The sequence below is a fragment of the Mesorhizobium sp. NPDC059025 genome, assembly GCF_042739655.1.
Lineage (GTDB): Bacteria > Pseudomonadota > Alphaproteobacteria > Rhizobiales > Rhizobiaceae > Mesorhizobium.
Window position 1 is genome coordinate 170,262 of sequence record NZ_JBHYIM010000001.1, and the last position, 56,628, is coordinate 226,889.

Here is a 56,628-nt window from a genome sequence, read left to right on the forward strand (position 1 = left end):
CCTTGCCGGAAGGCGTGATGCCGGAAATGCGGGAAGAGGGTTTCGGCATGTCAGGTTCCTGCAGTTGCAGAGGTCGTCGAACCGGATCTGGTGAGCACCAACCTGCGACCGTCATTGAGCAAGGGTACCAGAGAGCCATATCCGGCAATGGTTGGATGCGGTGTTTCAACCGCGTGCCTGTGCGTGGCGGTGATGACCACGACCTTGGTGCCGGCTGCCTCGGCGGCCTGGATGCCTGCCGGTGCGTCCTCGAAAACCAGGCAATCCTGCGGTTTCAGGCCGAGCCTGTCGGCGGCAAGCAGGAAGCAATCGGGCGCGGGCTTGCCGTTGGTCACGTCTTCTCCGGTAATCATCAGCGATGGTATGGGCAGGCCGGTGGCTTCCAGCCTGCGGATCGCCAGCCGGCGCGGCGACGAGGTGACGATCGCCCAGCGCTGCGGCGGCAGTGCGCTGAGGAACGCGGCAGCACCTGGAATAGCCTCGATGCCTTCGACATCTTCGAACTCCGCCTGGGTCAGCGCTTCGACCTCGGCCATGACGTCGATGCCCGGGAGGTTCAAGCGACGGATCGTTTCCACCGCCCGCACGCCGTGGATGGTGGGCAGAAATGTCTCGACATCAAGTCCGTGCTTTTGCGCCCACGCCGCCCAGACCCGCTCGGCAGCCGCGATCGAACTCAGGATCGTGCCGTCCATGTCGAAGAGGAAGGCGCCGAAGGCGTGATCAGGAAAGGGAAGGGTCATTATGCGCGTAGCCTTTGATTTTCGGGGTCCCACAAGGGTCTGTCTTCCTGGACCGTCGCCTTGAAGCGGTCGCCGAAAATCTCGATGTCGATTTCGGTGCCCGGCACGGCCAGATCGGCGCGCACCATGCCCAGTGCAATGGATTTGTCCACCCTGTAGCCCCAGCCTCCCGAAGTGGTTTCACCAACGATCGCCCCGTCATGCCAAAGCGTGGACATGTAAGGTGCGTCGCATTCCCCGGGTGCCTGGATGACCAGCGTCGCAAAACGTTTCTTCACACCCTGCTGTTTTTCGTTGAGCAGTGCTGCCTTGCCACGGAAATCCGGTTTGTCCCATTTGACGAAGCGTTCGAGCCCACCCTGCAGGATGGTGTAATCAGTCGAGAGGTCGCCCTTCCAGGCGCGGTAGCCCTTTTCGAGACGCAGGCTGTCGAGGGCGAACATGCCAAACGGTTTCAGGCCATGCCTCTGTCCGGCAGCCCAGACGGCGTCGAACACGGTGGCAGTATCCTCGACCTTGGTGTGCAGCTCCCAGCCGAGTTCGCCGGCGAAGGAAACGCGCACCAGTTGCAGCCACCGGCCGCCAATCTGACAGGATTGATGCGAGAGCCAGGGTTGGCTCAGATCAGTGTCCGTCACATCGGCCAGTATTGCGCGTGAATTCGGACCGGACAGGATCTGGCAGGAAAAGCTCTCCGTCATGTCCTGCAGCGTGATGTCAGTGCTCTCGGGCAATTGCTTCGACAGCCACTCGAAATCGTGCAACTGCGCCACCGCGGCGGTGATCAGGAAGAAGAAATCCTCTTCCAGTGCCATGATCGACATCTCGGTGACGATACGGCCCTTGTCATCGGCGAAGTAACCGAGCCCGATGCGGCCGGGCTTTGGCACCACACCCGTGATCAAAGTGGACAGCCAGGCGCGGGCACCGGGACCTTTAAGACGAAAACGGCTGAAGCCGGGCAGATCGAGAATGCCGGCGGCGTCGCGCACGGCCAGGCATTCCTCGCGAATGCGTGGCTCCCAAGGTCCTGAGCGGGCGAAGGTCTGTGTCGACCGTTCCGAGATGTCGTCGCCGGGCTTGGCGTACCAGGTTGCGCGCTCCCAGCCGTTATAGGCGCCGAACTGTGCCCCCATGGCCTTGAGGCGTTCATGCAGCGGCGAAAGTTTGCGGTCGCGCACCGCAGGCCAGGCATGACGCGGGAACTGGATGGCGTATTCGTGACCATAGACTTCCATGCCCTTGGCGACGGCATAGTCCTGCGCCGATCCGAACGCGGTGAAGCGGCGTGGATCGCATGACCACATGTCCCATTCGGTCTGGCCTTGCGTCACCCATTCGGCCAGCACCTTGCCGGCGCCGCCCGCCTGGGCGATGCCGAAGGTGAAGACGCAGGCTTCGAATGCGTTGGGTACGCCCGGCATCGGCCCAAGCAACGGATTGCCGTCCGGCGCGTAGGGGATCGGGCCGTTGATGACCTTTGAGAGGCCGGCAGTGCCGAGGATCGGGACCCGCTCGATGGCATCGTTGAGGTACCATTCCAGCCGCTCGAGATCGTCCGGAAACAGCTGGAACGAGAAGTCGGCGGGCATAGGGTCGCCGGGAGTGGCCCAGTGCGCGTGGCAATTGCGCTCATAGGGGCCAAGATTCATGCCGTTCTTCTCCTGGCGCAGATAATAGGAAGAATCGACATCGCGTAGCAGCGGCAGCTTGTGGCCCGCTTCCTTGGACCAGGCGGCAAGCTCGGGGATTTCGTCGAAGAGAATGTACTGATGGCTCATCACCATCATTGGCACCTCGCGACCGAACATCCTGCCTACTTCGGCGGCACGATAGCCGGCTGCGTTGACGACGTATTCGCAACGGATTTCGCCCTGCTCGGTGACCACAACCCATTCGTCGCGTTCACGGCGTACGCTGGTGACCGGACAGAAGCGGATGATCCTGGCGCCCTTGTCGCGTGCGCCCTTGGCAAGAGCCTGGGTAAGCTGGGCGGGGTCGATGTCGCCGTCGTTCGGATCATAGAGCGCGCCCTGAAGTTCATGCGTTTCTATGAAAGGGTAGCGCGCCTTGATCTCGTCGGTGCCGATAACCTCGATCGCCATGCCCTGATAGCGGCCCATGCCTTTGGCACGCTGGAACTCCTGCATGCGCTCCTTGCTGTGGGCCAGCCGGATCGAGCCGGTGACGTGATAGTTCATCGGATAGTCGACTTCATCCGCCAGCCCCCGATAGAGCTCGGTCGAATAGCGCTGCATGTTCATCAGCGACCAGGATGACGAAAATGTCGGCACGTTGCCGGCCGCATGCCAGGTCGAGCCGGAGGTCAGTTCATTCTTCTCGAGCAGGACGCAGTCGGTCCATCCGGCCTTGGCCAGGTGATAGAGGGCCGAGACGCCCACCGCGCCGCCGCCAATGATGACCACACGCGCCGTCGTCGGAATTCCGGCCATTTTGTCCTCCCCGATTTCCAGGGTCGAACGCGATCAGGAAAGATCGGCATTCCGCCCTATCTCATTGTTTTGGCGCATGATCTCTGAGGAGGCTGCGGTTTCGCAGACCTCCGGTTCGGGATCATGCCGCTAGTAGACCGGCGGCGAGACGACCCAGATCACGACCGCCGGCACCGCTCCCGGGTTCCTCCAGCGGAATGGCTTGCCGGCGAAGCGAAAGCTGTCGCCCTCGCCAAGTGTGTGCCAGACGCCATCGATTTCGATCTCGAACGTGCCGGACGTGACGTAGCCGGCTTCTTCCGTCGGCCTTGTTGCGGCTTTCTTCAATTCCGCGCCCGGCGCGAATTCCGAGCGCAGCATTTCGAAACTGCCGCCAAGATCGGGTGACAGAAGCTCTTCCACCAGTCCCGATTCGCTGGTACCCAGCGCGCGTCTCCGGCCGGCGCGCACAACGACACCTCGCTCGTTTTCTTCCGGCACGTCATGGCTGAAAAACAGGCTGACCGGTACGTCGAACAAGTCCGCCAGGGCTCGCAGGTCGCCGAGCGACGGCACCGACAGGCCGCGCTCGACCTGACTGACCCAGCCGACGGAGCGGCCCAGTTTCAAGGCGATTTCGGCCAGCGTCAGGCCCCGCGTCTTGCGTAGCGCGCGAATGTCGGCGGCGAGAAAACGTTCGCCGGTCTGCGCGTCCGGTTCGGCAGCAGGTGATGTCACTTTTCAACCGCTCGTGAAAAAATCATTCAGAATTTCATGAGACGCCAACTGCGTGAAAAGATCAAGCGCGATCTTGGGCCTGTCTAAAAAATCCGCAGAATGGGTGCCTTGCGCTTCTGGTGAGACCAAGATGCCCCGGTAGGCCAGACAAAATTGCTTGCGGTACTTTGGTGCTTCATGCAAAGGCACCCGCGACTGCGCGTTGGGGGGACGTGCTCCTTGAAATCCTGCGTTGAAGAGATTGCCATGCTGGCACCGGAAAGCAGAGCCCCGAAGTCGGACGAAACGACTGTGGTGGACGAAGCGATCATTTCGCGCCGCTCCGTGCGCGCCTTCCTGCCCGACCTGGTCGATGATGCAACGATCCGCGACATTCTGACGGTCGCCTCTCGCGCGCCGTCTGGCACGAACATGCAGCCGTGGAAGGTGTATGTCGTGAAAGGCGAGGTGAAGCAGACGCTGAGCGATGCCATCCTCAACTCCGGCATTCGCGCTGAGAAGGCTGAATGGGACGAATATCGCTACTATCCGGATCAGTTCTTCGAGCCGTACCTTACGCGTCGTCGTGCCAACGGCTTCGGTCTCTACGGTGCGCTGGGAATTGGCCGGCGCGAAGTCGACAAGATGCGTGCGCAGCACGACCGCAACTTCATCTTCTTCGATGCCCCCATCGGCATGATCTTCACCATTGACCGGCGCCTGAACCAGGGCTCATGGATCGATTACGGCATGTTCCTGGAGAACATCATGATCGCTGCGCGGGCCAGAGGGCTGCATACCTGCCCGCAAGCGGCCTTTGCGCCCTACCACAGGCAGATCCGTCCAGTGCTCGGTATTTCCGAGGAAGAAATCGTCGTGTGCGGCATGGCGCTGGGCCATGAAGACACATCAAAGCCGGAAAGCACATTCCGTACCGACCGCGCGCCGCTGGAGGAGTGGGTGAGGTTTGTGGAGTGAGGAGCGAATAGTGAGTGAGTAGGGCGTGAGACCTGCAAAGCTAAATCCCTCTACTCACTACTCACTACGACATTGCCGCTGACATTCTGACCGTCCTGCGGCGTCAGTTTGCGATAGGCGATCAGGGCACAGAGCGTGATCAAGGCTTCGATCGCGAACAATATCTGAAAATCGATGATCGAGGCATGTCCTCCAGGTCCCGCCAGGAACGACAGAACCGCTGCGGCAACGCCGACGCCGATGGCGACCCCAAGTTGCCACAGGATGTAATAGAGCGCGCTGAAACGGGCGAGTTGCTCAGGCTCGATATCGGCATAGGCAAGATTGCCGGTCGAGGCCCATTGCACCGAGCGGAACACTCCAAACAGGAAGATGTAGGTCAGCACGATCCACACCGGTGTCGTTGCCTGGATCAGGGCAAAACCGGCGACAAGGGCGGCCACGATAGGCGTGTTGGTGACCAGAACTCGGCGAAAACCGTAGCGCCTCAGCATGGCGGGCATCACAAAGCGCGTGAGCAATGAACCGACCGCCGCCATGAAGGTCAGCGATCCCGCGTGAACGGCACTCATGCCGAAGCCGAGCTGGAACATCAGCGGCAGTATGAAGACGACAGAGCTCAAGCCGATCGTGTCGAGGCCGCCGCCGGTCAGGAACGCGACGCGGAAGGTGCGGATGCGCAGCAACCTGAGATCAAGCACAGGATTGCGTGCCCGCAGCAGGTAGAAGATGGCGAAGCCGAGCAGAACGATGGCGAGAGTCACCTGGGCCGCGATCACGCTTCCTGCCATGTCCTTGGCAGCGAGCGAATCCATGCCGAGCACCAGAAGCACCATGCCGACACCGACAAGGGCAAAGCCGGGAAAATCAAATGGAGTACGAACCGATTTCCTGGTTGTCGGGAACAGGGCTGCCGCAAGCAGAAGCGCGGCGAGTGCCAGTGGTACATTGATGAAGAAGATCCATCGCCACGAAATGTAGGTCGTCAGCGCGCCGCCGACGAGCGGGCCGACCAAAGGTCCCGACTGACCGGCCAGCGAGATGTACATGTTGATTTTCAGCGTGCGATTGCGCGGAAAGCTCTGCAGCACCACGATCTGGCCGAGCGTGCCCATCAACGCGCCGCCAAACCCTTGCAGGGCGCGGGCGCCGACGAGTGTCCACATGTCGTTGGCGATGCCGCACAGCGCCGATGCGATGCCGAACACGATCAGCGCGAAACAATAGGCGTTGCGAAGGCCGAAGCGATCGGCAGCCCAGCCGCCCAGCGGCATCATGATGATCAGGCTGGCGACATAGGCGGTGACCAGCAGGCCGAGCTGGCTTGGCGGGCGCGCAAGCGTCTCACTGATGCCGGGAAGGGCGGTGACGACCACGTTCTGGTCGAGGCTGGTCATGAAGACGCCGCAGGCGACAGTGACCGGAATGAGCAGCGAAACGCTGTCCGGTGGCTCGACGCGACCGGCTATGGTCGCGGAATTCTGTGTATCCATGGGTGACGAAGTCGAAGTGCCGGCCTCTTGGTCAATCGGCGGCGGCCGAAACCGTCGATTCTCTCAGTCAACTATCGAGCCGGTGCTTATTTCCCTCTAGCGTCAGGAAGCGCTCTTCGTAAGGCCACGGCGCGGCAACGGAAAGAACTTCCCCGACTAGCGAGACGGCATGTAGGCCAAGCATTCGAGTTCGAGCTCCGCGCCCAATGCAAGGCCGTTCGTGCCGAAGGCAGAGCGTGCCGGCAAGCGGTCCGGGTCGAAGTACTCAAGATAAACCCTGTTGAAATCGCCCCATTTCGATATGTCGGCCAGCATGACCGTACATTTAAAGATGTCGGCGAAGCCAAGTCCGTTTTCTCTCAGGACAGTGCCGATGTTTTCCATCGTCTGGCGCGTCTCGGCCTCGATGCCTCCCGCTACCAGTTCCGGTTTGCCTGGCACGTTGCCGAGGGCACCTGACAGATAGAGGATGTCGCCGACACGCACCGCCTGGCTGAAGGGTAGCTTCGCTGCCCTGGCCGCCGGCGAATTGATGAATTCCATGACGTGGCGTCCTCGCAGGCGTTTTCAGGCGACCTCGTATCCGACTTCTTCCGCCGCATGCCCGAGTGCTTTCCAGAAGGAGCGTGCAAAGGAACGGAAGACGTAGATGTCGAAACGGTCGCCGCCCGTTCTCTGGATCTGTGCGAAGACGTCATGATGGGTGGTGGAGCGTGCCGCACCGACGGGAAAGGCGGGCAGGGTGAAGTCGATGGCGAAGAACTTCGCCAGGATCCATTCTGCCTCCGGACCTTCGATGCGGATGGCGGTGCGACCATGTGACAGATCCGTCACGGTGCCAATTGCCGGTGTGATCGCCTTGGCGAGCAGGGTGGCTATGCCTTCCGCTTCGTCGACTATGGTGAATTTGCCAGGCGCAAAGCCGAACGCGGCCTTTTCTCCGTCAACGGCACCACCCCCGGCGCCGTCCGGCAAGCCAAGGCCGGTCACCTTGCGGATGGCGGCGATGGCGCGCGCCTCCTCACCCGGCCAGGCTGCAACCTGGATGATGGAACCGGGGCGTGTCTCGGACAGGATCACGCCGACGCCGTCCTCGAAGCGGCCGTGCGAGCCCGAGCGATAGACGGGTTCCAGTGGCGAAAGGCGCTCAACCATGCATGCGGCTCCCTTCCGGGTCGAAGAAGTGGTGGCTGACGATTTCGACGGGGCCGAAGCGCTTGCGCAATGGATCGGACACATAGGCGCGCGTGCCGCGACGGCCCTTGCCGCCTTGAACGAGCGCGAGAGCGATGTATTTGCCGAGTGCCGGCGCGTAACAACAGGCCGTGATATGGCCGATCGAACCGTGCGGATTTTCCTCGTCGAGCTCCTCGACGATATGCGCGCCACCGTTGAGCGGCCTGTTGTCGAGAGCGACAATGCCGACGAGTTGCAGCCGGTCGGTGGCAGCCAGACCCTCACGATCCATCATGGCTGAGCCGATGAACGGCTTCTTCTTCGACAACATCCAGTCGAGATGCAGATCGCGCGCGGTGGTGCGGCCGTCTATCTCGGCACCGGTGACGTGGCCCTTCTCGATGCGCAGCGTACCAAGCGCTTCCAGCCCGTAAGGCACAAGGTCGAACGGCTTGCCTGCCTCGACCAGCGCTTCCCAGACATGGGTGCCGTATCCTGCTCCACAGTAGACCTCGTAGGCCATCTCCCCGGAGAAGGAGAGGCGGCAGATCATCACCGGAACGCCGGCAATCTCGCCATGGACGATGCCCATGAAAGGCAGAGCGGCATTGTCCACAGCAGTGCCCTCGACACAGGCGGCGAGGATTTCCCGCGCCTTGGGTCCGCCGATCGCGGCACCGGCCCATTCGTCGGTGACGGACGTGACGGTGACCTTCAATTCCGGCCAGATCACATCGAGGAAATATTCGAGATGTTGCATCACCTTGCCGGCATTGGCCGTCGTGGTGGTCATCAGGAAGTCATCCTGGCCGAGACGCCAGGTGGTGCCGTCGTCAAAGGCCAACCCATCCTCGCGCAGCATCAAGCCATATCGTGCCTTGCCAACCGGAAGGCTCGAGAAGATGTTCGTGTAGACGCGGTCAAGCAGTTCTGCGGCGTCCGGACCTTGAATAGCTATCTTTCCGAGCGTCGAGACGTCGACGATGCCTGCGGTCTCACGCACGGCCCTGGCTTCACGCACGTAAGCCTGCTCGACCGTTTCGCCAGCGTGACCATAGATCATTGGACGGAACCACAGGCCTGCGGAATACATCGTGGCGCCTTGGGAGAGGTGCCAGTCGTGCATCGGCGTCAGCCGCTCAGGCTTGAGATCGCCATATCGTTCCGCGGCCAGCGAACCGATGGAAACGGCGGTATAAGGCGGGCGAAAGCGGGTCGTGCCCACCTCGGGGATAGGCTTGCCAAGCGCCTCGGCCATGATGGCGAGGCCTGGGACGTTCGAGCTCTTGCCTTGGTCCGTCGCCATGCCGAGCGTCGTGTAGCGCTTCAGATGCTCGACCGAAACAAAGCCCTCACGATGGGCCAGTCGTACATCATCCGCAGTGACGTCGTGCTGGAAGTCGACGAAACTCTTGCCGTCGGCCTTGATCTCGAACACCGGCGCCGGTTCGGGGTTGACCGAGCTCGGTTCGATTTCCGGCTGTTCGATGACCCGCGCCTTTTCTCCTGACGCAGTGAGGCCGGCGGTGTAGCCGTCGACGATCGCATCGGCGGTGGCGAGCCGACCGGTGAAGGCGCCGGCTCCGCTCCAATTCTGCGTCGGCTGCGGCGGCAGGAACGCCTGCAGCTTCTCATTCCATTCGGGTTTTGCACCAGCCTGGCTCGCCAGATGCAACACTGGCGACCATCCACCGGACATCAGCAGGCAATCGGTCTGGATGCCGCGCGGCTCGCCGGTCAGTGTCCCGTTCGCGCCATCCAGCCGCTGGATCCTGATGCCGCTCAATGTCTTGCCGCCATCGGTTGCCGATACTGCATGCCCCGCGATCAGTTCCGCGCCGGCTGACGCAGCCAGTGCGCGTGCCTGATCGGAAATGTTGGTGCGGACGTCGACGATCGTGGCGATATTGGCTCCGGCCTTCTTCAGGCTCGCGGCCGCCTGGTAGGCCGTGTCGTTGTTGGTGAAGAGGGTGACCTTTTCGCCTGGAAGCACGCCGAACTGGTTGGTGTAGCGCTGCGCTGCGCTGGCGAGCATGACGCCGGGGCGGTCATTGCCCGGGAAAACCAGGGGGCGCTCCAAAGCACCGGTGGCGAGCACGACCGACTTGGCGCGAATGGTCCAATGGCGATGGCGCGGCTCGCCGCGCGCTGCGGTTTCCTTATGGTCCGAGACGCGCTCCAGGGCAGCCAGCGTGTTGCCGTCGTAGTAGCCCCAAACCGCGGTGCGGGGCAGCAGCCGGACATTGTTGCGGCCCTTGAGGCCGTTGACGATTTCGCTTGCCCAGTCTGCAGCGCGCGTACCGTCGATGGTCTCGCCCGACCAATTGGCGGATCCGCCAAAACGCGGATCGAGCTCAGCCAGGATGACGCGTGCGCCGCCTTCGGCGGCAGCCTTGGCGGCCATCAATCCGGCAGGGCCAGAACCGACCACCAGCACATCGCAGAAGGCATTCATGCGTTCATAGCGGGAATCGTCGGCTACCGTGCCGGCGCGGCCGAGGCCGGCTGCGCGACGGATGAAGTGCTCGCAGAACATCCAGAAGCGGGTGCCCTTGAGCGGCCCGATCACCGGTCCCATGAAGGTCTTGTAGTAGAAACCGGCACCGATGACCTTGCTTCCGAGCTGGTTGATGGCGCCAACATCCCACTTCAGCGACGGAAACCGGTTCTGGCTCTCGGCCCGCAAGCCGTCATAGATCTCGACGGTGGTTGCCGGGATGTTCGGCTCACGCGCAGTGCCGCGCAGGATGGTGACCAGCGCGTTAGGTTCGTCCACACCGGCACTCAAAACGCCGCGCGGCCGATGGTACTTGAAAGAGCGACCCAAAAGCGTGACGCCGCCGGCAAGCAAGGCAGAAGCCAGCGTATCGCCGGCATGGCCGGTGAAAGGCACGCCGTCGAAGGTGAAGCGGATGGTTCTCAGCCGGTCGATCTGACCGCCGGTTTCGTTGCGGCGCGGGCTCATGTCTTGGCTCCGGGCTTGCGCCGCTCGGTTGTGCGATGGTGGGCGTTGCCGCGCACCGGCACGGTGTTTGAAACGACATGGGTTATGGTGTTGCGGAGCACGCGGATGTGGCTGCGGCAGCCGCCGGAGTGCTGCCAGATCTCGTTATGGTCGCCGGCAGGATTTTGCCGGTCGTAGACATATTCGTTCCAGGCCTGAAGGTCCTGCGAACTGGGGGCAGGGCGCTGGCGATTGCCGTCGCCCTGATAGGTGAATTCGGACACGTCTCGCGGACCGCAATAGGGGCAGGTGAGCAGCATGGTCAGTCCTAATGCAGGCGGGGCGTTGCGCCCTGGCCCTTCTCGTCGATCATTGTGCCACGGTGGAAGCGATCGAGCGTGAAGGCGGCGTTCAGTTCGTGAGGTTCGTCCCGTGCGATGGTGTGGGCAAAGCAGAAGCCCGAGGCCGGTGTCGCCTTGAAGCCGCCGTAGCACCAGCCGCAATTGAGATACATGCCGGGCAACGGCCCCGTCGTGATGATGGGAGAGCCGTCCATCGACATGTCGCAGACGCCGGCCCAGGAGCGCAGCATGCGCACGCTGGCAAGGCTCGGGAACAACGCCAGCATCTCAGCCATCACCTCTTCCACGATCGGCAGGTTGCCGCGCTGAGCATAAGAGTTGTAGCCATCGAGATCGCCGCCGTAGATCAGGCCGCCCTTGTCGGACTGGCCCATGTAGAAATGGCCCATGCCGAAGGTGACGACGGTGTCGAGGAACGGCTTCAGCGATTCCGAGACGAAGGCCTGCAGCACGTGACTTTCGATCGGCAGCCTGTCGATGCCAGCGAGCTGCATGACGCGACCCGTACTGCCGGCTGCGGCCAGGGCCACCTTCCTGGCACGGATCTCGCCACGCGTGGTGACAACGCCGGTCACGCGATCACCGTCACGCAGGAAACCGGTGACTTCGCAGTTCTCCAATATGTCGACACCGCGCCGGTCGGCGCCGCGCGCATACCCCCAGGCGACGGCGTCGTGACGGGCTGTACCGGCACGCGGCTGCATCAGGCCGCCCATAATCGGAAAACGCGCGCTGGCCGAAACATCGATCGCCGGCATCAGTCGCTTGATCTCGGCAACCGACATCAACTCGGCATCGACGCCCTGATGACGCATTGAGTTGCCCCGGCGGGCATAGTCGTCGAACTGGGCCGGGGTGTGTGCGAGATTGAGCACGCCGCGTTGCGAGAACATGACATTGTAGTTGAGGTCGTGGGAAAGGTTCTCCCACAGCTTCATCGAATGTTCGTAGAAGCGGGTGTTTGGCGGCAGCAGATAGTTGGAGCGCACGGCTGTGGTGTTGCGGCCGACATTGCCCGAGCCGAGATAGCCCTTCTCGACCACCGCAACATTGGTGATGCCGTGTTCCTTGGCGAGATAGTAGGCGGTCGAAAGGCCGTGACCGCCGCCGCCAATGATGACCACGTCATAGGAAGCCTTGGGGTCGGGCTTTCGCCAGGCGGGTTTCCAATCCTTGTTGCCTGACAGCGCATTGCGCAGCAGCGAGAGAGCCGAATATTCCGCCATGCCAACTCCATCCCGAATCCGCATGCGGCTCGGATAGCCCATTTCGGAAGGAGACTATAGAGCCAGCCTCGGCGCCAAAGCCAGAATTGCGCCACGGCTTTTCGACTGACCGACCAGCGTGTTCTGGTGGGAAGCAGCTTGCTCCGCCCCAATGCCGTCTCTATCAAGGGCAAGATTTCGCAGCCTTGAAGGTTGCTTTACGGGTTGCCGGTCTATGATTTTTCGATTTGTCCGCCTCTTGCTGATCCTGGTTCTCACCGCGGCGATGCCTGCGCTGGTGTTGGCGCAGGTCGACATGCCGCTCCTCGGGGAAACCGCCCAGCCAGCCACTCCCGCTCAGCAACCGGCTCAGCAGACCGCGCCGCAGCCGACTGATCCGAACGGCTCCGCTCAGCCGTCGCAACCTCCCGCACAGGTTACGCCGGCGGCCTCGCAGGCGGCACCCGTGCAGGCGCAGTCTTCCGATGCGCTGGTCGCGGAGCAACAGAAGGCGCTCAAGGCGCTGGTGGTGAAAACAGACAATTTTGCCAAGCAGATCGACGACAATCAGGAAGACGATGGCGCACTGGTCGAGATTCGCACGCAACTGGAGGAGCTCTCCAGGGCGGCACTCGGCACCGCGACCGTTTTTCGGCCGCGGCTGACCGAGATCAATGTCCGGCTGGAGCAATTGGGACCACCGCCAGCGCAAGGCCAACCGGCTGAGCCGGACATCGTCGCCACCGAGCGCAAGGCGCTGACAAACGAGAAGGCCGAGATCAACGCTGTCATCGCGGGAGCGCAGACACTTTCCGTCCGCATCGCGGCGATGGGAGACAAGATCTCCACCCTGCGCAGTGAACTGTTCCGCAAGACGCTGACCAAGCGCTACGCTTTGAATGATCTTCTGAGCAGCAAACTCGCCGTCGATGCGAACGCGGAATTCTCAAACCTTTACAGCGCCGTTTCGTCCTGGTTCTCGTTCGTCCTGAAGTTCAAGTACCAGGCTGCATTTGTGGCGACACTGATGGCGCTGGTGGCAGCGCTGGTATTGCACGTCGTGGTGCGGCGAATATTCGGTCGCATCTTCGAGCCGGATCCGACGGTTGAGGACCCGAGCTATCTCAGCCGTCTGTCGGCCGCTTTCTGGTCAACCTTGTTACCGACGCTCGGCCTGGGGGTTTTCCTGAGCCTGGCCTATTTCTTCTTCGACTATTACGGGGTGCTGAGAGGCGATATCGGCATCTTCCTGCGCTCGATCATCGGCGTGATCCTGATCGTGTTCTGCGTCTACCGCCTGACCAATAGCGCTCTCTCTCCCAGCATGCCGAAATGGCGGCTGATCCCGGTTGAATCCGGTCCTGCACGTTGGCTTGTGGCGCTGTCCACCGCCATGGCCGTCGTGTTGGGGGTCAACGGCTTCCTGTCCGTGGTGAACGAACAGATGGGGTCGCCGCTGTCGCTCACGGTCGGTCGGAGCTTTGTCGCGACCGTTATCGTCGGGCTGATCCTGATCATGATGGGCCTTGTGCGGCCGTTTCGCACGAAAACCAGCGAATGGCGGCCATGGCCGGCCTGGCTACGGTTCCTTGCCTATGCGCTCGGAGCCATAACGATCGTTGCGGCGCTGCTTGGCTACATCGGTTTTGCCATTTTCCTGGCAGGCCAGGTCGTTGTGACCACCACGCTGCTGATCACAGCCTACATCGGTTTCCTGTCGGCCCGCGCCATTGGCGCCGAGGGTGGTTTCGCGGAAACGTCCGTGGGACGCTGGATTGCCGGTCGGACAAGCCTGGAGGAAGGCACGCTCGATCAGCTGGGCCTCGCGACGAGCATTGCTCTCAATCTGCTGATCGTCGTCGTCTTCCTGCCGATGCTGCTGCTGATGTGGGGCTTCCAGTTCGCCGATATCCAGGCCTGGGCCTACAGGATTGCGATGGGCGTTACGGTCGGATCCGTCACCATCTCGCTGTTCGGCATTTTGACGGGCGTCATCGTTTTCATCCTCGGCTACTTCCTGACGCGCTGGTTCCAGTCCTGGCTCGACGATTCCGTCATGGCCCGCGGCAAAGTCGATACCGGCGTGCGCAACTCAATCCGGCTGGTGGTCGGCTATGCCGGCTTTGCCCTGGCCGCGGTCGTCGGCATATCTTCGGCAGGTATCAATCTTTCGAACCTTGCGCTTATCGCCGGTGGTCTTTCGCTGGGTCTTGGTTTCGGCTTGCAGAACGTCGTCTCCAACTTCGTCTCCGGCCTGATCCTGCTTGCCGAGCGGCCGTTCAAGGTGGGTGACTGGATCGTTGCGGGCGACGTCAGCGGTACGGTGAAAAAGATCAGCGTGCGTGCCACCGAGATCGAAACCTTCCAGCGCCAGTCGGTGATCCTGCCGAACTCGAATCTCATCAACAGCGCGGTCGGCAACTGGACGCATCGCAACAAGCTCGGCCGTGTCGAGATCAATGTCGGTGTTGCCTATGGTTCGGATGTCCGGCGCGTGCATGAAGTCCTGACAGAGATCGCACGGGGACACCAACTGGTGCTGAAGAACCCGGAACCCTTCGTGCAATTCGCCAATTTCGGCCTGAATGCGCTGGAATTCCAGGTCCGTATCTTCCTGGCCGATATCACGAATGGCGGTTCGGTGCAGAACGATATCCGTTTCTCCATCATGGATGCTTTCCAGAAGGAGGGCATCGAAATTCCGTCGGCGCCACGCCAGCAGATGCCCCACCCGGACAGGGAACCTTGGCCAATCGACGACGACAAGACCGAAGCGTTGCATGCTGAGGCGGCGGCGGCGAAGGAGGAGGCGGAACGTAACCAGCCGAAGGGTCGCCGCAAGCCGCGCCGGCCTGATCCGGGCTAGCTGCGCGGGGCGGCTACCCAATTGCGGCATGAATGAGGCATTCAGTTGCGGTTCAGCTTGTTTGTCCTATAAGCTTGATTGCGAAGGGCGAAAATGCCTCGCGAACGCAACAGAGGCGGTGGAAACACCGGAATAGCAATGTGGAAGATCCTCATCGCCGCCGTCGCTCTCATAGCCGCGAGCGAGGTTGGCCATTCGGCCAGCGCGGTCAACAAGGACAATGAAACGCGCACGCTGATCGTGACGGAAGGCGGCGGCAAGAGCGAGTTGACGCTTGCGGGCGGCGAGACCGTCGAATTCTGCGCGAGTGGCTGCTTCGTGACGCTGCCGAATGGCGACCTCGAAGCGCTGACAGGTTCCGAGACCGTCGTGATCTCCGGTGGCAATGCGACCGTGAAATAAGCGCAGGATACTGCTGCCAGGCGACAAGGCCGGACACCTGTCCGGCCTTTGACGTATGTGGAGAGCCGGGCCGGGACGCACATCTCCAATGCCTGTCGGGCGACCATCAGTTCGGCGCGATGATGTCCGGGCCAAGAGCCGTATTGAATTTGGGGTGGACAAACGCGTCATAACATTGGTTGAGCTTGAAGCGGCGGTGACTGGTCAGAGCCGGTTCGTAGAGCGTGTAGAGGATCTTGTTGTTCGCTGTTGGTGGACAGGTTGGCAACAGGACAAGGTCCGTGCTGGCAACGGCCTGTTCTTCGGCGGAACCAGGCAATGGCACGGTACGACCGGGATCGGCGCCGATCGTGATGTGCAACGGCGCGGAGCGCTCCATCAGCCAGGGAAACGGATTGACGAAATTCAGCGACATGATCGTGCCGAAGCGGACGCCAGTCCTGCTCTCGATATCCCAGATGGCTTCGATCGCCCTGTCGACCGTTTTCAAATAGGCGATCTGGAACTCGAAATCGGAATAGAACAACGGGTTCGGCAATTCGTTGGCGTCTGCCAGGTCCCGGTAAAGTCTGCCGTGCTCGGAATAGAAACGCAGCATCTTGTCGGTTCGGGTCTGAACCTCCGGACGCATGTTGAGCGCACCGAGCGTCTTGAGGTTGTTTTCCTGCAGCGGCACGTTCCTGATGGCACCGACATAGGTACGCGCCGCACGTTCCACGACGCGCATGGCCAGTGGCAGGGCGGTCGCAGCGACCAGTGCGCCGATGCCAAGCACCAAGGCAGGGCGGTTGGCGATCCTGCTGGTACTGAGCAGAATTGCCAGCAGTATCGGCCACAGGAAGAGGAAAGCCTGGCTGCCCGTATTCTGCGTTTCGAAGAGGACGCCAGCCAGCAGCGCCACTGCCAGCCACAGGCCGTCGCTGCCAAGCAGCGAGCTTCTTTCGTCCGGTTGGGCAGCAAGTTTGCGCCACTCCACCCACAGCAGCACCGCTATCAGCGCCGTCGCTGCGAGTACGACGCCAAAATTCTGGGATAAGGCCCGCAGGAGGCGTGGCTCGAACGTGCTGCTGTTCAGGCCGACCAGCACGATGATATCGTGGACGTAGCTGCTGACCAATCCTGACGATATCTCCATGCCGGCAAGGATCGCCATGAAGGCGACCGCGGCGATCAACGCATCGCGCAAGGCAACGCGTCCGGCAATCAGGGCCCAGGCGCAGATCAGGCCCGCAGCAAGAAAGCCTGTTATCTTCACGAAGAAAAGGGAACCCATGCAAACGGCAATGAGGCCTGCAAGCAGTCGCCTGTCGCGAACGAAAGTGAAGGCGGCGACCAATACGTAGAGTATCTGACAGACGTGGCGGTTATAAACGCCGAAGCCGTCGGAGCCTGGATAGGTATACATATCGCGCGTGTCGAACGGCAGAAGCGCAAAGACCAGAAACGGAATGAGCAGAGAAAACGCCGCGAGGCGCGAGCGCTTGTCGACGTGCCAGACAATGGCTGCCATTGCCGGGGCGGTGATGGCCAGAAGCGACCAGTGGGCGAGCAGAACGGGGTGTCCGTTGGGAAAGAGCGTCAGCCAGCCGACAAAGAGATAGTAGCATAGCGGCCCGACGGGGATGAAAAAGTCGCGCACCGGAAGCTGGCCATCGAAGACGCGGTTGGCCGCATCGTAGTAGATGTAGATATCCCAATACATCGGCCCGACCGGCAGCCGCAGTGGGACCAGCAACAGGACGAAGACGAGAAGCATCGCTGCCGCCAGCCACACCAATGGGCTGGTCAATGCCGACGACACGGGCCGGCTGCCGGCTTTGGAAGCCTGTTCGAAGGCCACGTTCACCTCCGGTCTCCGCGGCGCTCCAGACGAGAACGTCCGATCATCTTTTTCATCTATCAGTAAATCCGAAAGTAACGGTTAAGCCTACCGGATCGAGGAGAGCTGAATCGGTGGCCGCTGCGCACGTCGCGCCGCTTTTTTGCAATGTCGCAAACAGGCTGCAATCGCATCGCGGCGGCCTATAGTGTGCGCGCAAGCATCATCTCGGAGTGGCATGCAATGGCAGGGTTCCCGAAAAAGGCGAAGGTCGTCATCATCGGGTTGGGGGGTATCGTCGGGGCGTCGGTGGCGCACCATCTGATCGAGCGTGGCTGGGACGACATTGTCGGCATCGACAAGTCGGGGATTCCGACCGATGTTGGCTCGACCGCGCACGCCTCCGACTTCTGCTACATGACCAGCCACGACTTCCTGTCCTGCTGGACATCGCTCTATTCTCTCGAATTCTATGAAAAGATGGGGCACTACGCCCGCATCGGCGGTCTCGAAGTTGCGCGGGTCGGCGACGATACCCGCATGGACGAGATCAAACGCAAGGTGGCTTCCGCCAAGGCCTTCGGCACACGTGCGCGGTTGGTCGAGCCGGCCGAGATCAAGGAGAAATTCCCGCTCATCGAAGAAAGCCTGGTTCAGGGCGGCCTGTGGGATCCTGATGCCGGCCTCGTCATTCCGCGTTCGCAGACGGTGGCGGGCAAGCTGGTCGACCAGGGTGTCGCTGCCGGCAAATTGCAGGCTTTTGCCAACACTGCTGCGAAATCGCTGGTCATCGAAAATGGCCGTATCAAGGGCGTGGTGACCGATCGCGGAACGATCGAGGCCGACCATGTCGTCGTCTGTGCCGGTCTCTGGGGCAGGCTGATCGCCGAAATGGCGGGTGAGGACCTTCCGGTGATGCCGGTCGACCATCCGCTCACCTTTTTCGGCCCGTACAATGAGTTTGCCGGTACCGGCAAGGAGATCGGCTGGCCGCTGCTGCGCGATCAGGGCAATTCCGCCTATATGCGCGACACTGGCGACCCGAGGACAACGGAAGGCGGCCAGATCGAGTGGGGTTACTACGAGGAAAAGAACCCGCGCCTGTGCCACCCGCGCGAGTTGCTCGAAAAGCATGAAGCCCGCCTGTCGCCGTCGCAGCGCGATCTGGAAATGGAACAGATCCTCGAGCCGCTGGAGCGCGCGATCGAGCTGACGCCGATCCTCGGAGAAATCGGCTACAACGAAGGCCATTCCTTCAACGGCCTGCTTCAGGTGTCCGCTGCCGGCGGCGCATCCTGCGGCGAGAGCCAGAAGGTGCGCGGCCTGTGGTATGCCGTCGCCATCTGGGTCAAGGACGGCCCGGGCTACGGCAAGCTGATTGCCGACTGGATGACCGACGGGCGTACTCATGTCGATCACGCTTCGATCGACTACAGCCGTTTCTATCCGCATCAGCTCGAAGAAGGTTTCATCGAAGGCCGTTGCGGCGAAGCCGCGCAGAAGATCTACACGCCGGCCGTCCATCCGCGTGAGCCCTACGCAACGGGCCGCAACATCAAGCACTCGCCTTTCTATGAGCGCGAGAAGGAACTCGGCGGCTATTTCATGGAACTCGGCGGCTGGGAGCGTGCGCATGGCTATGCCGCCAACGAGCACCTGCTCGAAAAGTATGGCAACCGCGTGCCGGTGCGCGAGAACGAATGGGACAACCGCCATTTCTGGCGCGTGTCGAATGCCGAGCATCTCGCCATGAGCGGGGATTGCGGCATCGTCAACCTGTCGCATTTCTACATGTTCGACGTGGAGGGGCCTGACCATGTCGAGCTGATGGAATGGCTGTGCGCGGCCAAGATCGGCGGCGACAACAACATCGGCAAAGGTATCTATACCCATTTCCTCGATGACGAAGGCATGGTTCGCGCCGACCTCACCGTCATTCGCATGGCCGATCGCTGTCGGGTCATCGACGGAGCCGATGCCGGCCCGCGCGATTTCCATTATGTGAAGCGGGTTGCCGAAGACAAAGGTTTCAACGTCACCGTCACCGATGTGACCGAGAAGTTCGTGACCATCGGCATCTGGGGACCAAATGCCCGTGCGACCCTGCAGAAGGTGGTCGAGGATCCGGCTGGGCTTGCGCAGGAGAACTTCCCGTTCGCCGCGATCAAGCCGATCAGGATCGCAGGCAAGGACGTGACGGCGTTCCGCATCTCCTATGTCGGCGAGCAGGGCTGGGAGTTGCACATGCGCTACGAGGACGGGCTTGCCGTCTGGGATGCGTTGCGCGCCACCGGGGTCATGGCTTTCGGGGTCGAGACTTACGCCAATTCGCGCCGCATGGAAAAGAGCCTGCGTCTGCAGAACGCCGATCTGCTGACCGAGTACAATCTCCTGGAAAGCGATCTCCAGCGCCCGAAGGTCAAGGAAGCCGATTTCCGTGGCAAGGCGAAACATCAGGAGCACAGGGCGCGTGACCATCAGCCAGCAATGCTGTGCACGCTGGTGATGACCAACAACATCGATTCCAACGGTGTCGCCCGTTATCCGGTCGGCGCCATGCCGGTGATGAACCCGGCAACCGGCGAAACTCTGGTCGACGAGCTTGGCCGGCGCTCGTTCACCACCTCGGTGGCCTATGGTCCGACGATCGGCAAGAACATCGCTTTGGCCTATCTGCCTTGGGCTTACGCCAGGGAGGGGCAGAAACTGCAGGTCGAATATTTTGCCGAAACCTATCCTGTCGAGGTGGTTGGTGTCGGCTACAAGCCGCTCTACGATCCGGAGAACCTTAAGCCGCGCAGTTGATGTTAGGCGTTTCCGTTTTTCACGAAAACGCGGAAACGCTCTAGTTTTTTGTTTTTACGCAATTCCGGACGGAAAACCGTTACGCACTTTTCCGGGAATTGCTCTGGCGGGCTGTCACAAACCTCGCGAAATCGTGAGGGATAAAGCCTGGCAGTTGCCGGGCTTTGTCTTTGTGGGAAGCCGAATCTCGCTTACCCTCGCTTCATGTCGGCATCCGCAGCCAGTTTCCTTCTTGCCGGCGCCGTCTCGGCGCTGACATTTGGATTGATGCCGATAGCTCAGGCCGCCGAACAGGTCGATGTCGAACTGGTGCTGGCTGTCGACGTCTCGCTTTCCATGTCCCCGGATGAATTGGAGATCCAGCGACGTGGCTATGCCGCCGCGCTCACCGACGAGGCGGTGCTGCGGGCCATTGCCGACGGCATCCACGGCAAGATCGCGATCACCTATGTCGAATGGGCCGGCACCAATTCACAGGTCGTGGTCGTTCCGTGGACACTGGTTGCCAATCGGGCAGATGCCGAGCATGTGGTGGCAAGGTTGACCGCGCGACCACCCAACAGCGCGCGCCGGACATCGATCTCGGCGGCGCTTGAATTCGGCGCGGATCTGTTCGCCGAGAGTGGTTTCGAAGGGGCCAAACGCGTCATCGACATTTCGGGCGACGGACCGAACAACCAGGGCGCTCCCGTGCCGCTCGTTCGTGATGCCGTGATCAAGCAGGGTATTGTCATCAACGGCCTGCCGCTGATGACCAACGGCGGCATGGAGACATCCTACGACATCCGCGATCTCGATCGATACTACCGGGATTGCGTGATCGGCGGGCCGGGCGCATTCATGATCCCGGTCAACGGCTGGGAACAGTTTCCCGAAGCGGTCCGCCGCAAACTGGTGCTGGAGCTGGCAGGTGCTGCTTCACCGCAATGGGCCGTCGAGGAGGCGGCACATCCACCGATAGTGCTCGCCGAGGTCGGGTCGACAATCGATTGCCTTGCGGGCGAGAAGAAATGGCGTGATCGCAGTCTGATGTTCGACAGCCGGTGAGATGGCTCTCCCCGCCATGCGGGGAGAAGATCAGGCTCAGGCGGCCAGCAATTGCTTGCGATCGACCCGCTCCTGCTGTGGGGAGCGCGCATAGAGTTCGCGGTAGCATTTCGAGAAGTGCGAAGCCGACACGAAGCCACAAGCCACCGCGACTTCGACGACCGGCAGCGAAGACTGGATCAGCAGATGGCGGGCGCGATCCAGTCTGATCTCGAGATAGTAGCGGGCAGGGGAGCGACCCATCTCGGTCCGGAACAGACGCTCGATCTGGCGCCGCGACAGGTCGACATGATCGGCAATCTCGATCAGCGACAGCGGTTCAGCGAGATTGGCCTCCATCAATTCGATGATGGTCAGCACCTTCGAATTCTGCACGCCGAGGCGTGCCCGCAAAGGCAAGCGCTGACGGTCGGTCGGGCTTCTGACGCGATCGGTCAATACCTGCTCGCAGACGCGGTTGACGAGGTTCTCGTCGAAATCGTCGCCGATCAGCTTCAGCATCATGTCGAGCGCGGCTGTGCCGCCGGCACATGTGTAGACGTTCTGATCGACTTCGAAGAGATCGGCAAAGACGTTCGCCTTGGGGAAGGCTTCCTGGAAGCCGGGCAGGTTTTCCCAATGGATGGCACAGCGCTTGTTGGACAGAAGACCCGCGGCAGCCAGCACATAGGCGCCGGTGCACAGGCCGCCGACGGCAACACCGCGGTTATACTCCTCCCGCAGCCAGGCAAAGACCGACTTGTTGTGATACTTCTCGACGTCCATGCCGGTGCAGATGATGGCCATCGAAGGGCGCTCCGGTCCGGCCATCTTGCGGCGCTCTTCATCGAGGGAGGTGTTGACGGCACACAGCACGCCGTTGGAGGCAGGCACCGGCTTGCCGTCCGCACTGGCGAGGCGCCAGCGATAGGCCTCGTAACCAAGCATGCGGTTGGCGATGCGCAGCGGTTCGAGCGCTGTCGCAAATGCGACCATGGTGAAATCAGGAACCAGGAAAAAGACCAGCGATCGTTTGATCGGATGCTTAACAGCGTTCACGAAAATTCTTCCTCCCATGACGCGAACAGAATGTCGCGATCAGCATAGCGTCATCAGGAAACTTATTTTCTGTCAATCGTCTAGAATGGTTCTAAAAAATAAAATTTGCGACATGGGTCGCAAATCGGCTACCGAAAGCGCTTTGGATCCGCCAATGCCCGCTCGGCGCTCGCGACGATGCCGCAAAAATGCCAGCCTTTCGACGTTATGTCCGATCGCGCTGCTGTCGGGGAGCGTTCCAGTTGCGCTCTCGACTTGACATTCTTGTGAATGGAACGAAGCGTTAACCGTGTTAACCGACATACTGCGTCTTTGATCCGCAGCTACCGCTCATAAGCCCGTGTTCGCAAAACTCGCCAAACTCAGTTCCGCAATTCTGCTGGCCGCACTCGCTGCCGGATGCGTTTCGTCCGCGCTCGACGTTGGCGCGAAGGGCGTTCAGCCTATTGCAGCCAAGCTGGTCGCGGAGATGAAGCGCAAGGGGATGACGCCGTCGTCGCCCATCCTGGTGCGCATCTTCAAGGAAGAGAGCGAGCTCGAAATCTGGAAACGCGACGGCAATGGCAAGTATGCCTTGCTCAAGACCTATCCGATGTGTCGCTGGTCCGGTCAACTCGGGCCCAAGAAAAGGATCGGTGATCGCCAGGCGCCGGAGGGATTCTATCATGTCAGCGCGGACAGGCTGAACCCGAATTCGCAATACTACCTCTCCTTCAATCTGGGTTATCCCAACAAGCTGGAGTCCGCGCTCGGTTATTCCGGCGAGGCTTTGATGGTGCATGGCGCCTGTTCGTCCTCAGGCTGTTACGCGCTGACGGACGAGGGCGTGTCGGAGATCTATGCAGTGGCGCGTGAAGCCTTGAAAGGCGGTCAGACGTCCTTTCAGGTCCAGGCGTTTCCGTTTCGCATGACCGCCCAGAAGATGGCGCGCAATCGCGGCAATCCGAACTACGGTTTCTGGACCGATCTGAAGAAAGGCTACGACAGCTTCGAGGTAACGCGCCGCCAGCCCAGGGTGGCCTATTGCGACAAACGTTATGTCTTCGATACCGAATTTGCTGGCGGCGATCCGGTCGACCCGCTTGCGGCATGCCCGCCCGCCATATCCGGCGCTGATCCATTGGTGGCGGCGCGGACCGAGCGCGATCTTTCAACTGCCGAGACGATGGCGTCGACAATGACCGGCACGACAGTCCATGCCTATGCGGATGGCGGCATGCATCCCACTTTCCGCAAGCTGCTCGCAGCCAGCGGCGACAAGGTCCTGTCGAAAAGGACGTCGCTGACGAAAGTCCCGATCAGCCGGCCGGAGGCTGCGCTGGCGGATCCTTACAGCGCTTCGGAATAACGACCGCTGCACTTGGGTGCGTGTCAACCAGTACCCGCAACGAAAACGCCGCTGCGGCAAAGCCGAAGCGGCGTTAAGCAAAAGCGGCGGTCGTGCCGCGGCGAATTCTAAACCTTAGGCAACGAAACCGAGACGGGCAGCCGCGACCGCGCCGGTCTGGCCGGGCATGGTCTTGGCGAGGCGCTGACGCTCGAGGGCGGTGGTCAGGTTGATTTCGCGGCGGGCGAACAGGCGGGCGAAGAGCTTCATCGTTTTCTCCAATCGGTTGCTCAGACGGGTCGCCTTCGCGTGATGGAGTGGGGCAGCTCGTTTGCTGCAGTGCATATAGGCTCGTCCAAGCGAAAACAAAATCGCAAAAGCGAAGCGTTTCGCACGAAAAAACGACATGGTCATTGTCGCGATTTCGCTGAAAAGCCGATATTTGCAAGATTTTACAATTGCTTGGCTGGATTTTGTTCTGCTATGCGGCTTGTTCATATGCGTCATGCAGCCATTGCATGGCAGGTTAACGACGCTGGCCGACACGAAAAAGCCCGCCGGAGGGATCGCGGCGGGCTTCAGATGGGATATTGCGCTTTCATTTTGCGCCGGCCCAGCTTCCGACGCCGGGAGCAATCACTTTCGAACTGACATCCGGCCAGCCGATATCCTTCTGGACCTCGGCGGGAAGGGAATTGATGGCGCGCTCGGTGAGGTAGCGGCTACGGGCCGCGCCGAGTTCGGCGGCGATCCGACCGATGGTCGACAGAATAGTCATGCACTTCTCCTTCCATTGGTTGGCTGGACTCCGCTGATGGGCCCGTCGATGCGGCCGCTGTTCCAGCGATTGTCAGCAGTGACTGATCAGGCCTTCTCGACGCTGTTGACTATGAACTTTCCGTGATATTCAATCAAACGAAATGGGATGATGCTTTGCATCAGAAAATTTGAAGGTGATGCCATGAATGCGCCACTCAACCATCCGCTTCCTCTGCTTGATCTGGATGTGCTCCGCACTTTCGTGGCGATTGCCGAGACGGGCAGCTTCACCACGGCGGCCACAGCTGTCTTCCGCACCCCGTCGGCGGTTTCCATGCAGATCAAGAAACTCGAGGATGTGCTCGGTCGCTCGGTCTTCGCCCGCGATGCGCGTTCGGTGGCGCTGACCACCGATGGCGAAATGCTGCTCGGCTACGCGCGCCGCCTGCTCGCCATCAATCGCGAGGCCGTATCCAAGTTCATCGTGCCGGACATTGTCGGCATCGTGCGGCTGGGCTCTCCGGACGACTATGGCGAACGCATCCTGCCGCACGTGCTGAAGCGTTTTGCAAAGTCGCATCCGTCGATCGCCGTCGATGTCACCATCGATCAGTCGATCAACCTGCGCCGTCGTATGGACGACCGTGCGCTCGACCTCACGCTGCTCACCAATTCCTACAAGACCAGCGCGATCGGCGCCGAGGTGCTGCTGACCGAGCCCATCGTCTGGGCCGGTGCAAAGGGTGGCTGCGCGCATCTGCGCGAGCCGCTGCCGGTGTCGATCTGGGAGGAGGGCTGCGTCTGGCGCGCTGGCGCCCTGGAGGCGCTTGGCCGCGAAGGACGCAACTATCGTGTCGCTTACATGAGTGCGCATACCGCCGGCCAGCGGGCGGCAATCCAGGCTGATCTTGCCGTGGCGCCGCTGCCAAAATCCTTCCTCGGCAACGACATGGTCGAGCTCGGCCCGAAAGACGGCATGCCGCATATCGGCAATTACAATCTGGCTATGATCGTCACGCCTGATGCAAGTGCTCCGGTCAAGGCGGTCGCCGACCACATCCGTGCGACCTTCGACGTGTTCCGGGAAACGGGAAGGTTCTGAGTCTCCTCCGTTATTCGGCGGCGAGGGGCATCTCGATCCGGCGTTCCTGCCTGTTCAGGAACGCCACGATACGGTCACGGGCGCGGCGTGCCTCAGGCATGTTGATCAGCGGCCAGACATGGAACATGCCTTCCTCGTGAACCAGTTCGACCTCGACGCCTGCCGCACGTGCCTTTTCGGCGAAGATCAGGTTGTCCGGCGTCAGGAGATCGTGCGAGCCGGTGAACAGCAGGGTCGGCGGCAGAACGGTGAGGTCGCCGTAAAGCGGGCTGATGTGCCAGTCGCTGCGTTCCATGCCTGCGCCATAGAGGCGGACCGCTTCCAGGCCGCCAGCAATACCCAGCCAGGGATCGCGCTGCTCGGCTTCGAACACTTCGGGATTGGCCAGCGACATGTCCAGGCCCGGAGAGATCAGAACATGACTGCCGGGCGCCGGCAGGCCTTCCTCGGCCATCATCATGGTCAGCACGACGGCCATGTTGCCGCCGGCTGAATCGCCCATGAAGATGATGTCTTCCGCAGCTGTCTCTTCGAGCATTTCGCGATAGACCGAGCCGACCATGCCAAACATGTCGTGGAAGTCGTGTTCCGGCGCGATCGGATAGATCGGCACGGTTATGCCAAAGCCGAGACGTTCGGCCATTTCGGCAATCAGTGCCCAATGATAGGTCGTGATTTCAAAGACATAAGCGCCGCCGTGCAGGTAAAGAATCCGCTTGGTGCCGCCGTTCTTCGGCGCGATGTCGTAAACGGGGAAGCCGGCAACACTGCGCGTGGTGACGTCGAAACGCTGCGTTACCAAGGGCGGTGGCTGGTGGCACTGCTTCCTGCGCGCATGCAGAATCCAGCGGTGCATGTTCTCCGGGCTGGAGAACGCCTTCTTGCGTGTGTGCTTCAAAACAAATGAGACGAGATGGCTACGGATGCTGGCCATGGAACACAACGGACTGATGCTGCGCCGGCTGGCCGGCTCTGACTGCCCCCAAGAAGCAGAATTTTGGTCTGCAGGGACGAAAGTCAAGGATGACGTGGCGTCACCGATTGTGCCAGAGCTTGATCCGATGCCAATCCGGCATCAAGCGGCAGGCACATTATCCTGCTGCAGCACGACGACACGCGTGCCGTTCTGGACACGCCGGTGCAGGTCGATGATGTCCTGGTTGAGCAGCCGGATGCAGCCTGACGAGATCGAACGGCCGATGGACCAGTCCTCATTGGTGCCGTGGATGCGATACAGCGTGTCGACGCCGTTCTTGAACAGATAAAGGGCGCGGGCACCGAGCGGGTTCGTCGGCCCCGGTTCCATGCCGCCGGCAAGCGGGCCATACCGCTCCGGTTCGCGCGCGATCATGTCCTGGGTTGGTGTCCAGCGTGGCCATTCGCGCTTGTACTGGATCACGCCGCTGCCTTCGAAGGCGAGACCGGCCTTGCCGACACCAACGCCGTAGCGCAGCGCCCGCCCTTCGCCGAGTACCAGATAGAGGAAACGCTTCGGCGTATCGATGACGATGGTGCCCGACGGTTCGGGGCCCTGATAGGCGACTTCTTGGCGGTAATATTGCGGATCGATCTTGGTCAGGTCGGGCGCGGGAATGGGGAAGGCGTCGTCGGCGACGGCCGCGTACATGTCGCGATAGTATTGCGGGACTTCCCGTTTGCCAGGCTTGATCGCGCCGACCTTCTGGGTCGTGGTGCAGCCGGCCGCGACGAACGGCAAGGCAAGAACGAACATACGGCGGCTGATGGAAACGGGCATGGTTGAACCTGGATCTGTTGGCGTCTTTTGGACCGGTCGTCGCAGAAAAGTCTGAACGCTTCCAATCACCCAAAATCACGCTTTGGTGAAAGGCGCGGATTGGTTGGGAGTTTTTCAGCGGTTCGAACAGGCGTCGAAACGGCGGTTGCCGACCATGTCTTTGTTGAACGGGGCGAGAAAAAGGCACCCGCGGTGAAGCAGGGGCGCGAGGCTGGGGCTTTGACATCGACCTGTGTCGCGACGGCCACACCGGGTCTTGCAAAGCCGCTAGTCGTGATTGCGCAGATCCAGATGTGCCGAGAGCGCGGGAAAATCCGCCGCGACGATATCCCAGTGGCTGCTTGCCTTGAGATCAGTCACCTGACCGATGCCGTACTCCTGCGGGCGTGCCACGAAGGCGGTCTTCAGTCCGCATGCGCGCGCCGCCGCCAGATCATTGTTATGCGCGGCCACCATCATGACCTGCGCAGGTTCGAGTTTCAGCGCTTCGCAGCTTGCGAGATAGGCGCGCGGGTCGGGCTTGTAGGCGCGCGCAATGCCAGCGCCGAGAATACAGTCCCAGGGCAGGGCGCCATATCTGGCCAACCGTGTCATCAATGCGATCGAGCCATTGGAGCATGGTGCGATGATCCGGCTGGCCTTCAACCGTATCAGGCCCGGAACGACATCCGGCCAGGGCGGCAGCTTTTCCCAGGCGTGGTTGAGTGCTGCGCGCTCTTCCTCGTTGAAATGGCCTGCGATGCCGAAACCATCGAGGGTTGCATCGAGGTTCTCGCGGTGGAGCACGTCCAGGTCGACATAGGATCGGCCTCCGGAGCGTATTTCCTCCATCCTTGGCTGGTAAAGGTCACGCCAGGCATCGGCGAAAGCGACGCTGTCGACCTGAAGTCCCTTCGCGGCCGTCGCCGCCGCCGCCTCACGGGCCACGCCGGTGCGCCAATCGACGCAGGTGCCAAAAACATCGAAGATGAGGGCTTCAACCGTCATTGCCCAGTCTCATTCCGGCACCTCCACTGTGGTTGCCGGCTTGGTGAGCAACCTATTCGCGATTGCGCCGGGCGGCACGCTCCTCACGAGAGCGGCGGCGGGGCGTTGCATCTCCGGCTGCGGCATCGTCGCTTGCCATCTTGCGTGGCGGCAGTTTGACCTGTTCGGAAAGCTTGGGGAAGGGGTCGACCTTGTTCGGCAAAGCCATTGCGTCGATGAACAGCTGCTGGAAATTCGGCTCCAGCGCCGTTTCGATCTTTTCGATCTTCGCTACCTGTTTCTCAATCTCGCGACGGTGATCGCGGTTGAGCAGCGCCATCAAGGCGCCCGTGCCCGCGGCGTTGCCGACGGCCTTGACTTCCGACAGGTCGCAGTCGGGGATGAGCCCCAGCACCATGGCGTATTTCGGATCGATGAAGGAGCCGAAAGCACCGGCAAAACGGATGGTATCGACGGTCTCTACGCCCTGCTTTTCCATCAGCAGCTTCACGCCGGCATAAAGGGCGGCCTTGGCTAGCTGGATCGCGCGTATGTCGTTCTGGGTGACGGTGATGCGCGGTTCGCCCTGGCGCCCTTCGCGCAGCAGATAAGAGAAGGTGCGACCGTTCTGGATGATGCGCGGGCTTTTCGCCGCGAGCGAGCCGTCGACGACGCCGTCTTCGGAAATGATGCCGGAGAGATACATCTCCGCCACCACCTCGATGATGGCCGAGCCGCAGATACCTGTGACGCCGGTGGTCCAGGACGCTTCCTCGAAACCTTCTTCGTCCGACCATTTGTCGGTGCCGATGACGCGGTAGCGTGGCTCCAGCGTTTCGGGGTCTATGCGCACGCGCTCGATGGCGCCGGGCGCTGCGCGCTGGCCGGAGGAGATTTCCGCGCCTTCGAAAGCCGGACCCGTTGGCGAGGAGGCGGCAACAACGCGATTTCGGTTGCCCAGCACGATCTCGGCATTGGTGCCGACGTCGACCAGCAGCATCATGCTGTCCTGCCGGTAGGGACCTTCAGAGAGTGTAGCGCCGGCCGCATCCGCACCGACGTGGCCGGCAATACAAGGCAGCGTGTAGAAGCGCGCGCCACGGTTGACATCGATGCCGATGTCGTTGGTCCAGCCCTGCACCGCTCCGGAAACGGCGAGTGCGAAAGGCGCCTGCCCGAGTTCGGTCGGATCGATGCCCAGGAAAAGATGGTGCATGATCGGATTGGCGACAAAGACGCTGTCGAAGATGTCGTGACGGTCGATGCCGCCTTCCTCGCAGACCTTGCCGATCAGCGTGTTCACTGCCTCGCGCACGGCCTTGGTCATGGCTTCGCGACCATCGGGATTCATCATCACGTAGGAAACGCGGCTCATCAGATCTTCGCCGAAGCGGATCTGCGGGTTCGACGTACCGGAAGAAGCGACCACACGGCCCGAAAGCAACGACACCAGATGCATGGCAATCGTCGTCGAGCCGATGTCGCAGGCAATGCCGTAAGCTTCGTTCTTGAGGCCCGGATAAAGCGCGATCACCGTTGCGCGGGAGAATTCCATGTCCTTGTGGATCGCCGCCGTAACCGCCCAGTTCTCCTTGCGCAGGATTTTCTGGACCTCGGGGATGAGATGCGGCGCTACGCGCAGGTCCTTCCAGCCCCAGTCATTCTGCAGCACCGCCTTGAGGCGCTCCAGGTCGCCGGTGGGTTTGTGCATGTCGGGCTGTTCGACCTCGACGTAGCACATCTGCACCGCTGAATTACGCTCGATGACGCGGTCGGTGGCCGCCTTGCGCACCACCTGGGCGTTGATCACCGTATCCTGCGGCACGTCGATGACGAGGTCGCCCTGGATGGTGGCCGAGCAGGACAGACGCCTGCCGTCGGGCAGACCGCGGACGCGTTCGTAGCGCTCTTCCTTGGGACCTTTCGGAGAGATGTGGTCGAGCGAGGAAACGATCTTGTGCTTGGCGAAATTGCCTTCCTGCACTTCGATCTGGCAGCGCCCGCAGGTGGCGCGCCCGCCACAGACCGATTCCACATAGACGCCGAGCTGGCGTGCCGCATCGAGCACCGGCGTGCCGACCGGAAAGCGTCCGCGCTTGCCGGACGGCATGAACAGGACGAGGGGATCGGTGGAGTTGAGAGGGGCGTTCATCGCTTCGACACCACCAATGTTAACGCTGCCTTGGCGAAAGTTCGATAAAGACAAGGCCTGTGAGAAAGACACGCTTGCCGATGAAGCCCGACTTTTCGCTGGTTGCCCTGCTTCCCTCCGCTCTGTCGGCGATCTCCACCGGCATGCTTGCGGTACGCATAAGCAAAGGAAGCTGGACCCGGCATCCGCATTATCTCGCGGCCGCGATCATCGCTTCGACGGCCACCATTGTTTATCTGTTCCCGTCTCGCCCTGCGGATGCAGCCAGTATTGCCTCGATGCTGCTCTGCGGCATCGTGGGCGGCTGCGTCGGCGTGTTCGTCTTCAGCCTGGTGCTCGGCAGCACCAGAACCGATGACTAGGCGCCTAACGCCGGTGGGCGCGGGGAAGGTCACGGCTTAACCGGCTGCTCTTCTGGCTTCGCGGCCGCCGCGGCGACGTCCGCCTGCAGCAGCATCGCCAGGAGCAGTGACGGCCACCGGTGCGGGTGCGGCATGCTCGCCCGGCTTGTAGTCCTTGTAGGTCTTGATCCAGGTCATGCAATCCTTGTCGGTGCCGTTGAGCACGTTGGCGGCACGGACTGCTTCCATTTCCTGCGGGCGGACCGGGTTCATGATCGCCGAGGTCATGCCGGCACCGATCACCATCGGGATGAAGCCGGCGTTGATGCCATGGCGGTGCGGCAGGCCGAAGGAGATGTTGGAAAGGCCGCAGGTCGTGTTCACCTTCAGCTCTTCGCGCAGGCGGCGCAGCAGGGCGAAAACCTGGCGGCCGGCATCGCCCAGCGCACCGATCGGCATGACCAGCGGATCGACGACGACGTCCTCCGGCTTGATGCCATGATCCATGGCGCGTTCGACGATCTTCTTGGCTACGGCGAAGCGCACATCCGGGTCCATCGAAATGCCGGTCTCGTCGTTGGAGATGGCAACAACCGGCACATTGTACTTCTTCACCAGCGGCAGGATGGCTTCCAGCTTCTCTTCCTCGCCGGTGACCGAATTCACCAGCGGGCGCCCCTTGGCGACCTTGAGGCCGGCCTCGATCGCGGCGGTGACGGAGGAGTCGATCGACAACGGCAGGTCGACCAGGCCCTGCACGATCTCCAGGGTCTGAACGAGAAGGCCAGGCTCCGTGGCGTTGGGGTCGACGGCGGTCACGCCCGCATTGACATCCAGCATGGTGGCGCCGCAGGCGGCCTGTTCCAGCGCGTCCTTGATGACGGTCTCGAAATTGCCGGCCTGCATCTCGGCGGCCAGCTTCTTGCGGCCGGTCGGGTTGATGCGTTCACCGATGACGCAGAAGGGCTGGTCGAAACCGATGACGATTTCGCGAGTCGCCGAGGCGACGATGGTGCGGGTCATTTCAAACTCCCTCCGGATATAAAGACTTCTTTATATCGTTTCTGATGTGGATCAAGCCAATGATGTCAGTCACGGCTGTTCAATGCGCGGTCTTCACCATGTCGACCTGTGTTTCCGTGATGTCGTCCTGCAGGATGTGGCCGAGGCGTTCGGCAACCCGCGCGTCGTCCGGGCGGACTTCCCGCTTCCAGGGCCGACGGCCCTTGAGCACGCCGGATTCATCGACGATCTCCGCGACATACTCCTCCTGGCGATAGGCCATCACGTGGACGCCCGACACGCCTGGAATTTCCTTCACTTCGTTGATGATATCGATGCAGAGATTCTTGCCTTCCTTTTTCTGATCTTCGGCGCCTTCGAGGCGCTTGATGATGGCGTCGGGAATGTGGATGCCCGGCACGTTGGAGCGGATCCATTTTGCGGTCTTGGCGGAGGCCAAGGGGCCGACACCGACCAGCACGAAAACCTTCTCGGTCAGGCCGAGGTCGCTCGCCTTCTGCATGAAGGTCCTGAACATCGGCACGTCGAAGCAGTACTGGCTCTGCACGAACTGTGCGCCGGCGGCGATCTTCTTGCCGAGATGGATGGGGCGGAAATCATAGGGTGGTGCAAAAGGATTGATCGCTGCGCCGAGGAAGACCTGCGGCGGTGTCGTCAGCTTGCGGCCTGACAGGAACTTGCCGTTGTCACGCATGATGCGGACGGTTTCGAGCAGCGACATGGAGTCGAGATCGAACACCGGCTTGGCTCCTGGCTGATCACCCGCCTGCACACCGTCGCCGGTGAGGCAAAGGATATTGGCCACGCCCATTGCGGCACCACCCAGAACGTCGCCCTGAATGGCGATGCGGTTCTTGTCACGACAGGCGATCTGCATGACCGGGGCATAACCCATGCGGGTCAGCAGTGCGCAGATGCCGACGGAGGACATATGGCAGTTGGCGCCGGACGCGTCGACGGCATTGATCGCATCGACCCAGCCGTCGAACACCTTGGCGCGGTTGTAGACGTCTTCCGGATCGGCACTGTCGGGCGGGTTCAGCTCGGTGGTCACCGCGAATTCGCCGCGGCGCAGCACGCGTTCCAGACGGCCGCGCGAGGAATGGCCGGGCAGGGGCTCCAGCGGCAGGTGGATGCCGGCCGGATTTTCGTCGCGCTGGGGCGGACGCGGGCTCATGCGGATGCTCCGGTGTTGGCGGCGTCGCGCGCCGCTGCCGCCTGGGCGGTGACACGCAGCCAGGCGGAGGTTTCCCGCAGCGACTGGTCGACCGGTTTCTGCACATTCAGGATGGCGTCGCCATTGACCATGTTGCGCGACCCTTCCCACGCCTTGACCCAGACGCAAGGCATGTCGGGTTCGACCTCGCAGTTGCCGTTGGCGCGTACACCGCCGCAAGGCCCGTTGCGCAGCTGCTTGGGGCAGTTCATCGGGCAAGACATGCCGGTGGAGGAAAGGATGCACTGGCCGCACATGCGGCAGTCGAACATGAAGCCCTTCACGCGCTTCTCGACAAATTTGACGGGTGCTTCGACGCGCCCGTAGCCTAGGCCCTTCCAGATCGGATGCAGGAGCAGGAACGCGTCGGCGAAGCGCCGGTAGAACCATTCCAGCAGCTTCGAATGGCGGATCGCCCAGAGCCGTACCGAATAGGACCTTTGCACACGCCGCTGCGGTGAAACATCGGCAGGCTTGTAGTCGCTTTTGGCTGCCGCCTTGCGTACCAGAGTCGCCTGGGTCACGCTGGCGCCGGTTCCCACTGCGGTGGGAGCAGAGCCTGTATTCGGTGTCGGCTGGGTTTCAGACATTTTCCTTGCCGCCTGCTTTGGCGAGAGCGACCAGTCGCTCCCGGCTGTAGTCCGCGTCGATGGCCGCCGCCGCCTTTTCCACTTCCGCCTCGAGGTCGTCGCCGACCGGAATGGGGTCCGCCTTGCGCCATTCGGCCAGATAGGCGTCGGTTTCGGCCGCGCCCGACCGCATCGCAGCCATGTCGATGGCTTCGGTGAAGCGCAGTGGCAGCTCGCGCTTGGCGTTCTGCCGGCCCTTTTTCACGATGACCTGGGCAGGAATGTCGCGCCAGTAAACGACGATCAGATCGGCCATTTCTCAGTCTTCCTTCAATGGTTGGAGCATTGCCGGAAGCGGGAATACCCCGCTTCTCATCAGACGACGCGCGCGCCTTCAAAAACGACGCGCTCGAATGTCGCAAAACGATAGAGCGTCGCCGGGTTCAAGGCACCCCTGCGCCCGGTTCTATCCGTCGTGTTTGCCGAGATCGCTCACCAGCTTGCGATGGAAACGGACGTAGCCGCGTTCCGTCGAGCGCAGGTGCTCGGCGATGATCTCATGGAATCGCGGCAGCCGATGGAAGGGCACGGCGGGATAGGAGTGATGCTCTGCGTGATAAGGCATGTTCCAGGCCACGAAACGCACGACGCCCGTAGTGAAGGTGGTGCGTGTGTTTTCAAGCATGTTGGCGACATGCGGGCAACGCGTGTGTTCCGCCAGAAGATAGGCCCTCAGGAAGGGCTGGCCCAGCAGTGCCGGCACGATCCAGATCCACAGCAGCGCCGGCGATTGCAGGAGCGCCGAGCCTGCAACGAGCAGGGCATAAATGACAAGGAACCAGCGCGCCTCGGTGATCACCCTGGCGCGGCCCTTTTCCGGTACGAAGGAATCCCTGTTGCCACCGCGAGCGTTGACAATGACGACCTTGGCCATGCCGCTCCAATAAGGCCAGCCGGACAGATAGCGCAGATATTGCGCAATCGTTTCGGGTTTCGGGCTCATCAACTCCGGATCGTTGTCAGGATCGTGGGTGTAACGATGGTGGGCGAAGTGGAAATAGCGAAACCAGGCGGGCGGCAGCAGGATGAGGAAGCCGGAAACGACCGCAGCAAGACGGTTCAGACGTTCGGTGCGAAATGCTGTCTCATGGATCGTTTCGTGCAGCAGCGTGAAGAGGAAGACGATGAGGATGCCAAGCGGCAGCATCAGCAGTGGCCAGAGAGGTACCTTGAGCAGAATGAGGGCTGCGAGCAACATGATCGATCCGCCGTGGATGGCGAGTCGCCACACTCCGGGCGCATCCTGTTTGTCGGTCAGTTCACGTCGGTCTTGCACCGAGAGGGATGCGATGATCTGCCGGTGGTCGATCTCTGACATGCGAGAACCTTAATGCCGGCATGCCGCACCGTAAATGGGACGTGGCTTCTGGCCTACCAGATGCCACGACGGATTCCGGTCCACACATAGAACCAGACCGTCGGATGGAACCAGATCTGCGATGGCAGGCCAGGATCAAAGGGTTCTATGCCGCCGGCCAGAACCTTTTCGATCACGTCGACGCAGGCGTCGCGCGAAATCGCTGCCTGGCGAAGGGGGTAGGAAGAGATGGTATCGCCGCGACCGGGTGCGCCGCGCGTGTGGCGCAGGACGGCGCCGGTATCGACGCCGCCGTCGACGAGATGAACGGTCGTGCCAAAATTCTCGGCGTCGTTGTTCACCAGCGCCCAGTAGGCCCCGTTCATGCCGCGATACTTCGGATTGACGCCGGCATGGTAGTTGATGACGGGGCAGGGTATTGCGGCGAGTGTGTCACGCGTCAGCACGCGGCATCCCGCGAGCAGCACGACACCCGGTTTGATGTCTGCGATCGCTTTGATCGTCTCCGGCGCGTTGGCCGATGGCACATGCACGATATCCTGGCCCGGCTTCGGCTCGGTCTTGAGATTGTACTCGGCGACAATCTCCTCGGCATGTACAGCACCGAACCGTTTGCCAAGGCGCACCAGCACCATTGTGCCTATCTGGCCAAAAACGGAAATCCAGCCCTGGCGCTTCGCGCGGCGCTTCAGCAACGACCATTTGGAGACCGGCGTTTCAAGGATGACGGTGACGCTGGCGAAATGATCGGTTATGGCATTGACGATTGCCCAGATGTGGCCGCCGCCTTCAGTGACGACGACGATGGGTGCCGTGTCTGCAGCCTCGTTCATCCTTGGAAGTCCAGCCTCTTAGAACCTGATCGGGTGCGGTAGCTGCACAGGTCGCAAGTTCAGTCCCCAGTCAATACTCTCGGCCGAGCCGGTTAATCCTTTATCTCAGCGCCCGCTCATCGACCACAGCCGATCAGCGCTTGAATTCGATGATGTCGAGTTTTGATTCATAGTAGGGCGCCGGAAATTCGATGCGCCAGGCATTCGGTCCCGTGCGGAAAGCATAGCCGACCTGGTCGGTTTTCGGGCCGGCACCGTAGCGCTGTACCTTTTCACCGGCGACGAAGCCCGAGCCCAGATAGATCGAGCGCTTCTCGCCATCGTCATAGAAGCGGCCTTTGGTACGCTGGGAACCGGTGGTCTTTTCGAGCATCCAGCCGGAGCCATCGTCGGTGACACGGCACTTGAACCAGCCATACATGACGAGCGGGCCAAGTCCGCCAGCCTTGATGGTGCGGCATTGCCAGTTGCCGGTAAGATCCTTGTCCGAAAAAGCGACGAGGGGACGGGCAAGCACCGTGTCGAGGTCTTTTACCTCGTTCGGCTGGCCTGCCTTGGCTTCGGCCAAGGCCGCCTTGCGGGTTTCGTCATATTTGGCAAGTCGCACCTTGTCTGCCGGAGTGATCAACTTCTGCACCACGCCGTCCGCATAGGCACCTCCAGCGAACAGGACGGCGGCAGCCGTGAATAGCAAGGCGCGCAGATGCATGTCGTGTCCCCTGTGTCTCGACGACGGCGTTATAGCCCGTGAGAGCAACAGAAAACCAGTCCAACCATCGGGAAATGTTATCTAACGAGCGGCCATGGGCCGGTTCAGTGTTCGGCTGCCGCAAGGAGCGCGGGCGCAAGATCGCCATAGCCGGTGAAGCGGTATTCATAGTCGAGGCCCAGATACTCTGCGGCCCATTTCGCCTTGTCCTGCAGGGCCTTGTCCTCGGTCTGCGCCAGATAGACGATCTTGGTGTAGTTGCCGAATACCATTTCTTTCAGTTCGGGGTGTTTGTCGAGCTTCAGGGGCTCGATGACGAAAGCTTCGAACTGCCGCGTGATCAGATCGGTCAGGTAGAAGGCGGTGAACTCGTCCTCAGTGATTTTCGCGAATGCCTCGTTGCCGCTGAAGAAGGCGTAACAATGTGGTCCGCCAATGCGCTCGACATGTTCTTCTTCGCAGATCCTGTCGAGCTCGCCGCGCGTGCCGCATTCGGCATAACCAATGAAAATACGGCTGTAGCCTTCCGCCCGCGCCCTGGCGATCGCCTCGCGCATCGCAGGCGCAATCTTGTCGGGATAGACATGCCAGATCGCCGGCAGGCAGATCAGATCAACATGGTCAAGATGGTTGGCCTTGCACACTGCCAGTACCTCTCGGGCAATGGCGCCGCAGGCAATGACCCGTACGCGCTCGAGGAGGGGGACAGTGGATGGAACTTCGCCATTCGTCATCACCACCGCATCGGCGAGTGCTGTCGGGTCTAGCTTCGGTCTTGTCGCCATGTGGATCACTCCAACATCGCCCTGTTGTATCGCGTGGAACCGGTTCATCTCTTTGGCGTTGATGATTGTTACATCATCATAAGGGAGACACCGTCCATGAAACTGTCACGCGTCGCACCGCTCGCCGTCATTGCCGTGGCGCTCGTACTTTCCGGCTGTGCCAACACGGTTCGTGGCGTCGGCAAGGACGTCAAAGGCACTGCTCGCGCCGTCGAACAGACGGTCAAGAACTGACCGGCTCCCCCAACAATTGGCAACGACAAGGCCGCGTCGCAAGACGCGGCCTTTCTGCAATCAGGCAGAAGCGCGCACGTTGTGCTTGCGCTTCATGAAGTCCTTGGCGGTTTCGACGGCTACTGCGGCGTCGCGGCAATAGGCATCGGCGCCGACAGCCTTGCCGAACTCCTCGTTGAGTGGCGCGCCGCCGACAAGGACCACATAGTCGTCGCGAATGCCCTTTTCCTTCATCGTGTCGATGACGACCTTCATGTAGGGCATGGTGGTGGTGAGCAGCGCCGACATGCCGATGATGTCGGGCTGATGCTGTTCGATCGCCTCGAGATACTTCTCGACCGGGTTGTTGATGCCGAGGTCGACGACGTCGAAGCCCGCACCTTCCATCATCATGCCGACGAGGTTCTTGCCGATGTCGTGGATGTCGCCCTTGACGGTTCCGATCACCATCTTGCCCTGCTTGGGAGCTCCGGTGGCGGCAAGCAGCGGACGCAGGATGAACATGCCTGCCTTCATCGCATTGGCGGAAAGCAGCACTTCGGGCACGAACAGGATGCCGTCGCGGAAGTCCTCGCCGACAATGCGCATGCCTTCGACCAGCGCCTCGGTGAGGACCGTGTAAGGTGCCCAACCACGCTCCAGAAGGATGTTGGTGCCTTCCTCGATCTCTTCCTTCAGGCCGTCATAAAGATCGTCGTGCATCTGCTGCACGAGTTCCTCGTCGGAGAGTTCGGAAAGGATGATCTCGTCGTCGGACATTTTTGATCCATCTCCCTGCGGTCGTGCGATCTGTCGCAACGCACCCAATCGTCGCTTCAATACCTACCGTGCAGCGACGCGCATCCATAGCTGATTTGCGACTTTCCGCAAAAGGAAAGCGACCGGGAATCTGTTGTTCTTCTTGTCGATTTTGCGACAGTGCTTGGCGCTCGCTGGCCGTTTCGGATAGGGTGCATGACTACGATCCGGGGAAGCAGCCGCCGCGAGGCGGTCGAACGGATTTCAAGGAAGAACGATCATGAGCGAGAACGCGGCAGTCGATCAAGAAGCGGCGGCGGGCGGCAGGCGAGGACGCGGTGACCGCGGCGGTGCTGCTGCGAGACGGGCTGCGCGCACCGGCGGCGGACCCGGTCAGCAGCTCACCTATATCCGGCGCCAGATCAAGGTCTATGAGGTGCTGGACGAGGAAGGCCTGGCGCTGATCGAGAAGAACGCCGACACCGTTCTGGAAGAGACCGGTATCGAATTCCGCGATGACGCCGAGGCGCTTCAGTTGTGGAAGCAGGCCGGCGCCGATGTGAAGGGGGAGCGCGTTCGCTTCCCGCGCGGGCTCTGCCGCTCACTGCTCAAGACCGCGCCAAAGCAGTATATCCAGCATGCGCGCAATTCGGAGCGCTCGGTGCAGATCGGCGGAAATGCCACCGTTTTCGCACCGGTCTACGGACCGCCCTTTGTGCGCGACCTTGATGGCAACCGTCGCTATGCGACGATCGAGGATTTCCGCAACTTCGTGAAGCTCGCCTATATGGCGCCCTCGATCCACCATTCCGGCGGGACGGTGTGCGAACCGGTCGACGTGCCGGTGAACAAGCGCCACCTCGACATGATCTATTCGCATATCAAATATTCGGACAAGCCGTTCATGGGCTCGGTGACCGCACCGGAGCGCGCGGAAGATACGGTTGCGATGGCCAAGCTGGTGTTCGGCGACGACTTCGTCGAAAACAACACGGTGCTGACCTCGTTGATCAACGCCAATTCACCGATGGTCTTCGACGAGACGATGCTCGGCGCGCTGAAGGTCTATGCACGCCACAACCAGGCTTGCATCGTCACCCCCTTCATCCTGGCCGGTGCAATGAGCCCGGTGACCGTCGCCGGCACGCTGACGCAGGTCCTGGCCGAGGTCCTCGCGGGAGCTTCTTTCACCCAGCTGATCCGGCCCGGCGCTCCGGTGCTTTTCGGCACCTTCGCGTCGTCGATCTCGATGCAATCCGGTGCTCCGACCTTCGGTACACCCGAGCCGTCGCTGGTTTCATACGGTGCCGCGCAACTCGCGCGCCGGCTTGGCCTGCCGTTCCGTACCGGCGGTTCGCTGTGCGCTTCCAAGGTCCCGGATGCGCAGGCTGCCTACGAGAGCGCCAACACGCTGAACTCGACCATCCTTGCCGGCACCAATTTCGTGCTGCATTCGGCCGGCTGGCTCGAGGGCGGATTGGCCTCCTGCTATGAGAAGTTCATGATGGACATCGATCAGCTCGGCATGCAGCAGAAATTTGCCGAGGGCGTCGATCTGTCGGAGAATGGCCAGGCAATGGATGCCATCCGCCAGGTTGGCCCGGGCAGCCACTATCTTGGTTGCGACCACACCCAGGCCAACTTCCAGACGGCGTTCTACCGTTCGTCGATCGCCGACAACAATTCCTACGAGCAGTGGCTGGCAGAAGGCGAGAAGACCGCGCCGCAGCGCGCGAACGAACTCGCCCGTCGCTGGCTGGAGAGCTACGAGGCTCCGGATCTCGACCAGGGCATCGACGAGGCCCTGCAAGGCTTCATCGCTAAAAAGAAGGAGTCGATGCCCGACGCCTTCACTTGAAAGGAGCCCGATTCAGGCCGGGCTAAAGTGGCCAACATCATCCACAAGGAAGTCTGGCGGAGCGCATTTTCCGATCCGGACAAGAAGTGATGTCTGTCGCGTGCCAATGAAGGTCGGGTCGCCGTGAGCAACCGTCATCAGGCCAAAAATCGACAACTGCAGACGATTTCGAACCAACTCGCCGCGCATGGTCTCATCCTGCGCGGCGGTTTTGTGTTTGGCGACGAAGAGGCGGTGCCGGTAGGTCCGGAAAGCAGGCCGGCGAAGTCCGCTCTTCTGATTGGGCAGGCCGGCGCGGCGCCTTGGCCGCACTTCATGAAATGGCGGCAACGGCAGCCACTGGATCTGCCAAACCCGCTCGACACGTGGTCGCGGGAGATCATCGACGGGGTCGCTGCACATCTGGGAGCGTCGGCCGTCTATCCGTCCGACAAGCCTTACCAGCCGTTCCAGCAATGGGCGATGCGGGCGGAAGGATTGAAGTCGTCACCGCTCGGCATTCTCATGCATCCTGAATATGGCCTGTGGCACGCCTATCGCGGGGCGTTGCTGTTTGCCGGTGAGGTTCCGATTCAAGGCCCTCGCAATCCGATTCATCTTTGTGACCTATGCGTCGGAAAACCTTGCCTGAAATCCTGTCCGGTCGAGGCCTATTCAGGCGAAGGTTTTGCTTATCAGTCCTGTCTCGGGCATGTCCGTGGCGCGGCTGGCGTGGCGTGCCGGAGCGGCGGTTGCCTGGATCGAAACGCGTGCCCCTATGGGGCAGACTATCGTTATCCCGCCGAGGTGCAGGCTTTTCATATGGCAAGCTTTGCTGGCCTGTAGCAGGCTCGTTTCAAGGGCGCGGTCTGGCCCAACCGTTTCGGCCGCTCCCCGGCGATTCCCTGATTGACCCTGAGCAGAGACACGACTACTCATCATGTCATCCGATGACTTGATGAGTAGCCGCATGCAACCAGCCAGCCGCACAAATCTGACCGACAGCGCCACTGAGAGCTTGCGGGCTGAAATCCTCGGCGGTCATTGGTCGGTCGGTGCCCGCATTCCCAACGAGGCTGCCCTGTCCGACCAGCTTTCGGTCAGCCGGGGTACGGTGCGGGAGGCCGTACGCGCACTGGTTTCGCAGGGTCTGCTCGAAACACGGCAGGGATCCGGAACCTATGTGCGCTCGGCTGTCGACCCGACCGCGGCGCTGGTGCGGGTCAGGCGGGCCTGTCTGCGCGATCAGTGGGAAGCGCGCACCGCGCTCGATGTGGAGGCGGCACGGCTGGCGGCGCTGCGGCATGCACCGACTGACATTGAAAGGCTCAACCGCCTGCTCGCTGAGCGCGGTACGGTCGCCGACGGCGGACAACACAATTTCGTCTGCCGCGATCTCGCTTTCCACAAGGCGATCGTGGCGATGTCGGGCAACCGCGCGATGGTGGAGCTCTACGACTTCTTTACCGCGGCGATTGCCGAAACCATCCAAGCGACCCTGGGCGGCGATCTGCCGGAGCCGGACACTCCGATGCACGCGCAGATCGTCGAGGCAATCGCCTCCGGCGATCCGGACCGCGCCGGCGATGCCGTTCGCGCTTTCATGGCGCCCGTCCTTTCGCAACTCGACCGGCATCTCGCGCAATGAACCAGACCTTCCGTCAAGGCGATAGTCAGGCTGCTGTCATGAAGGGTATCGACGATCAGCTTGTCGATGCCGAGGCCGACAGCCTGCCGCCACCGCAAGCTCCGGTGCTTGAAAGCCCAGCCGCGCGCATCCTGCTTGGCGCCTGCCTCGTGCTGATCGCCTTCAACCTGCGCCCGTTGTTTTCCAGCCTTTCGGTGCTTTTGCCGGAGATGATGCAGGCAACGGGGCTGTCCAGCGCTGGCGCTTCGCTGCTGACGACGTTGCCGGTGGTTTGTCTTGGCATCTTTGCCCCGTTCGCGCCCAGGCTGGCACAGCGCTATGGGGCCGAGCGCACGCTGCTCGGCGTCATGGCCTTGGTGACGCTGGGTACGGCGCTGCGCGGCTTCGGGTCCGTGCCGATCCTGTTTGCTGCTACCTTTATCGCGGGCGCTGCCATCGCGGTCGGCAACGTGCTGCTGCCCGGCCTTGTCAAACGCGATTTCCCCGACAGCATGGCCTTGATGACGGGTCTCTACACGATGGCTCTGTGCGCTGGCGCGGCCGCTGCATCAGGGCTGACGCTGCCGGTCGAACACCACATAGCCGCCGGTTCCTGGGCGGCTGCCCTTGCTGCCTGGGCGGTGCCGGCCTTCGCCGTGCTGTTGTTATGGGCGCCGCAGGCATTCGCCAGCCGCCACCGGGCAAGCCATAGCGGTTTCCGTGTCACGGGGCTCTGGCGCGACCGTCTGGCCTGGCAGGTCACGCTGTTCATGGGACTGCAGTCGGCACTGGCTTACAGCATCTTCGGTTGGCTGGCCCCGATCCTGCGCGAGCGTGGCTTCGACGCGACTTCGGCAGGCGCGATCGTCTCGGTGTCGGTGATGGCGCAGGTCGTCGCGTGCCTGGCAGTGCCGCCGATTGCGGTTCGCTGCCGCAACCAGAGCCTCGTCAATGTCGCGCTCGTCACCGTGGCGGTCATTGCGTTGCTCGGCATCCTGTTTGCTCCGACCTCGATGACGCTGCCGTTGGCCATCGTGCAGGGGCTGGGGCAGGGCGGCCTGATCGCCGCCGCCATGACGCTGATCGTCCTGCGCTCACCCGACCCGCACGTGGCGTCGCATCTTTCCGGCATGGCGCAGGGTGTTGGCTATGTGCTGGCGGCGATCGGCCCGCTGCTGGTCGGCTTGATCCATGGCTGGACAGGCAGCTTCGCCGCTTCGGCGATCCTCTTCGCGGCTCTCGGTCTCGGGGTTGCCGTGATGGGGTTCGGAGCAGGTCGTGCGCTGCTGGTCGGGGCGCGCACTGTACGCCTTGAGGGGTGAATAATCCGGGTTGTCTGTCGCGATACCTGCGCTATCTATCCGCTCCTGTTCCGAACATGGAGACGGATGGTGCCATCAGCCAGCAAGCGCGACATCACGATCAAGACCCAGGATGGCGTGGCGCGGGCCTCCCTATTCCGCAACGGGCAGGTGAAGGCGGGCGTCATCTTCTACATGGATGCCTTCGGTCCTCGTCCCGCGCTCTACGACATGGCTTCAAGGCTTGCCGGGCATGGCTATGCCGTTCTGCTGCCGGATCTGTTCTATCGCAACACGCCTTATGGCCCGTTTGACGCCAAGACCGGTTTTGTCGAAGAAAAAAGCAAAGCGGCGCTGACGGCGCTGGTCGGCGGCACGACGCAGGACATGACCGTGCGCGACAGCGTCGCGTTCATCGCGGCGCTTGAAGCCGAAGGCGTGCGTGGTCCCGTAGGCACCGTCGGTTATTGCATGGGCGGTGGACGGGCTCTCAATGCGGCGGCAGCTTATCCGGACAGGATCGCCGCAGCCGCCAGCTTCCACGGCGGCCGGCTTGGGACGGATGCGCCCGACAGTCCCGCTTCGAATGCGGCCGGGATCAAGGCGCGTGTCTATATCGGCTCGGCCGGTGTCGACGGCAGTTTTCCGCCGGAGCAGTCGGCCCGGCTGGCACAGGCCTTGCGGCAAGCGGAGGTCGATCACGTCATCGAGAATTATGTCGGCATGCAGCATGGCTGGTGTGTTCCCGACCACAGCGTCTACGATACCGCCGGTGCCGAACGCCATTGGAAGCGCTTGACCGACTTCTTCGGCGAGACATTGCGCTGATTGATCGGCGAAGCCCGCCACAGCAATCTCGAACATATCTGGAAAAAATCTTCCCATCCGCCCAAGGATTGGCCAATAGGCGTCGTCCAACAGGCAAATGACGGCGATGATGCTGGACGACGAGGCATCCGACAGCGAGCTGATCGGACGTGCCAAGCAGGGAGACAGGAACGCGTTCGGCCAGCTGGTCGGGCGTCACTATGACTTTGTCTACCGCGTCGCCTATCGCTGGAGCGGCCGCAAGGCCGATGCCGAAGATGTCGCCCAGGACGTGTGCGTGCGGCTCGGCCGCGCGATCCGCGACTATCGCGGCGGCGGCGCCTTCACCACCTGGCTTTATGCCATGACCCTCAACGCCGCGCGTGACCTTGCCCGCAAGAGTGCGCGAGAGAGCGCAAAGACGGAAGCTTATGGTGGCCACATGCTCATCGTCGGACAGGCGCAGGCCGCTGAACCGGACGATCCAGTGGATGCACTCTGGGCGGCCGTGCGTCTCCTTCCCGACAAGCAGCGCGAAGCCGTCCTGCTGGTCTATGGCGAAGGGCTCAACCACGCGGCAGCGGCCGAAACGATGGCAATCTCGGAGGCGACGGTTTCATGGCACATCCATGAAGCGAAGAAACGGCTGAAAATTCTTATGCGTTCAGCCGGGGAAGTGTGACCATGGTCGATGACAACGAACTGAAAAAGTTGCGCGATGCGGCACTGCCAGGCCCGGATGCCGAGGCGCGCGCCCGCGCGCTTTCTGCCGCCATGATGGCCTTCGATGAAAAAGATGAGGTGACAGCCCAAGGAACGGCGGCAAGGCCGCGTCTCACTTCCCGAGCACTCACGCTCTGGAGAGAGATCATGCAGAAGAAGCTCATCGCCGCACCGGCTATTGCCGGTCTCGTCGCACTGCCGATCGCGGGTTACACGGCGTTTCATCTGATGCGAGATGGCGGTCCAGCGCTCGATGCGGGCGGCACGGTCGCCGAAACGCTCGCCGACAAGCCGACGCCGCCAAAACCGGATGCGCAGGCACAGCCGCCGATGGTTGAGGCACCTCCGACAGAGGATCTCAAGCAAAAGGCTGCTCCCTTGGCTTCTACCGCCAAAACCGAGGCTGCCGCGCCTGCCGGCAACGTGCAGGTTGTCCCGCTCAAGGAATTGACGCGAATGAGAAGCGCCGAGATGAAGCTCGCCGCGCCGCTGGCCGAAAGCGAAGCCGCCGATGCGCTGGCACGCAGTCCGGCAAGCACGACGCTGATGGCCGAGCCGACAATCGCACCGGCCCCGATGCCCGCCGACACCATGCAGCCGCCTGAGGAAAACCGCGACCGCATCCAGGATTTCAAGACCAATCCGGTCCGCTCGGCGAAGGAAGATCCGGTCTCGACCTTTTCCATCGATGTCGATACCGCGTCCTATTCCTTTGTGCGCCGCTCGTTGAAGGACGGAGCGCTGCCGCAGGCCGACACGGTGCGCGTCGAGGAAATGGTCAACTACTTCCCGTATGACTGGAAGGGGCCGAACGCCGCCGAAACGCCGTTCAATACCACCGTCAGTGTCATGCCGGCGCCTTGGAATGCCGAACACAAACTGATGCATGTCGCCATCAAGGGCTACGATATGCAGCCAGCGGTGCAGCCAAAGGCCAATCTGGTCTTCCTGATCGATGTCTCCGGTTCGATGGACGAGCCGGACAAGCTGCCGCTGCTGAAATCCGCTTTCCGCCTGCTCATCAACAAACTCAAGGCCGACGATACCGTTTCCATCGTCACCTATGCGGGCAATGCCGGAACCGTGCTCGAACCAACCAGGGCGGGTGAGAAGGACAAGATCCTGCGCGCTATCGACAATCTGGCGCCGGGTGGCTCGACAGCCGGTGAAGCTGGCATCCGTGAAGCCTACCGTCTGGCGCAGAGATCCTTCGTCAAGGGTGGCATCAACCGGGTCATGCTTGCCACCGACGGTGATTTCAACGTCGGCCAGACCGATGACGACGATCTCAAGCGGCTGATCGAGAAGGAACGGGAGACCGGTGTTTTCCTTTCGGTTTTCGGTTTCGGCCGTGGCAATCTCAATGACCAGATGATGCAGACCATCGCCCAGAACGGCAATGGCACTGCCGCCTATATCGACACGCTGGCCGAGGCGGAGAAGGTGCTGGTGGAAGGGGCATCCTCGACGCTGTTCCCGATTGCCAAGGATGTAAAGATCCAGGTCGAGTTCAATCCGGCAAAGGTTTCGGAATACCGGCTGATCGGCTACGAGACACGAGCCCTCAACCGCGAGGACTTCAACAACGACCGCGTCGATGCGGGTGAGATCGGTGCAGGCCATTCCGTGACGGCGATCTATGAGCTGACGCCGAAAGGCGCCACGCAACAGGTCGACGATCTGCGTTACGGTGAAGCGACGACCAACAATGGCGGGGTTTCCAATGCGGACGAATATGCATTCGTGAAGATCCGCTACAAATTGCCGGACGCAGATACATCCAAGCTGATCACCACTCCGGTGACAGGAGCCAATGAGGTCTCATCCTTCGATGCGGCCGGTATCGATCAGCGTTTCTCGATAGCCGTGGCGGCTTTCGGGCAGAAGTTGCGCAACGAGGATGCGACCGCCAAGTTCGGCTACGACCGGATCCAGGAGATCGCCAACGCGGCACGCGGCGCCGATCCGTTCGGCTACCGGGCGGAGTTCCTGTCGCTGGTGCGGCTGGCTGCTGCGATGAATTGATCGCTTCTCCGCTTGGCGAAGAGTCGGTCGGCGAGGGTTGCGGCTTGCCCGCTACCCTCATTGCACTCTGTCTCGGGCCAGTGTGATCGGCTGCTCATTCGCCGATCGTTAAAATGCCGAATAGTTTCGATACTGCACTGCAATGTAACGTGGGGTAAGAAGCTTGCGGGGACGCTCTTTAAGGGTTTGGACGTGCGCATAGACGGGATTTCGACTTCGGTTCAGGTGGCGACCACACAGGTTGCCGAGCCGAGCAGGGTATCACAAACGACGATCAGCAGGGATGTGGAGACCGCGCGCAAGACGGCGCTGTCCGCCCTCACCAACGAGCGCTTTCGCGCGGCGCTGGAGAAACTCAGCGATCCACGTGCCTCGGAAACGATCGCGCTGATGCGCAATGACGGACCGTCGGCCGACTTTGGCTCGGCGCAGGCACGCTACGCCGATAACAGCAACTAGAGCAATTCACAGAAACAACGGCAATTCCAAGAAAAGTGCGTTGCGCTTTTTCACCCGGAATTGCCTGAAAACAAAGAATTGGAGCGCTTCCGAGAAAGACGGAAACGCTCCGGGAGCGATCTGGTCAGGCCCGCGAACGGCGACGCTCGCGGCGGCCTTCAGCGGTCTCGTTGGCGTTGGCACTGGCCGCCTTGTTGCGCAGTGGCCCGATGCGCTCGACGATGGTTTCAACCGTCGGGCGCACGTCCTTCTTGTGCACGTCCAGAGCTTTGCGCATCGCAGCCAGGTGGGCGAAAGAGGTACCGCAACAGCCACCAACAATCTTGGCGCCGGCGTCGACGGCCAGGCGCACATAGTCGGACATCAGTTCCGGCGTACCGGAGTAATGAATTTCCGTGCCGCGGAATTCCGGGATACCGCAATTGCCCTTGACGATGACGGTGGCCTCAGGCTTCGCCTCGGTCATGTCCAGCAAGGACGCCAGAATGTCGGAGGCGCCGACACCGCAATTGGCGCCGACGCCGAGCGGGGCTTCAGACAGGCCGTCGGCGACCGCATGGATATCCTTCGGTAGCAAGCCCATCATGGTGCGGCCGGCGGTGTCGAACGAGCCGGTATAGGTATAGGGCAGGCCAACGCGGATGGCGGCTTCGGCAGCTGCGCGGATTTCATCGGGCGCTGACATGGTCTCGATCCAGGCTACTTCAGCGCCGCCGGCCTTCAGGCCTTCGATCTGCTCGGCAAAGGCTTCGACGGCATCTTCGTAGCTCAGGGCTCCGAGCGGGATGAGAAGTTCCCCGGTCGGACCGACGGAACCGGCGACGATGACCTTTCGGCCGGCACTGTCGGCAACCGAACGGGCGATTTCGGCTGCCTTCTTGTTCAGCGCGAAGACGCGATCCTGCGCATGGTGCAGCTTCAACCGGTGACGAGTGCCGCCGAAGGAGTTGGTGAGAATGATGTCGGCGCCGGCGTCGACGAAGCCCTGGTGCAGTTTTGCAATGGTTTCGGGCGCGGTCTCATTGAGAATTTCCGGCGCTTCGCCAGCCGGCAGGCCCATGGCGAACAGATTGGTGCCGGTGGCACCATCGGCCAGCAGCACACCCTTTTCTGCGATCAGGGCATCGATCGGATTGATGGTCGTCATGGCGCGTGCTTTCAAACTCGAGTTTGAATAAGGATATAAAGAAGTCTTTATGTCCAGTCAACCGAGGCGCGCCTTCTCCGGGGCAGAAGAAGGCGTGCTGGTCGACTAAGCTGCGGGAAACAACTCGACCTCGATTTCGGTGCAGGTATCTCCGTTGGTGGGGTGATGGTCGACCGAGCAGGCGGTGACGACGATCAGGAGATCGCGTTCGGCGCGCAAGGTCACCGACCCGCCCGGCGGGTTGATTGAAGCATCGACCAGCAGCGTGCCGTCCGCTGTCGGCAGCGAATTCTGGAAGAAGTCGACCGGGTCCGGCGTGAAGGGAAGTGTGATCCCCTCGGCCGCGAGCACTTTGTGCAGATTGTCCTGGCAGCTTGGATGCTCGTCGAAGCCGGCGCGGCGGTAGAGTGCCGCGTTGCAGGCGGGAAACAGCATATCGTGCGGTCCGGGGGAATCGTTTGCTACCAGGGTCAGCAGCGGCTCTCCGGTTGTGCCGTAGAAATGCTCGCCGACCGCCGGAAACAGCCTCTCGATAATATCGCGGGTGTTCGAGGTACTCAGCCAGTCCGGCGTATCTCCTGTCACGAAAGCCCAGAGATCGGCGACTTGCTGGCCCTTCGGGTCGACGATGCGGATGAGTTCGCCCTCCCTGATGTGGAAGGCGCGGCCGGATTGTGGAGGCACGACAATATGACGACCCAAGGATGGCTCCTGTTCTGATGGCAGCGGGAAAGTGGCGTCAGGAGCGCGAAACCGCAAGGGGCAGGTCGGCCAGACGCTGGGCGAAGGCTGCGGCTTCATGCGCGTTGATCTCGGCCGCGCGGATCAGATTGTCGAAATGGCCGGTCAACGTGCGGATCGGCTGGGTGGCGTTGAGCACGATGTACATGTCGCCGACGTAGATCGCGGCGCGGTAGGGTCCGAAGATGGTATAGGGGATCGAATAGCGCATCCGCCCGTCATAGAGATAGAGGCGGAACGTCGGATAGAGGTCGTCGAGCAACGCAGCCATATGAAGCAGTTGCTCGCGCCGCTCTTCGGCCGGAAAGGCATCCCAGACACCCAGGCCACGCGCGAATATCTCCAGCGTATGGCGCGGCATGCAGACTTCCATGTCCGTCTCCGGGCGCCGGCTGTAGTCGATGCGATACTGCGTTTCACCGGCCTGCGCCTGCCTGCTCTTGTTGGAGATGCCCGCCTCGTAGTCCACCAGCGCCTCGGTGCGCAGAAGATCGGGGATGCCGGCCGGCACGTAGCGAATCTTGGTGCCGACCGCTTCGGCGTGCCATTTGGCAATCAACGTGCGCTCGAAGCCGCCCGAGGCCTCCTCGATTTCCAGGCTTTCCCGGATTTCGCCGGTCACGCCTTCATCCTGAGAAAGGCCAAGCAGCCAATCGAGCGAAACCTTGAATTCGGCGGCGATGTTGAGAAGCGTTTCGGCGCGCGGCAGGCGCACGGATGCACCGGAAAGCAGCTGAGACAGCGCTGAACGATCGATGCCGACGGCGGAGGCGAAGGCCGACTGGTTGAGGTCGGATCGTGTCAAGAGCAATTTCAGCCGCTCCCGGAACACAGTGGAGAGGTCGCGCTTGTCCATTGCGTTGTTCCTCCGAAACCTAGCAAAAAGTTCTACACATCAGCTTCATTCGCGCAAACAGGCGGAAATGAATCTCCAGGTTTGTTTACTGAACACATCATATGCTTGCAAAGGTGCGCAATCGCAACATTTTGTGCGCTTTGTCGCGTTGAGACAGCGTATGACTGCTGACACAATGCTGTCAGGAATCACAGACCGGTTCCGGCGACTGAAAGGGCAGTGGTCGATCGCATGGCGAACAAGCGTAAGAAAGTGAGCAGCAAACCGGCGGTGGAATGGCCAACCGTTTTTCTCGCCATCGGTTGCTACGGGATCTGGCTCACAGCCGGCCTACTGATCTGGCCCTCCTATCCGCTGGTAGCCCTTTTCGTGCTCACACTGACGGTCGCGTTGCAGTCGTCGCTGATCCATGAAGTGCTGCACGGCCATCCGACCCGCAATGCGTTGGCCAACGAAGCCTTCGTTTTCCTGCCGATAGGTCTCATATGGCCATTCCGCCGCTTCAAGACGCTGCATCTGCGCCATCATGCCGACGAGCGCCTGACCGACCCGCTCGACGACCCGGAAAGCTACTACAAGGCGCTATGGCACCATGACGAGCTGCCGCAGGTGATGAAGTTGCTGCTCCGGATCAACAATACCATGGTCGGCCGCTTTTTCCTTGGCCCATGGATGTCGATGATCGGCTTCTTCATCGACGACGCCAAACAGATGCTTGCCGGGGACAAGGCGATCCGCCAGGCTTGGCTGCTGCACGTCATCGGGCTCGCCGCCGTGCTTTTGGTGATTCAGTTCGGTTTCGGCATGCCGCTGTGGCTCTATATTCTGGTGCCGATGTGGTTCGGCCAGTCGCTGATAGCCATCCGAACCTACGCAGAACACCAATGGTCGGAACATCCCGAGGGCCGCACGGTGATCGTGGAACGCTCGCCGCTCTCCTTCCTGTTCCTCAACAATAACCTGCACTTCGTGCATCACAGCAAGCCGACCGTTGCCTGGTACAAGCTGCCCAAGCTGTTCCGGGATGAGCGCGAAAAGTGGTTGAAGGCCAACCATGGCTATTCCTATCCGAACTACTTCGCGCTGCTGAAGGCCTATGCTTTCAAGGCGAAGGAGCCGATTGTGCACCCTGTGCTGCGGCGTGTACCGGAAAAGGGCAGGGCTTTTGCCCCGCGCGTGCGAGCTCGTAATGTCGGCGGTCTCGGCACTGCCCCGGTTCCTGCCGAGCCGTCGAAGGAATGAGGCGTTCCTCCAAAGGTTTTTCCCCCGCTTGAAACCGGCGACCAGCAGCGGCCATATCTTCGACATGAGAAAGTTTGTTGCGGCTCTGCCGATGTATGACTGGCCTGAGGCACGAGCCGAGGTCGATGCCCAGTGGGCAAAGATCCGTGCCGCATTGCGGCACGCCGGCGTCGATGCACCTGAAATGGTGGTGCGGCGCAATGCCGACCTGCCTGCCGTTCCTGGCGATATCCGCGACGCTTCCGGACAGGTCATCGTTGCCGATCCCACCAGACTGCCGCCAGACGAGCTTGATTTCCATGCCATCTGGCTGCATCCGGCACTGCTGTTTACGCAGACCTGCTGGGGGCCGATGGAATTCGGCCTGGAACGCCATGTGCAGGTGGTCGGCCAGCCGAGCTACGATGGCATCGAAGGCGGGCGGGATGGATTCTACTCCAGCGCCATCGTGATGCGGCGGCCGGGAAAACACGTTGCCGCGCCCGAGAACGGTCAGGCGCTCATTCCGCTGGAGCTGATCCGCGGCAAGCGTTTGGCCTTCAACAGTCTCGATTCCATGTCCGGAATGATCGCCATAACCCGCGACCTCGAGGCGATGGGCGAAGGCCTCGATATCTTCGCCGAACGTCTGGAAAGTGGCGGTCACCGCAATTCCATTGTCGAAGTCGCCGAGGGCCGGGCCGACGTCGCGGCGATCGATTGCCAGAGCTGGGCTTTGGCGCAGCGCTTCGAACCGAAGGCGAAGGACGTTGCCGTCGTCGGCTGGACGGCGCGCCGCAAGGGACTGCCCTTTATCACCGCGCGCGCCACCCCGCCGGCACTGCTGGCAAAACTGCGTGATGCTCTGGTCGGCGAAAACGAGTCGATTGCCGGCTGAAGTTTCCCCATCACGCGAGATCGCTGGCCCTATTTAGCCGGTACACCTTTCTGCCAGTCTGCCCATCCGTTGATGACGGTATCGGCGAATTTCGAGCCGACCCGGTAGGCATTGGCGGTTGCTGGGCCGAAACCGCCTGAATCGGCGCTGAGCGATTCAATGGCCGTCTTGCCTTCCGGCTCGCGATCGAAGTTGGATGCGGTGCGCAAAAGCGCGATGCGGTCGAATTGCAGCAGGCCGGCATCGGCGCCGCGCTGAAGCGCTGTCAGGGAGGCATTGTCCTCCATCTGCGTGGTACAGTAGTTGCCGGCGCCGTCGGTCAGCAGCGAGACCCATTTGCCCATGCTCTCCGCGGTCTTCGAGCCGTGCCAGTAAGTGTCCGTCGAGAGTGTGTCGCAGATGCTGACGACGGGTGCCGCGTTGCCTGGCGCGGTCTTGTATGCCGCTCGATAGGCCTTGGCCTCATCGCTGTCTGCCAACTCGACGCCACTGGTCAGGGTGAACGCCTTGTTCACCAGCTTCTCGTTCAGCCTGTAGACTTCCGTTCCGGAGCCCCATTTGGGCTTCTCACCGGGTTTCTGGGCGCCGAGCCCGACCACGCCGTCTGGCCAGTCGGCGGGGATCTGGCGTGGATCGATCTCGTGGCGAAGGCCGGCGTCGACCGCGAAGCGGGCCCAGTGCGCGGAACCCAGCGTGCCGTCGCCTGGATCGACGCCGGCAATACCGGCGATCAGGACGTAGCTCTGCTTAAGGTCGAACAGGCCGCTGTAGATCACGGCCGACACCGAACTGGCAGCATTGGCGTAACCCATTGCCGTCGTCATCACGCATAGGCCCGCTGCATCGCAGGCGACTTCCGGATACTCCTTCGGCAGGCCTGGCACCTTCACCCTGGTGTCGAGCTTGCGTCCTTCCAGCCATGGTTTCGTTTCGCCGCCGAACATGGTGACGACGAGGACCTTCGGTGCGATCGGCTGTGCGAAGGCCGCAGAAGGCGGCGAAAGAAGAACTGCAGCCAGTGCTGTGCTGGCAAGACCGAGGCGACGGGGAGATGGCATGGGCTTGTTCCGCGGTTGATGGGCGACAGATGCCACTATCCTCGCCGGTGCCGCATGCAGCCATGCCGCGCCTCGCGCTTTCCACACCAAAATGGAGGAGCAGAATTCACTCTGCCAGGAGACGCTCGTCGAGAGGATAGCTCGACAGCTTTTCGGGACCGGTCGGGGTAATCAGGATCTGCTCTTCGAGTTTGACACCTTCGCGCCCACCCAGCCGGCCGATATAGCTTTCCACGCACAGCACCATGCCGGGCTCGAGAACGCCGTCCGGCGTATCGGCAGTCCAGTCGGCTGCATGCGGCAGGGTCGGGTATTCGTCAGCGAGGCCGACACCGTGATAGAGCACGCCGTAGCGGGTCGGGAAACAGTCCGGTGGTGGTACGGCGGAGCGCTCGACGAGTTCCCTGAATGAGATTCCCGGCCGCATCAGCTCGATGTTGCGGGTGATCTGGTCGGCGGCAACACGATAAAGATCCCGCTGCTCGTCGCCGGGACGGCCATCGCCGCACAGCCAGGTGCGCGAGAGGTCGGCACAGAACCCATACGGGCCGATGAGGTCGGTGTCGAAGGCGACGAGGTCACCAGTCTCGATGACGCGCGACGAGCATTCCTGGAACCAGGGATTGGTGCGCGGACCTGACGAGAGCAGCCGTGTCTCGATCCACTCGCCACCGCGTGCGATGTTGCCGCGGTGCAGTTCCGCCCACAGTTCGTTCTCGGTGACGCCTGGCTTCAGCGCGGTCTGCATCTCGCCCATGGCTGCCTCGCAGGCGACGATGGCGCGGCGCATGGCCAGGATTTCATCGGCCGATTTGATGAGGCGGGCATTCTCCATGACGGCTTCGCCATTGCCGATCGCGATGCCCAGGCGCGCGAGCGCCTCGACGCCTTCGAAGTCGAGATGATCGACGGCAATGCGATTGTTGCCGCCGCCGTGTTCGCGTACCAACTCGGCAATGCCGGCAGCCCAGCGGCGTACCTTCATTTCCGTCAGCTCGCCGCCATAGAGATACATCCAGGACACGGCCGGTCGTACTTCGTCGACGACACCGGAATGGTCGGACAGGTGCTCGCAGGAGAAGTAGTCGAACAGAACGACCGGTCCTTCGGTCGCCACGAAGCAATGGCGTGTCGGGTTGTGCGCGACCCAGAGCTGCATGTTGGTGCTGTCAGTCGCGTAGCGGATGTTGACGGGATCGTAGAGCAGCGCACCGGCGTAGCCGCGACGCTTCAGTTCGGCGCGGATGCGCTCGAGACGATATTTCCGCATCGCCGGCAGATCGGGAGCCGCGATGCCCGCTGCCGCCCACTCGCGCTCGGCGGTTTCACCATAGCCAAGAACATGCTGGTTGAGTGAGGCCGCCTTGTCGCGGGAAGCGGCGCGCAGTGCCTCGATGTTGCCCACCATATCCGGTTCGAATGGCATGATCTTGCGGTGTCGACCGAAATTGCCCTTAGCCTGTTCCTCCCGCATCGTCGTTCGACCCTGACTGGTTGGTTGCTCCTAGCGCGCCAAAACTTCCGAATTGACGCGTGGTCCCTCGGGCGCCTGACAGAATGCAGCGATCGCACGAGCGATCTTGAGGCCACCCTTCACCGATGGCTCAATGGGGTTGGCCAGGTCTTCGTCGTGATCGCATATCAATCGCAGGTCAATCAGTGTCAGCCCCCGCAGGAACGCTGCGCGCGTGATCACGTCGTTGAACACGGTCAAAGCCGTATTTGCGATACGGCGTTGCATCGGTTCCGCAAAGCGCCCGTCGTATATCGTGCAAACCGCCGTAGGGCGGTTCGTCGCCATCACACCATCGAGCATGGCGTTGTAGCTGTGGGCGAAATTTTCGCGAATGCTGGCCAGGCGATCCAGGACTTCGGCAACCGACGCTGCGGGTTCACCAAGGATGCCGCCATGGTCGAGCGCATCGTTACCCCCGACGCTGAGCGCCAGGTGTGTTACGTCGCTCCCGAGCCAACCCAACTGCCGCTTTACATCTCCGGTGAGACTTCCGTCGACTGCGTGCAGGCTTGTGCGCCATTCCGTCAGCAAAATGCTGCGCAATTGGCTCGCCACGTCGGGTCCGTCGCCGACGTAGCTGCCATTGTCGAAAATCGAGTCACCGAGCAAAACGACGTGGGGCATGAGCTTTTCGGCTACCCGCGCATCTTTTCGCCGCTCGGATCGAAGGGAGGCTCGACATTGATGCGGGCCGGACGGCGGTGGCCGAGAATTTCGATCTCGAACAGGCCGGCGCTCTCGTCCTCGGCCAATGCCGCTGGAACGTATCCCTGCGCCATCGACTTCTGCACATAGTGTGCATAGCCGCCCGACGTGATCCAGCCGACAACGCGCCATTCGCCATCGACGATGCCGCGCACGGCGGAAGCACCTTGCGCGGCGGTTGAACCGCGCACTTCCTTGCCGAATTCGTCGAAGCGTGGCGCACCGTAGCCGTGCGGCTTCTCGACCGTGCCATAATCGGTGGGAACCTTGGCCCAGATCGGCTCGTCGCCCATCACATCGGCGTCGGCAGCGTCCACGAGGAAGGAGACGCGACGCAGCCTGGAGCCCTTGCCGTTGGCCATTTCAGCCTGTTCGCCTACTGCGGCTTCGCGACCGATGAAGTCGTTCTTCTCCATCTTGATGAAGCGGTCCATCGCCCCCTCGAACGGGCCATAGATCGGCCTGAGCTCGCGGAACCATGTCGGGAAGTTCTTCTCCAGGCGCATGGCAAGCAGCGCACGCATGCCGAAGTCGATGATGTCGAATTCCGCGCCCGCGTCCTTGATGGCGGCATAGACAAGCCGCTGATAGGCAGGCTGCATCCAGATTTCGTAGCCGAGATCGCCGGTGTAGGTGATGCGGTTGACCAGGCATGGCGCGCCGCCAACGGCCATCTCGCGGAAATCCATGAACCGGAACGCCTTGGACGACACGTCGATGTCGGTCAGCTTCTGCAGCAGCTCCTGGCTTTTCGGCCCGGCAATGGAGAGGCCGACGAGGGTCTGGTCGAAGCGGTGGATGCGAACCGAGCCGTCCTTCGGCAGATGCTTCTCGAACCAGCGCATATGGTACTTCTGCGCCGCGGACGAACCCCAGATCATGAACTTGTCGTCGCCTGTCTTGGCGATTGTGAAATCTCCGATCAGCTTGCCGAACTCGTTCAGCATCGGGGTCAACACGATGCGGCCCTTCTTCGGCATGCGGTTGGTCATCAAACGATTCAGGAAATCTTCGGAAGCCGTTCCACTGACTTCGTATTTCGCGAAATTGGCGATTTCGGTGATGCCGACGCGCTCGCGCACGGCGCGCACTTCATTGCCGATATGTTGGAAGTCGTTCGAGCGGTGGAAAGAGACGACGTCCTTTGGTTCGGTACCCTTTGGTGCGAACCAAAGGGGGGTCTCCAGGCCCCAGCTGTCGCCCATGACGGCATTGTTGGCCACCATCGTATCGTAGAGCGGTGTCGTCTGCGCCGGGCGAGCCGCGGGCAGTTCCTCGTTCGGAAAGCGGATGGAGAAGCGGCGCGAGTAGTTTTCGCGCACCTTGGCATTGGTATAGCGCAGGCTCGCCCACTCGCCGAAGCGGGCGACATCCATGCCCCAGACGTCGAAACCGGGATCGCCGTTCACCATCCAGTTGGAGAGGGCCAGGCCGACACCGCCGCCCTGGCTGAAGCCGGCCATGACCGCGCAGGCGCACCAGAAGTTGGTCAGGCCCTGGACCGGACCGACCAGCGGGTTGCCGTCGGGCGCGAAGGTGAAGGGGCCGTTGATGACCTGCTTGATGCCGGCATTGGCGATGCCCGGGAAATGCTTGAAGCCGATCTCCAGGGAGGGTGCAATGCGGTCGATGTCAGGCTGCAGCAGCTCGTGGCCGAAGTCCCAGGGCGTGTTCACCGGCGACCATGGCTTGCAGGCCTTTTCATAGGTGCCGAGCAGGATGCCGTTGCGCTCCTGGCGGGTGTAGATCTCGCCCTTGAAGTCGAGAACGCCGACCATCTCGCGACCGGTCG

General features: G+C 61.6%; 53 protein-coding genes (2 of these 53 running past the window's edge). 19 read left to right on the forward strand and 34 right to left on the reverse strand.

The annotated features are described in order from the left end of the window. The 4 genes from ACFWYE_RS00775 to ACFWYE_RS00790 form a co-directional block, all read right to left on the reverse strand. Positions 1–49 carry the beginning of a pyridoxal phosphate-dependent aminotransferase gene (locus tag ACFWYE_RS00775; RefSeq protein WP_379108992.1) on the reverse strand. Its footprint begins 1,133 nt before the window's first position, so the window shows 49 of its 1,182 coding nt (coding positions 1–49); the start codon lies at positions 47–49; its stop codon lies beyond the left edge, outside the window. Between the two features lies 1 nt (position 50). Beyond that, positions 51–743 (reverse strand): HAD family hydrolase, encoded by a 693-nt coding sequence (locus tag ACFWYE_RS00780; protein ID WP_379108994.1) that lies wholly within the window; start codon positions 741–743, stop codon positions 51–53. Then, complete coding sequence (locus ACFWYE_RS00785; RefSeq protein ID WP_379108996.1) at positions 743–3,196, reverse strand: FAD-dependent oxidoreductase; 2,454 nt, start codon at positions 3,194–3,196, stop codon at positions 743–745. The genes ACFWYE_RS00780 and ACFWYE_RS00785 overlap by 1 nt, the downstream gene beginning before the upstream one ends. A 129-nt stretch (positions 3,197–3,325) precedes the next feature. Further along, positions 3,326–3,913 carry a helix-turn-helix domain-containing protein gene (locus ACFWYE_RS00790; protein ID WP_379069756.1) on the reverse strand — a complete coding sequence of 196 codons (588 nt, stop codon included), beginning with the start codon at positions 3,911–3,913 and terminating at the stop codon, positions 3,326–3,328. A 246-nt stretch (positions 3,914–4,159) separates the two neighbouring features. Here ACFWYE_RS00790 and ACFWYE_RS00795 point away from each other — a divergent pair, with 246 nt between their 5' ends. Next, complete coding sequence (locus tag ACFWYE_RS00795) at positions 4,160–4,870, forward strand: nitroreductase (RefSeq protein ID WP_379069759.1); 711 nt, start codon at positions 4,160–4,162, stop codon at positions 4,868–4,870. A 50-nt stretch (positions 4,871–4,920) separates the two neighbouring features. Here ACFWYE_RS00795 and ACFWYE_RS00800 read toward each other — a convergent pair whose 3' ends face one another. From ACFWYE_RS00800 to ACFWYE_RS00825, 6 genes are all read right to left on the reverse strand, one after another. Continuing rightward, the gene (locus tag ACFWYE_RS00800; protein ID WP_379108998.1) at positions 4,921–6,363 is read right to left on the reverse strand and encodes an MFS transporter; all 1,443 of its coding nucleotides are present in this window, start codon (positions 6,361–6,363) and stop codon (positions 4,921–4,923) included. A gap of 156 nt (positions 6,364–6,519) precedes the next feature. After that, entirely contained in the window at positions 6,520–6,906 is a 387-nt protein-coding gene (locus ACFWYE_RS00805) for a RidA family protein (RefSeq protein ID WP_379109000.1), read from the reverse strand. A gap of 24 nt (positions 6,907–6,930) precedes the next feature. Continuing rightward, a complete protein-coding gene (soxG, locus tag ACFWYE_RS00810; protein ID WP_379109002.1) occupies positions 6,931–7,518 on the reverse strand; it encodes a sarcosine oxidase subunit gamma family protein in 588 nt (195 codons plus the stop codon). Then, a complete protein-coding gene (locus tag ACFWYE_RS00815) occupies positions 7,511–10,504 on the reverse strand; it encodes a sarcosine oxidase subunit alpha family protein (RefSeq protein WP_379109004.1) in 2,994 nt (997 codons plus the stop codon). The genes soxG and ACFWYE_RS00815 overlap by 8 nt, the downstream gene beginning before the upstream one ends. After that, on the reverse strand, positions 10,501–10,803 hold the full coding sequence (locus ACFWYE_RS00820) for a sarcosine oxidase subunit delta family protein (protein WP_379109005.1): 303 nt from the start codon (positions 10,801–10,803) through the stop codon (positions 10,501–10,503). The genes ACFWYE_RS00815 and ACFWYE_RS00820 overlap by 4 nt, the downstream gene beginning before the upstream one ends. Before the next feature lie 8 nt (positions 10,804–10,811). Beyond that, the gene (locus tag ACFWYE_RS00825; protein WP_379069775.1) at positions 10,812–12,071 is read right to left on the reverse strand and encodes a sarcosine oxidase subunit beta family protein; all 1,260 of its coding nucleotides are present in this window, start codon (positions 12,069–12,071) and stop codon (positions 10,812–10,814) included. Between the two features lie 214 nt (positions 12,072–12,285). Here ACFWYE_RS00825 and ACFWYE_RS00830 point away from each other — a divergent pair, with 214 nt between their 5' ends. Then, complete coding sequence (locus ACFWYE_RS00830) at positions 12,286–14,916, forward strand: mechanosensitive ion channel domain-containing protein (protein WP_379109007.1); 2,631 nt, start codon at positions 12,286–12,288, stop codon at positions 14,914–14,916. 138 nt (positions 14,917–15,054) lie between these two features. After that, complete coding sequence (locus ACFWYE_RS00835; RefSeq protein WP_379069780.1) at positions 15,055–15,318, forward strand: hypothetical protein; 264 nt, start codon at positions 15,055–15,057, stop codon at positions 15,316–15,318. Positions 15,319–15,424: 106 nt separating this feature from the next. On the opposite strand, the gene ACFWYE_RS00840 is transcribed toward ACFWYE_RS00835, so the two are convergent. Beyond that, a complete protein-coding gene (locus ACFWYE_RS00840) occupies positions 15,425–17,164 on the reverse strand; it encodes a hypothetical protein (RefSeq protein ID WP_379109009.1) in 1,740 nt (579 codons plus the stop codon). A 216-nt stretch (positions 17,165–17,380) separates the two neighbouring features. On the opposite strand from ACFWYE_RS00840, the gene ACFWYE_RS00845 reads away from it, so the two are divergent. Both ACFWYE_RS00845 and ACFWYE_RS00850 read left to right on the forward strand, forming a co-directional pair. After that, positions 17,381–19,942, forward strand: coding sequence for an FAD-dependent oxidoreductase (locus ACFWYE_RS00845; protein WP_379109011.1), 2,562 nt, complete (start codon positions 17,381–17,383; stop codon positions 19,940–19,942). Between the two features lie 267 nt (positions 19,943–20,209). Next, positions 20,210–20,989 carry a DUF1194 domain-containing protein gene (locus tag ACFWYE_RS00850; RefSeq protein WP_379109013.1) on the forward strand — a complete coding sequence of 260 codons (780 nt, stop codon included), beginning with the start codon at positions 20,210–20,212 and terminating at the stop codon, positions 20,987–20,989. Between the two features lie 36 nt (positions 20,990–21,025). On the opposite strand, the gene ACFWYE_RS00855 is transcribed toward ACFWYE_RS00850, so the two are convergent. After that, positions 21,026–21,964: a GlxA family transcriptional regulator gene (locus ACFWYE_RS00855; RefSeq protein ID WP_379073007.1), complete on the reverse strand. Its 939-nt coding sequence runs from the start codon at positions 21,962–21,964 to the stop codon at positions 21,026–21,028. Between the two features lie 403 nt (positions 21,965–22,367). Here ACFWYE_RS00855 and ACFWYE_RS00860 point away from each other — a divergent pair, with 403 nt between their 5' ends. Then, positions 22,368–23,375 carry a hypothetical protein gene (locus tag ACFWYE_RS00860; RefSeq protein ID WP_379069792.1) on the forward strand — a complete coding sequence of 336 codons (1,008 nt, stop codon included), beginning with the start codon at positions 22,368–22,370 and terminating at the stop codon, positions 23,373–23,375. A gap of 114 nt (positions 23,376–23,489) precedes the next feature. Here the strand turns inward: ACFWYE_RS00860 and ACFWYE_RS00865 are convergent, their stop codons facing one another. Both ACFWYE_RS00865 and ACFWYE_RS00870 read right to left on the reverse strand, forming a co-directional pair. After that, positions 23,490–23,624, reverse strand: a complete 135-nt coding sequence (locus ACFWYE_RS00865) for a hypothetical protein (RefSeq protein ID WP_129414556.1) — start codon at positions 23,622–23,624, stop codon at positions 23,490–23,492. A 328-nt stretch (positions 23,625–23,952) separates the two neighbouring features. Next, the gene (locus ACFWYE_RS00870) at positions 23,953–24,132 is read right to left on the reverse strand and encodes a hypothetical protein (RefSeq protein ID WP_379069795.1); all 180 of its coding nucleotides are present in this window, start codon (positions 24,130–24,132) and stop codon (positions 23,953–23,955) included. Between the two features lie 183 nt (positions 24,133–24,315). Between ACFWYE_RS00870 and ACFWYE_RS00875 the strand changes: the two genes are divergently transcribed. Further along, positions 24,316–25,215, forward strand: coding sequence for a LysR substrate-binding domain-containing protein (locus ACFWYE_RS00875; RefSeq protein ID WP_129414558.1), 900 nt, complete (start codon positions 24,316–24,318; stop codon positions 25,213–25,215). Between the two features lie 10 nt (positions 25,216–25,225). Here ACFWYE_RS00875 and ACFWYE_RS00880 read toward each other — a convergent pair whose 3' ends face one another. The 4 genes from ACFWYE_RS00880 to ACFWYE_RS00895 all read right to left on the reverse strand — a co-directional run bounded on the left by ACFWYE_RS00880 (position 25,226) and on the right by ACFWYE_RS00895 (position 30,089). Then, on the reverse strand, positions 25,226–26,149 hold the full coding sequence (locus ACFWYE_RS00880) for an alpha/beta hydrolase (RefSeq protein WP_379109014.1): 924 nt from the start codon (positions 26,147–26,149) through the stop codon (positions 25,226–25,228). A gap of 141 nt (positions 26,150–26,290) precedes the next feature. Next, complete coding sequence (locus tag ACFWYE_RS00885) at positions 26,291–26,971, reverse strand: L,D-transpeptidase (protein WP_379109016.1); 681 nt, start codon at positions 26,969–26,971, stop codon at positions 26,291–26,293. A gap of 267 nt (positions 26,972–27,238) precedes the next feature. Beyond that, entirely contained in the window at positions 27,239–27,958 is a 720-nt protein-coding gene (locus tag ACFWYE_RS00890) for a haloacid dehalogenase type II (protein WP_379109018.1), read from the reverse strand. Positions 27,959–28,010: 52 nt separating this feature from the next. Beyond that, on the reverse strand, positions 28,011–30,089 hold the full coding sequence (locus tag ACFWYE_RS00895) for an ASKHA domain-containing protein (RefSeq protein WP_379109020.1): 2,079 nt from the start codon (positions 30,087–30,089) through the stop codon (positions 28,011–28,013). A gap of 59 nt (positions 30,090–30,148) precedes the next feature. On the opposite strand from ACFWYE_RS00895, the gene ACFWYE_RS00900 reads away from it, so the two are divergent. Further along, positions 30,149–30,451 (forward strand): hypothetical protein, encoded by a 303-nt coding sequence (locus ACFWYE_RS00900; protein WP_379109021.1) that lies wholly within the window; start codon positions 30,149–30,151, stop codon positions 30,449–30,451. Positions 30,452–30,487: 36 nt separating this feature from the next. Here the strand turns inward: ACFWYE_RS00900 and ACFWYE_RS00905 are convergent, their stop codons facing one another. The 8 genes from ACFWYE_RS00905 to ACFWYE_RS00940 all read right to left on the reverse strand — a co-directional run bounded on the left by ACFWYE_RS00905 (position 30,488) and on the right by ACFWYE_RS00940 (position 36,892). Beyond that, positions 30,488–31,453: a methyltetrahydrofolate cobalamin methyltransferase gene (locus tag ACFWYE_RS00905; protein WP_379069813.1), complete on the reverse strand. Its 966-nt coding sequence runs from the start codon at positions 31,451–31,453 to the stop codon at positions 30,488–30,490. Positions 31,454–31,532: 79 nt separating this feature from the next. Further along, positions 31,533–32,630: a methylenetetrahydrofolate reductase gene (locus tag ACFWYE_RS00910; protein WP_379109023.1), complete on the reverse strand. Its 1,098-nt coding sequence runs from the start codon at positions 32,628–32,630 to the stop codon at positions 31,533–31,535. Then, complete coding sequence (locus ACFWYE_RS00915; RefSeq protein ID WP_379109024.1) at positions 32,627–33,259, reverse strand: methylenetetrahydrofolate reductase C-terminal domain-containing protein; 633 nt, start codon at positions 33,257–33,259, stop codon at positions 32,627–32,629. The genes ACFWYE_RS00910 and ACFWYE_RS00915 overlap by 4 nt, the downstream gene beginning before the upstream one ends. After that, the gene (locus ACFWYE_RS00920; RefSeq protein WP_379069821.1) at positions 33,252–33,554 is read right to left on the reverse strand and encodes a virulence factor; all 303 of its coding nucleotides are present in this window, start codon (positions 33,552–33,554) and stop codon (positions 33,252–33,254) included. Before ACFWYE_RS00920 ends, ACFWYE_RS00915 begins: the two co-directional genes overlap by 8 nt. Positions 33,555–33,704: 150 nt before the next feature. Next, positions 33,705–34,616: a fatty acid desaturase gene (locus tag ACFWYE_RS00925; protein ID WP_379069824.1), complete on the reverse strand. Its 912-nt coding sequence runs from the start codon at positions 34,614–34,616 to the stop codon at positions 33,705–33,707. A gap of 53 nt (positions 34,617–34,669) precedes the next feature. Next, entirely contained in the window at positions 34,670–35,449 is a 780-nt protein-coding gene (locus ACFWYE_RS00930) for a formyl transferase (protein ID WP_379069827.1), read from the reverse strand. A 133-nt stretch (positions 35,450–35,582) separates the two neighbouring features. Further along, positions 35,583–36,158: a DUF4893 domain-containing protein gene (locus tag ACFWYE_RS00935; RefSeq protein ID WP_379109026.1), complete on the reverse strand. Its 576-nt coding sequence runs from the start codon at positions 36,156–36,158 to the stop codon at positions 35,583–35,585. Between the two features lie 104 nt (positions 36,159–36,262). Next, complete coding sequence (locus ACFWYE_RS00940; RefSeq protein ID WP_379109734.1) at positions 36,263–36,892, reverse strand: DUF1638 domain-containing protein; 630 nt, start codon at positions 36,890–36,892, stop codon at positions 36,263–36,265. A 147-nt stretch (positions 36,893–37,039) separates the two neighbouring features. On the opposite strand from ACFWYE_RS00940, the gene ACFWYE_RS00945 reads away from it, so the two are divergent. Further along, a complete protein-coding gene (locus tag ACFWYE_RS00945; RefSeq protein ID WP_326892683.1) occupies positions 37,040–37,177 on the forward strand; it encodes a hypothetical protein in 138 nt (45 codons plus the stop codon). Between the two features lie 60 nt (positions 37,178–37,237). On the opposite strand, the gene ACFWYE_RS00950 is transcribed toward ACFWYE_RS00945, so the two are convergent. Beyond that, complete coding sequence (locus tag ACFWYE_RS00950) at positions 37,238–37,936, reverse strand: corrinoid protein (protein WP_379069832.1); 699 nt, start codon at positions 37,934–37,936, stop codon at positions 37,238–37,240. 259 nt (positions 37,937–38,195) lie between these two features. Between ACFWYE_RS00950 and ACFWYE_RS00955 the strand changes: the two genes are divergently transcribed. The 8 genes from ACFWYE_RS00955 to ACFWYE_RS00990 all read left to right on the forward strand — a co-directional run bounded on the left by ACFWYE_RS00955 (position 38,196) and on the right by ACFWYE_RS00990 (position 46,694). Then, positions 38,196–39,773 (forward strand): trimethylamine methyltransferase family protein, encoded by a 1,578-nt coding sequence (locus ACFWYE_RS00955; RefSeq protein ID WP_326892681.1) that lies wholly within the window; start codon positions 38,196–38,198, stop codon positions 39,771–39,773. A gap of 123 nt (positions 39,774–39,896) precedes the next feature. Continuing rightward, entirely contained in the window at positions 39,897–40,598 is a 702-nt protein-coding gene (locus tag ACFWYE_RS00960) for a hypothetical protein (protein WP_379109028.1), read from the forward strand. Positions 40,599–40,722: 124 nt separating this feature from the next. Then, complete coding sequence (locus ACFWYE_RS00965) at positions 40,723–41,400, forward strand: FadR/GntR family transcriptional regulator (RefSeq protein ID WP_379069836.1); 678 nt, start codon at positions 40,723–40,725, stop codon at positions 41,398–41,400. Positions 41,401–41,438: 38 nt separating this feature from the next. Then, entirely contained in the window at positions 41,439–42,701 is a 1,263-nt protein-coding gene (locus ACFWYE_RS00970; protein ID WP_379109030.1) for a CynX/NimT family MFS transporter, read from the forward strand. Between the two features lie 69 nt (positions 42,702–42,770). Then, positions 42,771–43,508 (forward strand): dienelactone hydrolase family protein, encoded by a 738-nt coding sequence (locus ACFWYE_RS00975; RefSeq protein ID WP_379109031.1) that lies wholly within the window; start codon positions 42,771–42,773, stop codon positions 43,506–43,508. Positions 43,509–43,605: 97 nt separating this feature from the next. Then, the gene (locus ACFWYE_RS00980) at positions 43,606–44,169 is read left to right on the forward strand and encodes an RNA polymerase sigma factor (RefSeq protein WP_379109032.1); all 564 of its coding nucleotides are present in this window, start codon (positions 43,606–43,608) and stop codon (positions 44,167–44,169) included. Between the two features lie 2 nt (positions 44,170–44,171). Further along, positions 44,172–46,235, forward strand: a complete 2,064-nt coding sequence (locus ACFWYE_RS00985) for a von Willebrand factor type A domain-containing protein (RefSeq protein WP_379109034.1) — start codon at positions 44,172–44,174, stop codon at positions 46,233–46,235. 192 nt (positions 46,236–46,427) lie between these two features. Beyond that, entirely contained in the window at positions 46,428–46,694 is a 267-nt protein-coding gene (locus ACFWYE_RS00990) for a hypothetical protein (protein WP_379069847.1), read from the forward strand. A gap of 124 nt (positions 46,695–46,818) precedes the next feature. Here ACFWYE_RS00990 and bmt read toward each other — a convergent pair whose 3' ends face one another. From bmt to ACFWYE_RS01005, 3 genes are all read right to left on the reverse strand, one after another. Continuing rightward, a complete protein-coding gene (bmt, locus tag ACFWYE_RS00995; protein WP_379069850.1) occupies positions 46,819–47,841 on the reverse strand; it encodes a betaine--homocysteine S-methyltransferase in 1,023 nt (340 codons plus the stop codon). Between the two features lie 105 nt (positions 47,842–47,946). Next, positions 47,947–48,543: a DUF1989 domain-containing protein gene (locus ACFWYE_RS01000; protein WP_379109036.1), complete on the reverse strand. Its 597-nt coding sequence runs from the start codon at positions 48,541–48,543 to the stop codon at positions 47,947–47,949. A 37-nt stretch (positions 48,544–48,580) separates the two neighbouring features. Beyond that, on the reverse strand, positions 48,581–49,438 hold the full coding sequence (locus ACFWYE_RS01005) for a helix-turn-helix domain-containing protein (RefSeq protein ID WP_379069856.1): 858 nt from the start codon (positions 49,436–49,438) through the stop codon (positions 48,581–48,583). A gap of 231 nt (positions 49,439–49,669) precedes the next feature. On the opposite strand from ACFWYE_RS01005, the gene ACFWYE_RS01010 reads away from it, so the two are divergent. Beyond that, a complete protein-coding gene (locus ACFWYE_RS01010; RefSeq protein WP_379069859.1) occupies positions 49,670–50,680 on the forward strand; it encodes a fatty acid desaturase in 1,011 nt (336 codons plus the stop codon). 64 nt (positions 50,681–50,744) lie between these two features. After that, positions 50,745–51,557: a phosphate/phosphite/phosphonate ABC transporter substrate-binding protein gene (locus tag ACFWYE_RS01015; RefSeq protein ID WP_379109037.1), complete on the forward strand. Its 813-nt coding sequence runs from the start codon at positions 50,745–50,747 to the stop codon at positions 51,555–51,557. A gap of 29 nt (positions 51,558–51,586) precedes the next feature. On the opposite strand, the gene ACFWYE_RS01020 is transcribed toward ACFWYE_RS01015, so the two are convergent. The 4 genes from ACFWYE_RS01020 to ACFWYE_RS01035 all read right to left on the reverse strand — a co-directional run. After that, on the reverse strand, positions 51,587–52,615 hold the full coding sequence (locus tag ACFWYE_RS01020; RefSeq protein ID WP_379109039.1) for a purine-nucleoside phosphorylase: 1,029 nt from the start codon (positions 52,613–52,615) through the stop codon (positions 51,587–51,589). 106 nt (positions 52,616–52,721) lie between these two features. Then, complete coding sequence (locus ACFWYE_RS01025; protein ID WP_379109041.1) at positions 52,722–54,089, reverse strand: M24 family metallopeptidase; 1,368 nt, start codon at positions 54,087–54,089, stop codon at positions 52,722–52,724. A gap of 30 nt (positions 54,090–54,119) precedes the next feature. Then, entirely contained in the window at positions 54,120–54,755 is a 636-nt protein-coding gene (locus ACFWYE_RS01030; RefSeq protein ID WP_379109043.1) for an SGNH/GDSL hydrolase family protein, read from the reverse strand. A gap of 11 nt (positions 54,756–54,766) precedes the next feature. After that, on the reverse strand, positions 54,767–56,628 hold the 3' portion of the coding sequence (locus ACFWYE_RS01035; protein ID WP_379109045.1) for an FAD-dependent oxidoreductase. It continues 724 nt past the right edge of the window; only the last 1,862 of its 2,586 coding nucleotides appear in the window; its start codon lies off the right edge, out of view — the gene reads right to left on this strand; it ends in the stop codon at positions 54,767–54,769.

What these genes read in the sequence shown, in the direction of transcription:
- ACFWYE_RS00780 (WP_379108994.1), bottom strand. Translation starts at nt 743, where the DNA reads ATGACCCTTCCCTTTCCTGATCACGCCTTCGGCGCCTTCCTCTTCGAC.
- ACFWYE_RS00785 (WP_379108996.1), bottom strand. Translation starts at nt 3,196, where the DNA reads ATGGCCGGAATTCCGACGACGGCGCGTGTGGTCATCATTGGCGGCGGC.
- ACFWYE_RS00795 (WP_379069759.1), top strand. Translation starts at nt 4,160, where the DNA reads ATGCTGGCACCGGAAAGCAGAGCCCCGAAGTCGGACGAAACGACTGTG.
- ACFWYE_RS00800 (WP_379108998.1), bottom strand. Translation starts at nt 6,363, where the DNA reads ATGGATACACAGAATTCCGCGACCATAGCCGGTCGCGTCGAGCCACCG.
- ACFWYE_RS00805 (WP_379109000.1), bottom strand. Translation starts at nt 6,906, where the DNA reads ATGGAATTCATCAATTCGCCGGCGGCCAGGGCAGCGAAGCTACCCTTC.
- soxG (WP_379109002.1), bottom strand. Translation starts at nt 7,518, where the DNA reads ATGGTTGAGCGCCTTTCGCCACTGGAACCCGTCTATCGCTCGGGCTCG.
- ACFWYE_RS00815 (WP_379109004.1), bottom strand. Translation starts at nt 10,504, where the DNA reads ATGAGCCCGCGCCGCAACGAAACCGGCGGTCAGATCGACCGGCTGAGA.
- ACFWYE_RS00820 (WP_379109005.1), bottom strand. Translation starts at nt 10,803, where the DNA reads ATGCTGCTCACCTGCCCCTATTGCGGTCCGCGAGACGTGTCCGAATTC.
- ACFWYE_RS00825 (WP_379069775.1), bottom strand. Translation starts at nt 12,071, where the DNA reads ATGGCGGAATATTCGGCTCTCTCGCTGCTGCGCAATGCGCTGTCAGGC.
- ACFWYE_RS00830 (WP_379109007.1), top strand. Translation starts at nt 12,286, where the DNA reads ATGATTTTTCGATTTGTCCGCCTCTTGCTGATCCTGGTTCTCACCGCG.
- ACFWYE_RS00835 (WP_379069780.1), top strand. Translation starts at nt 15,055, where the DNA reads ATGTGGAAGATCCTCATCGCCGCCGTCGCTCTCATAGCCGCGAGCGAG.
- ACFWYE_RS00845 (WP_379109011.1), top strand. Translation starts at nt 17,381, where the DNA reads ATGGCAGGGTTCCCGAAAAAGGCGAAGGTCGTCATCATCGGGTTGGGG.
- ACFWYE_RS00850 (WP_379109013.1), top strand. Translation starts at nt 20,210, where the DNA reads ATGCCGATAGCTCAGGCCGCCGAACAGGTCGATGTCGAACTGGTGCTG.
- ACFWYE_RS00855 (WP_379073007.1), bottom strand. Translation starts at nt 21,964, where the DNA reads ATGGTCGCATTTGCGACAGCGCTCGAACCGCTGCGCATCGCCAACCGC.
- ACFWYE_RS00865 (WP_129414556.1), bottom strand. Translation starts at nt 23,624, where the DNA reads ATGAAGCTCTTCGCCCGCCTGTTCGCCCGCCGCGAAATCAACCTGACC.
- ACFWYE_RS00870 (WP_379069795.1), bottom strand. Translation starts at nt 24,132, where the DNA reads ATGACTATTCTGTCGACCATCGGTCGGATCGCCGCCGAACTCGGCGCG.
- ACFWYE_RS00875 (WP_129414558.1), top strand. Translation starts at nt 24,316, where the DNA reads ATGAATGCGCCACTCAACCATCCGCTTCCTCTGCTTGATCTGGATGTG.
- ACFWYE_RS00880 (WP_379109014.1), bottom strand. Translation starts at nt 26,149, where the DNA reads ATGGCCAGCATCCGTAGCCATCTCGTCTCATTTGTTTTGAAGCACACA.
- ACFWYE_RS00885 (WP_379109016.1), bottom strand. Translation starts at nt 26,971, where the DNA reads ATGCCCGTTTCCATCAGCCGCCGTATGTTCGTTCTTGCCTTGCCGTTC.
- ACFWYE_RS00890 (WP_379109018.1), bottom strand. Translation starts at nt 27,958, where the DNA reads ATGACGGTTGAAGCCCTCATCTTCGATGTTTTTGGCACCTGCGTCGAT.
- ACFWYE_RS00895 (WP_379109020.1), bottom strand. Translation starts at nt 30,089, where the DNA reads ATGAACGCCCCTCTCAACTCCACCGATCCCCTCGTCCTGTTCATGCCG.
- ACFWYE_RS00905 (WP_379069813.1), bottom strand. Translation starts at nt 31,453, where the DNA reads ATGACCCGCACCATCGTCGCCTCGGCGACTCGCGAAATCGTCATCGGT.
- ACFWYE_RS00910 (WP_379109023.1), bottom strand. Translation starts at nt 32,630, where the DNA reads ATGAGCCCGCGTCCGCCCCAGCGCGACGAAAATCCGGCCGGCATCCAC.
- ACFWYE_RS00915 (WP_379109024.1), bottom strand. Translation starts at nt 33,259, where the DNA reads ATGTCTGAAACCCAGCCGACACCGAATACAGGCTCTGCTCCCACCGCA.
- ACFWYE_RS00920 (WP_379069821.1), bottom strand. Translation starts at nt 33,554, where the DNA reads ATGGCCGATCTGATCGTCGTTTACTGGCGCGACATTCCTGCCCAGGTC.
- ACFWYE_RS00925 (WP_379069824.1), bottom strand. Translation starts at nt 34,616, where the DNA reads ATGTCAGAGATCGACCACCGGCAGATCATCGCATCCCTCTCGGTGCAA.
- ACFWYE_RS00930 (WP_379069827.1), bottom strand. Translation starts at nt 35,449, where the DNA reads ATGAACGAGGCTGCAGACACGGCACCCATCGTCGTCGTCACTGAAGGC.
- ACFWYE_RS00935 (WP_379109026.1), bottom strand. Translation starts at nt 36,158, where the DNA reads ATGCATCTGCGCGCCTTGCTATTCACGGCTGCCGCCGTCCTGTTCGCT.
- ACFWYE_RS00940 (WP_379109734.1), bottom strand. Translation starts at nt 36,892, where the DNA reads ATGACGAATGGCGAAGTTCCATCCACTGTCCCCCTCCTCGAGCGCGTA.
- ACFWYE_RS00945 (WP_326892683.1), top strand. Translation starts at nt 37,040, where the DNA reads ATGAAACTGTCACGCGTCGCACCGCTCGCCGTCATTGCCGTGGCGCTC.
- ACFWYE_RS00950 (WP_379069832.1), bottom strand. Translation starts at nt 37,936, where the DNA reads ATGTCCGACGACGAGATCATCCTTTCCGAACTCTCCGACGAGGAACTC.
- ACFWYE_RS00955 (WP_326892681.1), top strand. Translation starts at nt 38,196, where the DNA reads ATGAGCGAGAACGCGGCAGTCGATCAAGAAGCGGCGGCGGGCGGCAGG.
- ACFWYE_RS00965 (WP_379069836.1), top strand. Translation starts at nt 40,723, where the DNA reads ATGCAACCAGCCAGCCGCACAAATCTGACCGACAGCGCCACTGAGAGC.
- ACFWYE_RS00970 (WP_379109030.1), top strand. Translation starts at nt 41,439, where the DNA reads ATGAAGGGTATCGACGATCAGCTTGTCGATGCCGAGGCCGACAGCCTG.
- ACFWYE_RS00980 (WP_379109032.1), top strand. Translation starts at nt 43,606, where the DNA reads ATGACGGCGATGATGCTGGACGACGAGGCATCCGACAGCGAGCTGATC.
- ACFWYE_RS00985 (WP_379109034.1), top strand. Translation starts at nt 44,172, where the DNA reads ATGGTCGATGACAACGAACTGAAAAAGTTGCGCGATGCGGCACTGCCA.
- bmt (WP_379069850.1), bottom strand. Translation starts at nt 47,841, where the DNA reads ATGACGACCATCAATCCGATCGATGCCCTGATCGCAGAAAAGGGTGTG.
- ACFWYE_RS01005 (WP_379069856.1), bottom strand. Translation starts at nt 49,438, where the DNA reads ATGGACAAGCGCGACCTCTCCACTGTGTTCCGGGAGCGGCTGAAATTG.
- ACFWYE_RS01010 (WP_379069859.1), top strand. Translation starts at nt 49,670, where the DNA reads ATGGCGAACAAGCGTAAGAAAGTGAGCAGCAAACCGGCGGTGGAATGG.
- ACFWYE_RS01015 (WP_379109037.1), top strand. Translation starts at nt 50,745, where the DNA reads ATGAGAAAGTTTGTTGCGGCTCTGCCGATGTATGACTGGCCTGAGGCA.
- ACFWYE_RS01020 (WP_379109039.1), bottom strand. Translation starts at nt 52,615, where the DNA reads ATGCCATCTCCCCGTCGCCTCGGTCTTGCCAGCACAGCACTGGCTGCA.
- ACFWYE_RS01025 (WP_379109041.1), bottom strand. Translation starts at nt 54,089, where the DNA reads ATGCGGGAGGAACAGGCTAAGGGCAATTTCGGTCGACACCGCAAGATC.
- ACFWYE_RS01030 (WP_379109043.1), bottom strand. Translation starts at nt 54,755, where the DNA reads ATGCCCCACGTCGTTTTGCTCGGTGACTCGATTTTCGACAATGGCAGC.